Source organism: Sinorhizobium chiapasense (genome assembly GCF_036488675.1).
GTDB lineage: Bacteria > Pseudomonadota > Alphaproteobacteria > Rhizobiales > Rhizobiaceae > Sinorhizobium > Sinorhizobium chiapasense.
On record NZ_CP133148.1, the window covers coordinates 684,907 to 742,021 of the forward strand.

General features: G+C 61.8%; 54 protein-coding genes and 1 tRNA gene (2 of these 55 running past the window's edge). 35 read left to right on the forward strand and 20 right to left on the reverse strand.

The genetic code is table 11. The annotated features are described in order from the left end of the window. On the forward strand, positions 1–511 hold the 3' portion of the coding sequence (locus tag RB548_RS03150) for a GNAT family N-acetyltransferase (RefSeq protein WP_331373600.1). The gene continues 5 nt to the left of window position 1, outside the view; the window shows 511 of its 516 coding nt (coding positions 6–516); its start codon lies beyond the left edge, outside the window; it ends in the stop codon at positions 509–511. Between the two features lie 20 nt (positions 512–531). On the opposite strand, the gene RB548_RS03155 is transcribed toward RB548_RS03150, so the two are convergent. Then, positions 532–1,788, reverse strand: coding sequence for a D-alanyl-D-alanine carboxypeptidase family protein (locus RB548_RS03155; protein WP_331373601.1), 1,257 nt, complete (start codon positions 1,786–1,788; stop codon positions 532–534). Between the two features lie 203 nt (positions 1,789–1,991). On the opposite strand from RB548_RS03155, the gene RB548_RS03160 reads away from it, so the two are divergent. Further along, positions 1,992–3,047, forward strand: a complete 1,056-nt coding sequence (locus RB548_RS03160; protein WP_331373602.1) for a polysaccharide deacetylase family protein — start codon at positions 1,992–1,994, stop codon at positions 3,045–3,047. 12 nt (positions 3,048–3,059) lie between these two features. Here RB548_RS03160 and pdxH read toward each other — a convergent pair whose 3' ends face one another. Continuing rightward, positions 3,060–3,680 carry a pyridoxamine 5'-phosphate oxidase gene (pdxH, locus tag RB548_RS03165; RefSeq protein WP_331373603.1) on the reverse strand — a complete coding sequence of 207 codons (621 nt, stop codon included), beginning with the start codon at positions 3,678–3,680 and terminating at the stop codon, positions 3,060–3,062. A gap of 141 nt (positions 3,681–3,821) precedes the next feature. Here pdxH and RB548_RS03170 point away from each other — a divergent pair, with 141 nt between their 5' ends. The 4 genes from RB548_RS03170 to RB548_RS03185 all read left to right on the forward strand — a co-directional run bounded on the left by RB548_RS03170 (position 3,822) and on the right by RB548_RS03185 (position 7,197). Beyond that, entirely contained in the window at positions 3,822–4,274 is a 453-nt protein-coding gene (locus RB548_RS03170; protein ID WP_331373604.1) for an RT0821/Lpp0805 family surface protein, read from the forward strand. Positions 4,275–4,481: 207 nt separating this feature from the next. Continuing rightward, on the forward strand, positions 4,482–5,540 hold the full coding sequence (locus RB548_RS03175) for a DnaJ C-terminal domain-containing protein (protein WP_331373605.1): 1,059 nt from the start codon (positions 4,482–4,484) through the stop codon (positions 5,538–5,540). Between the two features lie 201 nt (positions 5,541–5,741). Then, entirely contained in the window at positions 5,742–6,560 is an 819-nt protein-coding gene (gene fabI, locus RB548_RS03180; RefSeq protein WP_331373606.1) for an enoyl-ACP reductase FabI, read from the forward strand. 52 nt (positions 6,561–6,612) lie between these two features. Next, the gene (locus RB548_RS03185; RefSeq protein ID WP_331373607.1) at positions 6,613–7,197 is read left to right on the forward strand and encodes a histidine phosphatase family protein; all 585 of its coding nucleotides are present in this window, start codon (positions 6,613–6,615) and stop codon (positions 7,195–7,197) included. Positions 7,198–7,379: 182 nt separating this feature from the next. Here RB548_RS03185 and RB548_RS03190 read toward each other — a convergent pair whose 3' ends face one another. Then, positions 7,380–7,640, reverse strand: a complete 261-nt coding sequence (locus RB548_RS03190; protein ID WP_136507224.1) for a DUF1344 domain-containing protein — start codon at positions 7,638–7,640, stop codon at positions 7,380–7,382. A 288-nt stretch (positions 7,641–7,928) separates the two neighbouring features. Between RB548_RS03190 and RB548_RS03195 the strand changes: the two genes are divergently transcribed. From RB548_RS03195 to ribB, 3 genes are all read left to right on the forward strand, one after another. Then, positions 7,929–10,646, forward strand: coding sequence for a bifunctional diguanylate cyclase/phosphodiesterase (locus RB548_RS03195; RefSeq protein ID WP_331373608.1), 2,718 nt, complete (start codon positions 7,929–7,931; stop codon positions 10,644–10,646). A gap of 119 nt (positions 10,647–10,765) precedes the next feature. Next, complete coding sequence (gene aroC / locus RB548_RS03200) at positions 10,766–11,863, forward strand: chorismate synthase (protein ID WP_331373609.1); 1,098 nt, start codon at positions 10,766–10,768, stop codon at positions 11,861–11,863. 17 nt (positions 11,864–11,880) lie between these two features. Further along, entirely contained in the window at positions 11,881–12,981 is a 1,101-nt protein-coding gene (gene ribB, locus RB548_RS03205) for a 3,4-dihydroxy-2-butanone-4-phosphate synthase (RefSeq protein WP_331373610.1), read from the forward strand. A 73-nt stretch (positions 12,982–13,054) separates the two neighbouring features. Here ribB and RB548_RS03210 read toward each other — a convergent pair whose 3' ends face one another. Then, positions 13,055–13,585, reverse strand: coding sequence for an invasion associated locus B family protein (locus RB548_RS03210; protein ID WP_331374870.1), 531 nt, complete (start codon positions 13,583–13,585; stop codon positions 13,055–13,057). Between the two features lie 352 nt (positions 13,586–13,937). On the opposite strand from RB548_RS03210, the gene coxB reads away from it, so the two are divergent. The 11 genes from coxB to rnhA all read left to right on the forward strand — a co-directional run bounded on the left by coxB (position 13,938) and on the right by rnhA (position 23,174). After that, positions 13,938–14,822 carry a cytochrome c oxidase subunit II gene (gene coxB, locus RB548_RS03215; RefSeq protein WP_331373611.1) on the forward strand — a complete coding sequence of 295 codons (885 nt, stop codon included), beginning with the start codon at positions 13,938–13,940 and terminating at the stop codon, positions 14,820–14,822. A gap of 21 nt (positions 14,823–14,843) precedes the next feature. Next, positions 14,844–16,532 (forward strand): cytochrome c oxidase subunit I, encoded by a 1,689-nt coding sequence (gene ctaD, locus RB548_RS03220; RefSeq protein ID WP_331373612.1) that lies wholly within the window; start codon positions 14,844–14,846, stop codon positions 16,530–16,532. A gap of 98 nt (positions 16,533–16,630) precedes the next feature. Then, a complete protein-coding gene (locus tag RB548_RS03225; RefSeq protein WP_331373613.1) occupies positions 16,631–17,587 on the forward strand; it encodes a heme o synthase in 957 nt (318 codons plus the stop codon). Next, positions 17,587–17,727 (forward strand): hypothetical protein, encoded by a 141-nt coding sequence (locus tag RB548_RS03230; protein WP_331373614.1) that lies wholly within the window; start codon positions 17,587–17,589, stop codon positions 17,725–17,727. The genes RB548_RS03225 and RB548_RS03230 overlap by 1 nt, the downstream gene beginning before the upstream one ends. A gap of 11 nt (positions 17,728–17,738) precedes the next feature. After that, entirely contained in the window at positions 17,739–18,341 is a 603-nt protein-coding gene (locus RB548_RS03235; protein ID WP_331373615.1) for a cytochrome c oxidase assembly protein, read from the forward strand. Positions 18,342–18,403: 62 nt separating this feature from the next. Further along, positions 18,404–19,282: a cytochrome c oxidase subunit 3 gene (locus RB548_RS03240; protein WP_331373616.1), complete on the forward strand. Its 879-nt coding sequence runs from the start codon at positions 18,404–18,406 to the stop codon at positions 19,280–19,282. Between the two features lie 75 nt (positions 19,283–19,357). Continuing rightward, a complete protein-coding gene (locus tag RB548_RS03245; RefSeq protein ID WP_331373617.1) occupies positions 19,358–19,741 on the forward strand; it encodes a DUF983 domain-containing protein in 384 nt (127 codons plus the stop codon). Continuing rightward, positions 19,734–20,504: an SURF1 family protein gene (locus RB548_RS03250; RefSeq protein ID WP_331373618.1), complete on the forward strand. Its 771-nt coding sequence runs from the start codon at positions 19,734–19,736 to the stop codon at positions 20,502–20,504. Before RB548_RS03245 ends, RB548_RS03250 begins: the two co-directional genes overlap by 8 nt. A 152-nt stretch (positions 20,505–20,656) precedes the next feature. Then, complete coding sequence (gene ispH, locus RB548_RS03255; RefSeq protein WP_331373619.1) at positions 20,657–21,667, forward strand: 4-hydroxy-3-methylbut-2-enyl diphosphate reductase; 1,011 nt, start codon at positions 20,657–20,659, stop codon at positions 21,665–21,667. 68 nt (positions 21,668–21,735) lie between these two features. Further along, positions 21,736–22,716, forward strand: coding sequence for a homoserine kinase (locus RB548_RS03260; RefSeq protein WP_331373620.1), 981 nt, complete (start codon positions 21,736–21,738; stop codon positions 22,714–22,716). Next, the gene (rnhA, locus tag RB548_RS03265; RefSeq protein ID WP_331373621.1) at positions 22,713–23,174 is read left to right on the forward strand and encodes a ribonuclease HI; all 462 of its coding nucleotides are present in this window, start codon (positions 22,713–22,715) and stop codon (positions 23,172–23,174) included. The genes RB548_RS03260 and rnhA overlap by 4 nt, the downstream gene beginning before the upstream one ends. Positions 23,175–23,222: 48 nt before the next feature. On the opposite strand, the gene RB548_RS03270 is transcribed toward rnhA, so the two are convergent. Both RB548_RS03270 and RB548_RS03275 read right to left on the reverse strand, forming a co-directional pair. Continuing rightward, a complete protein-coding gene (locus RB548_RS03270; protein WP_331373622.1) occupies positions 23,223–23,708 on the reverse strand; it encodes a peroxiredoxin in 486 nt (161 codons plus the stop codon). A gap of 175 nt (positions 23,709–23,883) precedes the next feature. After that, positions 23,884–24,732, reverse strand: coding sequence for a protein-disulfide reductase DsbD domain-containing protein (locus RB548_RS03275; RefSeq protein ID WP_331373623.1), 849 nt, complete (start codon positions 24,730–24,732; stop codon positions 23,884–23,886). Between the two features lie 164 nt (positions 24,733–24,896). Between RB548_RS03275 and RB548_RS03280 the strand changes: the two genes are divergently transcribed. Continuing rightward, a complete protein-coding gene (locus tag RB548_RS03280) occupies positions 24,897–25,502 on the forward strand; it encodes a YqgE/AlgH family protein (RefSeq protein ID WP_331373624.1) in 606 nt (201 codons plus the stop codon). A 34-nt stretch (positions 25,503–25,536) separates the two neighbouring features. On the opposite strand, the gene RB548_RS03285 is transcribed toward RB548_RS03280, so the two are convergent. The 4 genes from RB548_RS03285 to thrC form a co-directional block, all read right to left on the reverse strand. Then, complete coding sequence (locus RB548_RS03285) at positions 25,537–28,449, reverse strand: EAL domain-containing protein (RefSeq protein ID WP_331373625.1); 2,913 nt, start codon at positions 28,447–28,449, stop codon at positions 25,537–25,539. Next, the gene (locus tag RB548_RS03290; protein ID WP_331373626.1) at positions 28,449–29,060 is read right to left on the reverse strand and encodes a GNAT family N-acetyltransferase; all 612 of its coding nucleotides are present in this window, start codon (positions 29,058–29,060) and stop codon (positions 28,449–28,451) included. The genes RB548_RS03285 and RB548_RS03290 overlap by 1 nt, the downstream gene beginning before the upstream one ends. A 257-nt stretch (positions 29,061–29,317) precedes the next feature. Then, a complete protein-coding gene (locus RB548_RS03295) occupies positions 29,318–30,619 on the reverse strand; it encodes a M16 family metallopeptidase (RefSeq protein WP_331373627.1) in 1,302 nt (433 codons plus the stop codon). 15 nt (positions 30,620–30,634) lie between these two features. Continuing rightward, positions 30,635–32,035, reverse strand: coding sequence for a threonine synthase (thrC, locus tag RB548_RS03300; RefSeq protein ID WP_331373628.1), 1,401 nt, complete (start codon positions 32,033–32,035; stop codon positions 30,635–30,637). Positions 32,036–32,515: 480 nt separating this feature from the next. Between thrC and RB548_RS03305 the strand changes: the two genes are divergently transcribed. Then, the gene (locus RB548_RS03305) at positions 32,516–33,061 is read left to right on the forward strand and encodes a hypothetical protein (protein ID WP_331373629.1); all 546 of its coding nucleotides are present in this window, start codon (positions 32,516–32,518) and stop codon (positions 33,059–33,061) included. Positions 33,062–33,144: 83 nt separating this feature from the next. Here RB548_RS03305 and RB548_RS03310 read toward each other — a convergent pair whose 3' ends face one another. Together RB548_RS03310 and RB548_RS03315 are read right to left on the reverse strand one after the other, a co-directional pair. Further along, complete coding sequence (locus RB548_RS03310) at positions 33,145–34,251, reverse strand: ABC transporter substrate-binding protein (protein WP_331373630.1); 1,107 nt, start codon at positions 34,249–34,251, stop codon at positions 33,145–33,147. Between the two features lie 215 nt (positions 34,252–34,466). Then, on the reverse strand, positions 34,467–35,162 hold the full coding sequence (locus tag RB548_RS03315; protein WP_331373631.1) for an HAD family hydrolase: 696 nt from the start codon (positions 35,160–35,162) through the stop codon (positions 34,467–34,469). Positions 35,163–35,341: 179 nt separating this feature from the next. On the opposite strand from RB548_RS03315, the gene RB548_RS03320 reads away from it, so the two are divergent. From RB548_RS03320 to RB548_RS03330, 3 genes are all read left to right on the forward strand, one after another. Next, positions 35,342–36,010: a GntR family transcriptional regulator gene (locus RB548_RS03320; protein ID WP_331374871.1), complete on the forward strand. Its 669-nt coding sequence runs from the start codon at positions 35,342–35,344 to the stop codon at positions 36,008–36,010. 316 nt (positions 36,011–36,326) lie between these two features. After that, positions 36,327–36,914 (forward strand): biotin transporter BioY, encoded by a 588-nt coding sequence (locus RB548_RS03325; protein ID WP_331373632.1) that lies wholly within the window; start codon positions 36,327–36,329, stop codon positions 36,912–36,914. Next, entirely contained in the window at positions 36,911–37,354 is a 444-nt protein-coding gene (locus RB548_RS03330) for a DUF1284 domain-containing protein (RefSeq protein ID WP_331373633.1), read from the forward strand. The genes RB548_RS03325 and RB548_RS03330 overlap by 4 nt, the downstream gene beginning before the upstream one ends. Positions 37,355–37,442: 88 nt before the next feature. Here RB548_RS03330 and RB548_RS03335 read toward each other — a convergent pair whose 3' ends face one another. Continuing rightward, positions 37,443–38,123 (reverse strand): ArsR/SmtB family transcription factor, encoded by a 681-nt coding sequence (locus tag RB548_RS03335; protein WP_331373634.1) that lies wholly within the window; start codon positions 38,121–38,123, stop codon positions 37,443–37,445. 72 nt (positions 38,124–38,195) lie between these two features. Here RB548_RS03335 and RB548_RS03340 point away from each other — a divergent pair, with 72 nt between their 5' ends. Continuing rightward, positions 38,196–38,516 carry an NIPSNAP family protein gene (locus RB548_RS03340; RefSeq protein WP_331373635.1) on the forward strand — a complete coding sequence of 107 codons (321 nt, stop codon included), beginning with the start codon at positions 38,196–38,198 and terminating at the stop codon, positions 38,514–38,516. Between the two features lie 4 nt (positions 38,517–38,520). After that, positions 38,521–38,880 (forward strand): antibiotic biosynthesis monooxygenase family protein, encoded by a 360-nt coding sequence (locus RB548_RS03345; protein ID WP_331373636.1) that lies wholly within the window; start codon positions 38,521–38,523, stop codon positions 38,878–38,880. A gap of 15 nt (positions 38,881–38,895) precedes the next feature. On the opposite strand, the gene RB548_RS03350 is transcribed toward RB548_RS03345, so the two are convergent. Beyond that, positions 38,896–39,372: a hypothetical protein gene (locus RB548_RS03350; protein ID WP_331373637.1), complete on the reverse strand. Its 477-nt coding sequence runs from the start codon at positions 39,370–39,372 to the stop codon at positions 38,896–38,898. 231 nt (positions 39,373–39,603) lie between these two features. Here RB548_RS03350 and RB548_RS03355 point away from each other — a divergent pair, with 231 nt between their 5' ends. Further along, positions 39,604–40,734 (forward strand): site-specific DNA-methyltransferase, encoded by a 1,131-nt coding sequence (locus RB548_RS03355; protein ID WP_331373638.1) that lies wholly within the window; start codon positions 39,604–39,606, stop codon positions 40,732–40,734. Positions 40,735–40,962: 228 nt separating this feature from the next. Here RB548_RS03355 and RB548_RS03360 read toward each other — a convergent pair whose 3' ends face one another. From RB548_RS03360 to mutY, 3 genes are all read right to left on the reverse strand, one after another. Beyond that, a complete protein-coding gene (locus RB548_RS03360; protein WP_331373639.1) occupies positions 40,963–42,000 on the reverse strand; it encodes a calcium-binding protein in 1,038 nt (345 codons plus the stop codon). A gap of 146 nt (positions 42,001–42,146) precedes the next feature. After that, a complete protein-coding gene (locus RB548_RS03365) occupies positions 42,147–42,764 on the reverse strand; it encodes an HAD family hydrolase (RefSeq protein WP_331373640.1) in 618 nt (205 codons plus the stop codon). A gap of 72 nt (positions 42,765–42,836) precedes the next feature. Then, the gene (mutY, locus tag RB548_RS03370; protein WP_331373641.1) at positions 42,837–43,931 is read right to left on the reverse strand and encodes an A/G-specific adenine glycosylase; all 1,095 of its coding nucleotides are present in this window, start codon (positions 43,929–43,931) and stop codon (positions 42,837–42,839) included. A 191-nt stretch (positions 43,932–44,122) separates the two neighbouring features. On the opposite strand from mutY, the gene RB548_RS03375 reads away from it, so the two are divergent. The 4 genes from RB548_RS03375 to ppdK all read left to right on the forward strand — a co-directional run bounded on the left by RB548_RS03375 (position 44,123) and on the right by ppdK (position 52,017). Next, a complete protein-coding gene (locus RB548_RS03375) occupies positions 44,123–44,635 on the forward strand; it encodes a DUF721 domain-containing protein (protein ID WP_331373642.1) in 513 nt (170 codons plus the stop codon). A 116-nt stretch (positions 44,636–44,751) separates the two neighbouring features. Continuing rightward, positions 44,752–45,567: a DsbA family protein gene (locus tag RB548_RS03380; protein ID WP_331373643.1), complete on the forward strand. Its 816-nt coding sequence runs from the start codon at positions 44,752–44,754 to the stop codon at positions 45,565–45,567. Between the two features lie 114 nt (positions 45,568–45,681). Beyond that, positions 45,682–49,143, forward strand: a complete 3,462-nt coding sequence (locus RB548_RS03385; RefSeq protein WP_331373644.1) for a chromosome segregation SMC family protein — start codon at positions 45,682–45,684, stop codon at positions 49,141–49,143. A 183-nt stretch (positions 49,144–49,326) separates the two neighbouring features. Further along, positions 49,327–52,017: a pyruvate, phosphate dikinase gene (ppdK, locus tag RB548_RS03390; RefSeq protein ID WP_331373645.1), complete on the forward strand. Its 2,691-nt coding sequence runs from the start codon at positions 49,327–49,329 to the stop codon at positions 52,015–52,017. Positions 52,018–52,065: 48 nt separating this feature from the next. Here ppdK and RB548_RS03395 read toward each other — a convergent pair whose 3' ends face one another. Both RB548_RS03395 and RB548_RS03400 read right to left on the reverse strand, forming a co-directional pair. Continuing rightward, positions 52,066–52,308, reverse strand: coding sequence for a hypothetical protein (locus RB548_RS03395; RefSeq protein WP_331373646.1), 243 nt, complete (start codon positions 52,306–52,308; stop codon positions 52,066–52,068). Between the two features lie 311 nt (positions 52,309–52,619). Further along, positions 52,620–53,006, reverse strand: coding sequence for a hypothetical protein (locus RB548_RS03400; RefSeq protein WP_331373647.1), 387 nt, complete (start codon positions 53,004–53,006; stop codon positions 52,620–52,622). Between the two features lie 251 nt (positions 53,007–53,257). Between RB548_RS03400 and RB548_RS03405 the strand changes: the two genes are divergently transcribed. Next, positions 53,258–54,163 carry a DUF1499 domain-containing protein gene (locus RB548_RS03405; RefSeq protein WP_331373648.1) on the forward strand — a complete coding sequence of 302 codons (906 nt, stop codon included), beginning with the start codon at positions 53,258–53,260 and terminating at the stop codon, positions 54,161–54,163. A gap of 215 nt (positions 54,164–54,378) precedes the next feature. Here RB548_RS03405 and RB548_RS03410 read toward each other — a convergent pair whose 3' ends face one another. After that, a complete protein-coding gene (locus RB548_RS03410; protein ID WP_331373649.1) occupies positions 54,379–55,302 on the reverse strand; it encodes an MBL fold metallo-hydrolase in 924 nt (307 codons plus the stop codon). Positions 55,303–55,582: 280 nt separating this feature from the next. Here RB548_RS03410 and RB548_RS03415 point away from each other — a divergent pair. Continuing rightward, positions 55,583–55,657 (forward strand) — tRNA-Gln (locus RB548_RS03415). Between the two features lie 281 nt (positions 55,658–55,938). Next, positions 55,939–57,115, forward strand: the beginning of a protein-coding gene (locus tag RB548_RS03420; protein WP_331373650.1) for a coiled-coil domain-containing protein. Its footprint extends 1,529 nt past the window's final position; the window shows 1,177 of its 2,706 coding nt (coding positions 1–1,177); it begins with the start codon at positions 55,939–55,941; the stop codon falls past the right edge of the window.

A 57,115-nucleotide genomic window follows, 5' to 3' on the forward strand; every position in this document is an offset into this window, starting at 1 on the left:
CGATGAGGCACACGGAGAGCTGGAAATCCGCCGCTTCACCGCGGCGGACGAACAGGGCGTCATCGACGTCATTTTGCCGATTCAGCGCGAGGAATTCAGCATTGCGATTACCATCGACGATCAACCGGATCTGCGCTCGATCGCCGACTTCTATCAGAGCGGGACCGGAGATTTCTGGGTTGCCACCGTGGGCGACCGGGTCGTCGGCACGCTTGGGCTCAAGGATATCGGCGGTTCTCACGCGGCAATCCGCAAGATGTTCGTCGCTCCCGATTTCCGTGGCCGCAGCCACGGCGTGGCAGCACGTCTGCTCGAAAGCCTGCTTGTGCATGCAGAGCACCGAAAGATCGCAGGCCTCTTCCTCGGCACGACGGACAAGTTCCTCGCCGCGCATCGTTTTTATGAGAAGAACGGGTTTGCCGAGATCGCGAAAGATGATCTGCCGGCTGGCTTTCCGGTCATGAGCGTTGACACGAAATTCTACCTTCGACGACTCGCGCCCGTCGCATAGCTTTGCGGCTCGCGAGTAAACTAACCTCGGTCAGGCAGCAGCGTGCAATCGTAGGATCGCTTCTTCAGGATGGCGCAGGCGGAAGTGGCCGCCTCGCGGCTGGCGAAGCCGATGAAGCGTGCGCGATATTGCCTGGCGCTGCCGGTGCCGGACACTTCCGTATGAGGGGAGGCGCCGAGCAGGGCCGCGCCACCGGCGGACTCCGCTTCGACCAGAATCTTCCGGGCGCCTTCTGCCGTTGCGGCCGTGGAGATCTGAATCTGCCAGTGGCCGGCGGCGGTTGGTGGTACGCTGGCGCTGTCATCGACGGCCGTAGAGCGATCCGGCGGCATCACTGGTGCCGCGGACGCCGCAATGACCGGCGCGGAGGCACTTTCGCTCGTCCGGGCGGTGTCGGCATAGGATAGCCGGACCCCCGGCAGTCCAGCCACTTCAACGGCGCCCTGCGGACTCGTAGCCGCGACCAGCCGGCCGCCGGCGGGTGTTGCCGCCCTGCCCAGATGCTGATCGAGCAGTGAAGCCATCTTGTCGTCCCGGCCTTTTGCCGAGCGCCCGCCGAGCACGACCCCGATGATACGGCGATTGCCATCCCTGACGGCGCTCACAATGTTGTAGCCGGATGCATTGGTGTAGCCTGTCTTGATGCCGTCCATGCCCGCGTATCGATACATCAGCTTGTTATGACCGCGGATCGTACGGCCGCGAAAGGTGAAGCCCTGAACCGCGAACATGCGATATTCCCCCGGGAAATCCCTCATCAGCGCGACGGCAAGCCGCGCCATCTCGCGCGCTGTCGTTATCTGCTCACGTGCCGGCAGACCGGAGGCGTTCACGAAGTACGTGCGCGTCATGCCCAGGCGACGCGCTTTTGCATTCATCATCTGCGCGAAGGCGGCCTCCGAACCCCCGAGCGCTTCGGCGACCGCCGCCGCCGCATCGTTGGCGGAGCGAACGATCATACCGTAGACGGCCTCCTGAACCGTGATCGTATCGCCGGGCCTGACCCCGAGCTTGGTCGGCGGTTTGCGCGCGGCCGTCGACGACATCACCAACGGGGTGCTCCAGCCGATCTTGCCCCGGTGCAGCGCCTCGAAGGTCAAGTAGAGCGTCATCATCTTCGTTAGCGACGCCGGGTGGTTGAGCGTATCGGCGTTCTCGGCAGCGAGAATCCGGCCTGTCCGCGCATCAAGAACGAGGGACGCGCTACCCGCTACCGCATGCGCGGCACCAAACACGAAAGCAGCAATCGCCGCCAGGGCAAATCGGAAGCTCTTCATCGGATTTCCCCTCTCCAAAAGTGCGCTCGTTAGGAACGGTGTTTCGATTTGTGACAGGGTAGCCGCTTTGTTGCAATATCGAGGCCCATGACCGCTTCTCAAAAAAGCGGAATGTTGGTGGCGAATGCGCGTGAAACTCAGCCAGATTCAGTAAGGCTTAACCGGCCCGGCGTTAGTTTCCCCCTCGCAGGCAGGGTTGGCGGATGAAGCAGGGCATCGCGCGGGTGGTGAGTGACCGAGTGAGGCGCGTCGCTATTGGCGGCGGGCTCGAACTCGCGCAACTCCTGGCGCGCTCCGGATTGATGACGGGCGCGCGTGGATGCGGCGCGATCTTCACCTTGCATCATGTTCGTCCCAGGATTCCGCGCGCGTTTGACCCGAACGCTCACCTGGAAATTACACCGACGTTTCTCGACGAAGCGATCCTGGCGCTGAAGCGCGACGGTTATCGCTTCGTCGCGTTGGAAGATCTGCCGGAAAGCCTGGTCCTCGCCGATGCACGGCCGGTCGCTTGTTTCACGCTTGATGACGGCTACCGCAACAACCTCGAATACGCGTTGCCGGTTTTCGAGCAACAGGGCGTGCCGTTCACCGTTTTCGTCACGGGCGGCTACGTCGATCGCACCCACACGCTGTGGTGGGAAACGCTTGCCGACTTGCTCTCGACGGTAAGCGCTTTCCGCTTCGATTTCGGCCCCGGAACGGAGACCATGAGAGCCGCAAGCAATACGGAAAAGCAGTCCGTATTCGACCGCGTCTCAACCTATGTTCGCCGTCACGACGAGGCAGATGCCGTCGGCAAACTGAACGAGCTGGCGCGTGAGCAGGGTATTGATCCCCTTGCGATCACCACACGTTTGACGCTCGATAAGGCGGGGCTGCGCTCCCTGCTGCAAAGCCCGCTGGCAAGCCTCGGCGCGCATACGATCAGCCATCGCGCACTGGCGCGGCTGGGCGACGCAGAGGCGCAACGAGAGATGTCGGAATCTGCCGCGCGCGCCGAGGCCATCGCCGGACGCTGGCCGGCGACTTTCGCCTATCCCTATGGGGACAGGCATGCGGTTTCGGAACGCGACCATCGTCTGGCCGAGCGGCTCGGTTTCACGGTGGCGGTGACGACGCAACCCGCCACGCTTTCAGCCGGCACCGTTTCAAATTTCCACGCCCTGCCGCGAATTTCACTCAACGGCCACTTCCAGAACCACCGCCACGTCTCGGCACTCGCTTCCGGAATTCCCTTTCGGCTGATGACGGGATAATCCACCGGCCTCTCACGGATACATCCGCACCTTTGCCCAGCCGCCCTCCGGTGTTTGGCGACGGAACTCCACCCGGTCATGCAGTCGGAAGGGACGGTCGTGCCAGAATTCGATCGAGGTAGGGCGGATGCGGAAGCCGGACCAGTGTTCCGGGCGAGGGATTTCGCCGATGGCGTGGCGTGCCGTGTATTCGGCGACCGCCTTTTCCAGGGCGAAGCGGCTTTCGAGCGGACGCGATTGCTTCGAGGCCCAGGCGCCGATGCGGCTGCCGCGCGGCCGGCTCCTGAAATACTCGTCCGCTTCTTCGTCGGAGACGATTTCGACCGGACCGCGAACTCGCACCTGCCGGCGCAGCGATTTCCAGTGGAAACACATCGCGGCTTTGCGAGACGAAAGAATTTCACGGCCTTTCTGACTTTCGAAATTTGTGTAGAAGACGAAACCGCGTTCATCGAATCCCTTGAGCAGCACCATGCGCACATTGGGAAGCCCATCCGGATCGACGGTCGCAAGCGCCACGGCGTTCGGATCGTTGATCTCGTTCTCTTCGGCGTCCTTCAACCATGTGCCGAAAAGGGAAAAGGGCTCGTTCGCTTCGGTGAAGTCACCGGTTATTAACTCATTCGCGGTCATAGTGCCTTCCAATGCCGTGATATCTGGCGCGGGAACGCCTCGGGATGAGCCCGGTCGGTGTTTCCGCATCGAAAAGTGTCAGAGCCTGCCTGTGGACTTCCTCGGAAAACGTGCAGCTCTTGCGAGTCTGACAGGATTGCCGTGCAAGACATAGCAAAGTCGATCGATGGCAAGAAGGGTTTTTCCTTCGCCTTGCTGCGCAGCGGAGTGCTTTGTATGGCACTTCTCGCTCTGCCGGGGTGCATGGGCGCGGGCCTCGATCTCTTTGGCGGCCCAAGCGTCGATCGTGTGTCGACGGGTACGGTACCGGTCGCGAAAACCGCGGATGGTCTCTCGGACGCCGTTGCCGTGCGCAACGCCGTTTCCTCTGCCGACATCAGTCAGGGCGGCGCCAACCCGATCCCGTGGGCAAACGCGACGTCCGGTAGTGCAGGCGTGATCAGTGCCATTCAGGAAGACCGTGCAAGCGGCATGCTCTGCCGGCGCTTCACCACGACCCGCCACTCTTATGAAGGCATAGCGAAGTTCGACGGAAGTGCCTGCCAACTCGGCAACGGCGAATGGTATCTGACGAGCTTCGGCCCGCAGGGCTGAACATCCTTGATTAACCACGTTGGTTCAAAGCCGCGGAAAAGCATCGCGACCCGTTCGTTCGCGCCGGTCCCCAGAGCTGTCGACTAACCCATATTTAGCAACTTCTCCAGATCATCGCCGGGAAAGAAGTCGCAAGACGCGGCCTTCTTACCGTGGTGAGATATGGCGAGCGAAGGGGCCGCCGGTCGGAGAAGATGGTGACAAACCATGCGTGATCCCTATGCAATTCTCGGTGTGCGCCGCAATGCCGGGCAGGATGAGATCAAGGCCGCTTGGCGATCCGTAGCCAAAGCCGTGCATCCGGACCACAACCACGACGATCCCTTGGCGACACAGCGCTTTGCCGAGGCGGGAAAGGCTTACGAGCTCTTGCGCGATCCGGTGCTGAGAAGCCGCTACGATCGCGTTCGGCGTGAAGCCGAACTGCGCCGCATGGAAGCGATGAAGCAGAAAATGCGTGGACCGGAGCCTGCAGAGCAGCCGATCGACGCCGAAACGGCTGAAGAGGCCATCTCGCGCATCTTCGGTGTCGAACCGCAGGCTGCACCATCTCCCTCGAAACCAAAAACCGCGTATGCGCGGCCGGTCGAGAAGGGTGAGCCGCCGGCGGATACCGGGCCGGAGGCGACCGCGGATTCGAAACGGGAGGAAGCGTCCAAGTTCGAAGCGACGGCCTTCCGGCGCTCCGCTGCGCCCGCGGCGGATCTGGTAGCGGCGATCGTACGGCGAATTCGTGGTCGCGTCGCAAAGACCGCCGAGAAAGTGCCGGATCTGGCGGTCGACGTTCATGTGAGCATCGAGCAAGTCGTCAATCGCGCCCGGGTATCCGTGGAGCTACCGGACGGCGAGACCGTGAGGTTCTCGATCCCGCCCGGCGCAACCGACGGCCAGGCCATGCGGCTCAAGGAACAGGGCTACAGAGTGACGGGCATGGCGCGCGGCGATGTGCTGGCGACATTGCGGATCAACCAGGAAGGTCCGGTCCGAACGCAAGGTTTCGACCTGGTGACCACCCTGCCGCTCGACCTTGAAGATGCCGTGCTCGGCTGCGACACTGTCGTAGAAACGCCAAACGGGCCGGTTACGGTGACCGTTCCTGCCTGGTCCGGATCGGACAAGGTGATCCGTATTGCCGGTGCGGGATTGCGCGACGCGGATGGAGAAGCCGGGGATCTGCTCGTCGAACTGCGGCTGATGCTTCGCGAAAAGCCGGACGACAAGATAACGGACCTGATGAGGTCGCTGCGCCACGGTCTTTATCTGTGACGGTTTTCTGACAAGCTGAACCAATATTACGGGGACTAACAGTTCCTGATCTGCGGTGCGCTTGAACCGTTTTAACGGCTATGCCATAGGCAATTCTCGACAATTTGCCGCACCGCACAGATGCGTGTGCCGCGGCGTTGACATTCGTGAACTCTCGCACCGGCGGCGGCCGGTGCAGGCAGACAGTATTGGGGACATTCCATGGCTCAGGCATCGGGTCTGATGAACGGCAAGCGCGGCGTCATCATGGGCGTTGCAAACAACCGCTCGATCGCATGGGGCATCGCAAAGGCTTGCTCGGAAGCGGGTGCCGAAATCGCACTGACCTGGCAGGGAGACGCACTGAAGAAGCGTGTCGAACCGCTGGCGCAGGAACTTGGTGCCTTCATGGCGGGCCATTGCGATGTGACCGACCTTGCAACGATTGACGCCGTTTTCTCGACACTCGAAGAGAAGTGGGGCAAGATCGACTTCGTCGTGCATGCCATCGCCTTCTCCGACAAGGATGAACTGACAGGGCGCTACCTCGATACCAGCCGCGACAACTTCGCGCGCACGATGGATATTTCCGTCTACTCCTTCACGGCTGTCGCCGCACGTGCCGAGCGCGTCATGAACGACGGCGGCTCGATGCTGACGCTTACCTACTACGGCGCCGAGAAGGTGATGCCGCATTACAATGTCATGGGCGTTGCCAAGGCGGCGCTGGAGGCGAGCGTGCGATACCTTGCGGTCGATGTCGGCAACCGCGGTATCCGCGTCAACGCGATCTCGGCTGGCCCGATCAAGACGCTTGCCGCGTCCGGCATCGGCGATTTCCGCTATATCCTCAAGTGGAACGAGTACAATGCGCCGTTGAAGCGTACCGTCTCGATTGAGGAAGTCGGCAATTCGGCGCTCTATCTGCTCTCCGATCTGTCGAGCGGCGTCACTGGCGAAGTGCACCACGTCGATTCCGGCTATCATACGGTCGGCATGAAGGCTGTCGATGCACCGGACATTTCCGTTCTGAAGGACTGATTTCCCTTGTTGTTGCGACGGCGGTGGTGACAGCTCGCCCGGAGTGAACGCTGTGCTCGTCTACATGGTTCGGCATGGACAAACGGATTGGAATGCCGAGAGCCGTCTTCAGGGACAAAAGGACATTCCCCTCAACGAAACCGGTCGCCGGCAGGCGACCGGGAACGGCCTTGCACTGGCGGCGATCCTCGGGCGCAAAGGCAACAACTTCGATTTTGTCGCCAGCCCGCTCGGTCGCACACGCGAGACCATGGAGCGTCTCCGGTACGCCATGGGCCTCGATCCGCTTTCCTACCGCACTGATGACAGGCTGAAAGAGGTCTCCTTCGGCGACTGGGAAGGCTACACCCTGCCCGAATTGAAGCGCCAGGTACCCCAGCGCATCGCCGAAAGACGCGTTGCCAAATGGGATTTCATCCCGCCCGGCCAGGATGCGGAAAGCTACGAAATTCTGTCGTGGCGCGTGGGTGCCTGGTTAAAGGACGTGACGCAGCCGACGGTCTGCATCACGCATGGCGGCGTCATTCGCGTGCTGTTCAAGCTTCTCGGAGAAATGGGCGCGGACGAAGCGGCGGCTTCGGCCATTCCGCAGGACCGGCTGCTGAGGATCGCCGACGGGGCGATCGGCTGGGTCTAGAGCGCCGTGCGTTCAAGTGAACGCACAAAGGACGCTCTAGCACTTTGATTCTAGAGCATCTTATCCGCTTTCAGTGATTCCACTTGAAAGCGGGATGCTCTAGGCGGCCCGCCCCGATATCAAAGCAAGCGCGAAGCGCGTCTGTTAAGGCGCGCGACGCTGTCGTGCAGGCCCGATCACGGTTACTGCACGATTTCCAGGTCGTTGATGACCCGTTTGCCATCGACTTCGGTGTAGAAAACGAGAACCTTGACGCCTGCCTCGAGACCTTCGAAGTTGAACTCCTCGGGAGCCTGATAGCTCTTGCCGTCATCCAAAGACAGGCTCAGGCGCTCGGTGTCCACACTGGTGATCACCGCTTCCACGTCGGCGCTTTCAGCATGCGCGGAAAGCGGCGAAAGCAAACCTGCAGTGGCCATGAGTGCGGCAATGACAAATCGCATCCTTCTTGCCCTCCTCAATGATTCTGCGAATATTCTTGTCATCACGATTTGATCCCCGATTGTGGCAAAAGTTGCCTAATACCGTTGCTTTAGCGCAACTGTCGGCTGGTTTAAGACAGTGCGGCCGGTGATCGGAGAGTGGACGCCGTTGTGGGCAATTTCAAGCCGACGAGGCTGATCGGCTGCCCGGCGGACGGCCCTTGTCACCACGTTTTCCAATGAAATTTTCGCGAAAGTCTATCTTAAGACTCCAAGACTACCGTGCACTCGGGGATTGGGGAAAGACAATTGAAGATCATCGTCGCTCTGCGCCGCCGCATCCGTGCGATTGCCAACTTTGCGAAGCCGTCGCTCTTTCCGGCGGTGATTGCCGGCGCCGTCGTCTTCATCGGCGGCCATATCTATGAGCGCCAGAACCGCGAGAACTTTCGCAAAGACCTCAAGATCAATGTCGAAAACGAACTGAATCTGATCGCGGATCGCTTCCGCGCGGAATTCAACACCAATATCGCCGCGCTCAACGGGCTCGCCAATGGGATCGCCGTCCAGCAGCAGACGACGGAGAGCGAATTCAGCAAGCTCGCGTCGAAGCTGCTCCTCCAAAATCCTCAACTCGTTCGTGTCTCCGCGGCGCCGGCGGGCGTCGTCACGATGACTTTCTCGCAGGCGCGCCAACAATCCCACGTCGGCACGGATTTCGGCAGGTTCCGGGCAATGCGGGAGGCGCTCGACCGTGCAGCCTTGACGACAAGGCCCGTGGTCGTCGGACCAGTGCGCCTGCCAAGCAGCCGCAATGGCTTCGAAATCTTTGTGCCGGTCTCCTCCAATGTCGGGGGACGCACTGCGTTCTGGGGCTTCGTTGAGGCCGTCCTTGATGAAGAGGCGCTCTATCGGTCGGCGCGCCTCAACGAGGCAAGCATGGAGATGCGGGAGGCAGCCGGCCGCGACCGTCGGCACGTGCCTATTCATCTTGCCATTCGCGACGTTTCTGTCAGCGACAATGTTCTGGAACCGTTTCTCGACGAAACCGGGGTCTTCCAGAACTCGCCCGTCGTCCGCGAACTGTCTTTACCCGGTGGTGTATGGGAGTTGGCCGCTGCTCCCGTCGCCGGCTGGGCGCAGGAACCGGCAAACAGCGGTGAGATCAGGCTTGCGACCATCGCCGCGGTCGTGGTCGTGGTCGTGCCTATTTTTCTCGCCGGTGGTCTCGTCAATGAGCGGCAGCGCAACATCGCCAAGCTGAAGGCGCGGGAAGGCGAGGTGATGGCCTTGTCCCATCGTCTCAACCTGGCCCTGGATGCTTCGAAGATCGGAATCTGGGAGATCGACATTGCCACGCAGGAACGGTCCTGGGACGACCGGATGTTCCATCTGCATGGGCTTTTTCGCACCGGCCGAGATCCAACTCATGAGGAATGGCGTGCGACTGTGCACCCGGACGACATCGCCGCCGCCTCCATCGCCTTGTTCCGCAGCCTGGACGAAGGGCTTGAACATCGCTCGCAATACCGCATCGTGATGGCGGATGGCTCAATCCGCCACGTCCGCCATGTGGGCTCGGCGCATGAGGGAGCCGATGGCCGGGCGAAAATCACTGGTATCAGCTGGGATGTCACCGACGATGTGCTGATGACCGAGCAGCTTAGGGCCGCCAAGGCGACAGCCGATATGAAGAATGCCGAGCTCGCCGATGCGAAGGATCGCATCGAGCACAATGCCCTGCATGATCCGCTGACGGGACTCGGAAACCGGCGGATGCTCGACAAGGCGCTGGATCGGCTCTTCGCGGCGAATGCCGTAAAGTCCGACGGCATCGCCATCCTCCATATCGATCTCGACCGCTTCAAGCAGATCAACGACACGCTTGGACACGCGGCCGGTGACGCCATGCTCGTCCATGCTTCCGAGATTCTGCGCTCGAGCATCTCGCCAGATGACATCGTCGCCCGCATCGGCGGAGACGAATTCGTTGTGGTGATTCCCGGAGCGCCGGACGATAAAGCGTTGTCCGCGCTATGCGACCACATCATCGTCCAGATGCGTCAACCGGTCGACTATGACGGCTTTCCTTGTCGCTTCGGCGTCAGCATCGGCGTTGCAGTGGCGCATCGTCCCACCGCCGATGCGCGCAAGCTGCTCGTCAATGCCGACATCGCGCTCTATCGAGCCAAGGAAAGTGGACGTAACCGCTATCAGTTCTTCACGCAGGCGTTGGAGGCCGAGGTGGTGACCAACAAGCGCATCGCCGATGAGATCCTGGAAGGGATCGAACGCGACGAGTTCGTGCCGTGGTATCAGCCGCAGTTCGACGCCTCGACGCTCGCATTGTCCGGTGTCGAGGCGCTGATCCGTTGGCAGCATCCGCGTGTGGGAATCCTGACGCCGGACCGGTTCCTGAAGATTGCCGAGGAGTTGAACGTCACCGCGACGCTCGATCGGCTGGTTCTGCAAAAGGCTCTTGCCGACCGGATGCGCTGGGCCGCGGCCGGTCTCCAGGTGCCGAAGATTTCCGTGAACGTCTCTGCCAAGCGCCTGCAGGAAAAGGATCTGCTCGCCTCGCTCAAGGGGCTGAGTATCATGCCCGGCCAGATTTCGTTCGAACTGGTCGAGTCGATCTTCCTCGATGAAAGCGACGACATCGTCACAGCCAATATCGACGGTATCAAGAAGCTCGGCATCGACATCGAGATCGACGATTTCGGCACCGGGCATACCTCGATTGTCAGCCTTCTGAAGATCAAGCCGAAACGCTTGAAGATCGATCGCCAGCTGGTGGCGCCGGTGCTCGGCGCCCGAACAGAGCAGGCGCTCGTGCGCTCGATCATTGACATCGGCCGTTCGCTTGGCATCGAAACCGCCGCCGAAGGCGTGGAAACCATGGCGCATGCGGAAATGCTCGGCATTCTCGGCTGCGACCTTCTGCAGGGCTACGCCTTTTCCAAGCCGTTGAGCAGCGAACGCTTCATTGCCTTTGCCACAGACCGCGGATTCCGCCTCGCTTCCTGATCGAATTATCGACAAAGCCCGACGGTGCTGCAGAAAGTCTTTTCCCTTTGACGGCTTTCCACTAAGAGAAGGCGCGCGCGTCTGTTTTTGCGCGCGGTTGTCAACATTCGGTTGTCGTCATGTCGCACAATAGCTTCGGTCACCTCTTCCGCGTCACCACCTGGGGCGAAAGCCACGGGCCGGCGCTTGGCTGTGTTGTCGACGGATGCCCGCCCGGCATTCGCTTCACGCTCGCCGAAATCCAGGCCTGGCTCGACAAGCGCAAGCCCGGACAATCCCGCTTCGTGACCCAGCGCCGCGAGGACGACCTGGTCAAGATCCTCTCCGGCGTGATGTTCGACGAGGACGGCGAGACGATGATCTCGACCGGTACGCCGATCTCGATGATGATCGAGAACACCGACCAGCGCTCGAAGGACTATTCCGAGATCGCTAAGCGTTACCGCCCCGGTCACGCGGATTACACCTACGACGTCAAATACGGCATTCGCGATTATCGCGGCGGCGGACGCTCTTCGGCGCGCGAAACGGCTGCCCGCGTTGCAGCCGGCGGCATCGCCCGCAAAGTGGTGCCCGGCCTGGTCGTGCGTGGGGCGCTCGTCCAGATCGGCAAGCACAGGATTAATCGGGCCAACTGGGACTGGGCCGAGGTGAATAACAACCCGTTCTTCGCCCCTGATCCGGCGATCGTCCCCGTCTGGGAAGAATATCTCGATGGCATCCGCAAGGCCGGTTCGTCGATCGGTGCGGTCGTCGAGGTGGTTGCCGAGGGGGTGCCTGCGGGTATCGGCGCGCCGATCTACGGCAAGCTCGATCAGGACATTGCCGCAAACCTGATGTCGATCAACGCGGTCAAGGGCGTGGAGATCGGCAACGGTTTTGCCGCTGCCGAGATCAGTGGCGAGGAAAACGCCGACGAGATGCGCATCGGGCCCGGTGGCAAGCCGGTTTTCCTTTCCAACAATGCGGGCGGCATCCTGGGTGGTATCGCCACGGGTCATCCGGTCGTTGCACGCTTCGCGATCAAGCCGACGTCATCCATCCTGACCGAACGGCGCTCGATCGACAGCGATGGCAACGAGGTGGATGTGCGCACCAAGGGCCGCCACGATCCTTGCGTCGGGATCCGGGCCGTGCCGATCGGCGAGGCAATGCTCGCCTGCACGATCGCCGACCATTACCTGCGCGACCGGGGTCAGACCGGCCGGCTGAAGTAGTTTGCAGGAGAATCTTGATGTCCTATGACCAGAAGCGCGTCGTCGACGCCATTCGCGCCTTCGAGGCCGGCGAGATCGTCGTCGTCACCGATGACGGCGGCCGCGAGAACGAGGGCGACCTGATCGTCGCAGCCGTGCATTGCACGCCCGAAAAGATGGCCTTCATCGTCCGCCACACCTCAGGCATCGTCTGTGCGCCGATGCCGCGCGAGGAGGCAAAGCGCCTCAATCTGAATGCGATGGTGGCGGAGAACGATTCCGCCCATACGACCGCATTCACCGTTTCGGTCGATTTCAGGCACGGAACCACGACCGGTATTTCTGCCGACGACCGGACGCTGACCGTTCGCAACCTTGCCAATCCGAACATCGGACCGGCCGATTTCGTCCGCCCGGGCCATATCTTTCCGTTGGTGGCGCGCGAGGGCGGTGTGCTGATGCGTTCGGGCCATACCGAGGCGGCCGTGGACCTCTGCAAGCTCGCGAGCCTCCCGCCGGTCGGCGTCATCTGCGAGCTCGTCAACGACGACGGCACCGTGATGCGCGGCCCGCAGGTTGAGAGCTTCGCCGAGACTCACGGCCTCAAACAGGTCTCTGTCGCCGATCTGATCGCCTATCGCCAGCGCAAGGAAACGCTGATCGAGCAGGGCAATTGCTTCGAGATCGATACGCCTTACGGCAAGGCAAAGGGCCACACCTATTCGCTGCCTTGGGATCCGATGCAGCATCTTGCCGTCGTCTTCGGCGACATTCGCGACGGCGTCGACATCCCCGTTCGTCTGCACCTTGAGAATGTCGGCGCAGATGTCTTCGGCGGGGACCGTCAGATCGACGCGATCATGAAACGCATCGCCGGAGAGGGAAGGGGCGTCATCGTCTATCTGCGCGAGGGTTCTGTGGGCGTCGGTGTTTCGCAAACAGCGCGGAAGGGCAAGCATGATCGCGAAGCCCATTCGGAAGCCCAGGCGCGCGAAAGCGAATGGCTGGAAATCGGCCTCGGCGCGCAGATCCTCAGAGACCTCGGCATTACGTCGATCCGCCTCATTTCCTCGCGCGAGCGCCACTATGTCGGCCTCGAGGGTTTCGGCATCAAGATTGCCGCCACCGAGATACTGTAAGTAGCCGGCTTTGCGTCCCGCAAGAAAAAGCCGCGCTCGGAGCGCGGCTTTTGAATTTTCGGTGGCTGCCCAATCAGGGGAGGGCGTCGTAGCCCTCGCCGAAACCCTTGAGGTCGACCGGGATGCCGATACCTTCTTCTGGCGACTGGAAAACGATGAAGGTCGCGGTCGCGCCGGCGCGGAAGGTCTTCAGGAGTTCGTCCTCAAGCACCACTTCGGCATAGCATCCGTCGGAGAAGCAGCGCACGAAATAGGCGCGACCGATATCCTTGCCATCGACATTGAGACCAAGGCCGTTCGGCAGAAGCACGCCGAGCGGTGCGAGAACGCGCAGGATCTTCGCCTTGCGGTCGGCAGTTTTCAGGACGACGACCGAAAGCCCGACTTCCGGCCTGTCTTCCGCGATGACGTTCTGCATCAGCGCGCATTGCTCAGCCGAGGCGCCCGCCGGCTGATCGCAGACGATCGACCAGGCACCGTGGTTTGACTTCACCGTTCCTGGCGTTGCGCCGGATTGCTGGGCCATGCTTGCGGTGGGGAAGACGAAGGTGGCAATTCCGAGCGCGGCCAGAACCGGCAGCCGGGAGAAGAGGGACAGGCCCATGTAAACCTCAAAACGTCGAATCATCAGGGCTATTCTTGATGCGCGCGAAGATAAATGAAAAGCCCTGAGCGCTAGATTCCAGCGCCATATGGCGGAAATTGGGCCTCATTGGGAAAGCCCCGGATTGCAAAACGTAGACTGGCAGTCGCGCGGGTCACGACAGACCTAACCCAATTCGCAGACGGGCGCGAGGGGTCGCCTGTGAGAAAAGCCCCCTTTGTGCAAAAATGCCGCACGGGCTTGATTGGACAGATGTTGCGGCGCTGGTCAAACTGTGGTTTGAAGCGCTGCAGTATCGCAGGGATTCTGCGTTTCGGTTTGATCCTGATCAAGCGCATTGGGGAGACACATTGTGAAAAACAAGGCTTATGCAGTTCTGGCAGCGCTTGCCTGTCTGCTTTTTGCTTCGAGCGCCTTTGCTGACAAGCCTGTCGAATGGCAGACGCGTCTTCAGACGGCCGCGACGGGCATCATGGAAGAAATCACGTGGTTTGAACAATATACCCTGTGGTTCATCATTCCGATCACGTTGCTGGTCCTCCTCCTGCTGATTGTCGTCGTGGTCAAATTCCGAGAGGGTGCCAACCCGGTTCCTTCCAGGACCAGCCACAACACTCTGATCGAAGTCATCTGGACCGTCGGTCCGGTTATCGTTCTGCTTTTCCTTGCCATTCCGTCCTTCCAGCTTCTGACGGCGCAGCTGACGCCGCCGCAGAATCCGGACCTGACGGTCAAGGCGACCGGCAACCAGTGGTATTGGTCGTATGAATACGAGGTTGGTGAAAATCCGCTTTCGTTCGACAGTCTGCTGATGAAGGAAGAGGATCGCGCAAGCCTTGGCAAGGAAGACAAGAGCCAGTATCCGCGCCTTCTCGCCGTCGACAACGAAGTGGTCGTGCCCGTCGGCAAGACCGTACGCATGCTCGTGACGGCCGCGGACGTTATCCATGCCTTCGCCATGCCGGCTTTCGGCGTGAAGATCGACGCCGTCCCGGGCCGCCTCAACGAAACCTGGTTCAAGGCGGACCGTGAAGGCCTCTATTATGGCCAGTGTTCCGAGCTCTGCGGCAAGGATCACGCCTATATGCCGATCGCCATTCGCGTAGTCGCGCAGGATAAATACGACGCCTGGCTCGCTGCCGCCGCAACCAACCTCGGCGAAGCGAACAAGGCGCTCATGGCGTCCATCGACGGCGCGGCCAAGACCGTTGACGTCGCCGCAAGCGCCGCACAGTAATTCGGAAGGGGAGCTCGACCCATGGCTGGAACAGCCGTTCATCACGATCACCGGCATGATCACTCCGACCATGCCCATGCAGACCATGCGCACAAGCCGTTGAGCTTCTTCCAGCGCTGGTTCCTGTCGACCAACCACAAGGACATCGGTACGCTCTACCTGCTGTTCGCGATCGTCGCCGGTCTCATCGGCGGCACGTTGTCGGTATTCATGCGCGCCGAGTTGCAGGAGCCGGGCATCCAGATCTTCCATGGTCTGGCCCAGATGGTCTACGGCTTCGAAGGCGACGCTGCCATCGACGGCGGCAAGCACATGTTCAACGTGTTCACGACTGCGCACGCCCTGATCATGATCTTCTTCATGGTCATGCCGGCGCTGATCGGCGGCTTCGCCAACTGGATGGTGCCGATCATGATCGGCGCGCCGGACATGGCCTTCCCGCGCATGAACAACATCTCGTTCTGGCTGCTTGTGCCGGCGTTCCTGCTCGTCTTCCTTTCGATGTTCGTCGAAGGCCCGGCGGGTGCCTACGGCGCCGGCGGCGGCTGGACGATCTATCCGCCGTTCTCGACCTCCGGTATGCCCGGGCCGGCTATGGATCTCGCGATCCTCGGCCTTCACATCGCCGGCGCGTCGTCGATCCTCGGCGCGATCAACTTCATCACGACGATTCTCAACATGCGTGCTCCGGGCATGACGCTGCACAAGATGCCGCTCTTTGCCTGGTCGGTCCTGATCACAGCCTTCCTGCTCCTGCTCTCGCTGCCGGTGCTCGCAGGCGGCATCACCATGCTGCTCACCGACCGTAACTTCGGCACGGCCTTCTTTGCGCCGGAAGGCGGCGGTGACCCGATCCTGTTCCAGCACCTGTTCTGGTTCTTCGGTCATCCTGAGGTGTACATCCTGATTCTGCCGGGCTTCGGCATCGTCAGCCACATCGTCTCGACCTTCTCGCGCAAGCCGATCTTCGGTTACCTCGGCATGGCCTACGCCATGGTCGCGATTGGCGCGGTCGGCTTCATCGTGTGGGCGCACCACATGTACACGGTCGGCATGTCGCTCGACACGCAGCGTTACTTCGTCTTCGCAACGATGGTCATCGCGGTTCCGACCGGCGTGAAGATCTTCTCCTGGATCGCGACGATGTGGGGCGGCTCGATCCGCTTCACGACGCCGATGGTCTGGGCGATCGGCTTCATCTTCCTCTTTACCGTCGGCGGCGTCACGGGCGTTCAGCTCGCCAATGCCGGTCTCGATCGTGCGCTGCACGACACCTACTACGTGGTCGCTCACTTCCACTACGTTCTGTCGCTCGGCGCCGTCTTCGCGATCTTCGCTGCCTGGTACTACTGGTTCCCGAAGATGACCGGCTACATGTATTCGGAATTCGTCGGCAAGCTGCATTTCTGGGTCATGTTCATTGGCGTGAACCTGATCTTCTTCCCGCAGCACTTCCTTGGCCTTGCAGGCATGCCGCGCCGCTACATCGACTATCCGGATGCCTACGCCGGCTGGAACATGGTGTCGTCCTACGGCTCCTACATCGCTGCCGTCGGCGTGCTCATCTTCCTCTTCGGTGTCGCTGAAGCCTTTGCGCGCAAGCGCGTTGCGGGCGACAACCCGTGGGGTGAGGGTGCGAACACGCTCGAATGGCAGCTCTCGTCGCCGCCGCCGTTCCACCAGTGGGAACAGCTCCCGCGGATCAAGTGACGGGGAACGAACAGAAGCCGCCGGTTCCGGCGGCTTCACACCGCCGGCCTGCCGGCAGAATGCGGCTGCCATTGCCGCAGCAATTTCAAGGACGAGACATGACGCTCATCGACAATCACGAAGCAGTCGGCATGGAAGGCGCACCGCGCCTGTCCGAGGCCTCTGCGCGCGATTATTTTGAGCTCCTGAAGCCGCGCGTCATGTCTCTTGTCGTCTTTACCGCCTTCGCCGGGCTCGTCCTTGCGCCAGGACAAATTAATCCGTTTATCGGTTTCATCGCCATCCTGTGCATTGCCGTCGGCGCCGGTGCCTCCGGTGCGCTGAACATGTGGTACGACGCCGATATCGACGCCGTGATGAGCCGCACGGCCAAGCGTCCGATCCCCGCCGGCAAGATCCTGCCTGAGGAGGCACTCGCCTTCGGGCTGACGTTATCGGCGTTTTCCGTGATCATCCTCGGGCTCGCCGTCAATTGGCTCGCAGCCGGGTTGCTCGCCTTCACGATTTTCTTCTACGCCGTGATCTACACCATGTGGCTAAAGCGCTCGACGCCGCAGAACATCGTTATCGGGGGTGCCGCAGGAGCTTTCCCGCCGATGATCGGTTGGGCTTGTGTTACCGGCGGTGTGTCGATCGAAAGCATCGTGCTTTTTCTCATCACCTTCCTCTGGACACCGGCCCATTTCTGGGCGCTGGCCCTGTTCAAGATGCGTGAGTACGGCGCCGTCGGCGTGCCGATGATGCCCAATGTCTGCGGCGAGGCGACGACGAAAAAGCAGATCGTCATCTACGCCGTCTTGACCGCTCTCATTGGCATCTGTCCCACCTTCCTCGGCTTTGCCAGCCTTGGCTATGGGGCGTTCGCCACTGTCATGGGCGTGGGCTTCGTTTGGTATTCCATCGGAGTCCTGCGTATGCCGGAGGGAGACGAGAAAATGGTTCCGGCCAAGAAGCTCTTCGCCTTTTCGATTGCCTATCTTTTCGCGATCTTCTCGGCCCTGGTGGTCGACTACGTGATCGCGCAGATCTGGCTCAACGCCGGAGGTATCGCCTGATGGAAACCGTCAAACTCAGTGAGGCACAGCGCAAGTCGCGGCGCAGCCGCAACATCGCTCTTGGTCTCGCGCTCGCCGGCCTCGTTGCCCTTTTCTACGTCGTCACGCTGATAAAGTTCGGCAACGGCATGGTCCATTGAGAACGCCGCGCATGACCAACACCCCGCAACCGACCCGGAAAGAGCGCGCAAACGGCGTGATCGTCGGCACCTGCATTGCCTTCGTGGCAGGCATGGTGGGCATGGCCTATGCCGCAGTGCCGCTCTACGACATGTTCTGCCGGGTGACGGGCTATAACGGCACGACGCAGCGGGTCGAGCAGGCCTCGGACGTCATCCTCGACGAGAAGGTCAAGGTCACCTTCGACGCCAACACGTCGCGCCTGCCGTGGGAATTCAAGCCCGTCCAGCGCGACATCGACGTCAGGATCGGCGAGACCGTTCAGGTCAGCTATCGGGCGAAAAATCTGTCGTCGAAGCCGACGACCGGGCAGGCGACCTTCAACGTGACGCCGATGGCGGCAGGCGCCTATTTCAACAAGGTGCAATGCTTCTGCTTCACGGAAACAACGCTTCAGCCGGGCGAAGAGATGGAGATGCCGGTCGTCTTCTTCGTCGACCCGGAGATCGTCAAGACGGTCGAGACCAAGGGCATCAAGACACTTACGCTGTCCTACACCTTCTACCCCCGCGAGCCGTCCAAGCCGCTCGCGGAAGTGAAGGCTAAGACAGGGGAAGCTCAGAACAAACTTTGACAGAGGCCCCGTTTCGGATATGCCGGACGGGCGACAAGAGAGACATATCGGGGATTACTGACATGGCCGATGCGCATCAGAAGAATCACGACTACCACATCATAGACCCAAGCCCGTGGCCGCTGCTCGCCTCCATCGGCGCCTTCGTCATGGCTTTGGGCGGCGTTGGCTTCATGCGCTTCGTGGCCGGTGGTTCGTTCAAGCTGTTCGGAGCTGAGCTTGCCAATCCCTGGGTCTTCTTCATCGGCCTGGCGCTCGTGCTCTACACCATGTTCGGCTGGTGGTCGGACACGATCAAGGAAGCGCACGAGGGGCATCACACCCGCGTCGTATCGTTGCACCTGCGCTATGGCATGATCATGTTCATCGCCTCGGAGGTGATGTTCTTCGTAGCCTGGTTCTGGGCCTTCTTCGATGCGAGCCTCTTTGCGGGCGAAGCGATCCAGGCCGCGCGCACGACCTACACCGGCGGCGTCTGGCCGCCTAAGGGCATCGAGGTCCTCGACCCCTGGCACCTGCCGCTCTACAACACCGTCATTCTGCTGCTGTCCGGCACCACCGTTACCTGGGCACACCACGCGCTGCTGCACAATGACCGCAGGGGTCTGGTCCACGGCCTGACGCTGACGGTTCTGCTCGGCGTCCTGTTCTCCAGCGTACAGGCCTACGAATATGCGCACGCGCCGTTCGCCTTCCGGGACTCGATCTATGGCGCAACCTTCTTCATGGCGACCGGCTTCCACGGTTTCCACGTTCTGATCGGCACGATCTTCCTGCTGGTCTGCCTGTTGCGGGCGATACGTGGTGATTTTACCCCGAAGCAGCATTTCGGTCTCGAGGCGGCTGCCTGGTACTGGCACTTCGTCGACGTGGTCTGGCTGTTCCTCTTCTTCTCCATCTATATCTGGGGCAGCTGGGGTGCGCCGGTCGCCCACGGCTAATTGGCCGGCGAAGGTGCACTGAATTCGGGGCGGCCTGCGGAAATGCGGCCGCTCCTTGCATTTGGAGGTTGAGCAATGACTGACGACAAGGCGCTCTATCCGCCGGTCGATCCGATCTTGGCCGGCATCAAGGGGCACTGCCCGCGCTGCGGCCAAGGTCAGCTTTTCGACGGGTTCCTGAAACTGCGCCCGGCATGTAGCACTTGCGAACTCGACTATCGCTTCGCCGATTCCGGCGACGGACCTGTTGTCTTCGTCATCCTGATCGTCGGCTTCGTCGTCGTCGGCGCGGCGCTGTGGATGGAGGTCAACATCAACCCGCCTCTGTGGCTGCATTTCCTGCTCTGGATACCGCTCGCAACGGTCCTCAGCCTTGCTCTGACGCGGATGCTGAAGGGCGTCCTGATCAATCTGCAATACCGCAACAGCGCGCGTCCGGGTGAGATCGATCGTGGTTGAGGAGCGCAAGCCGGCAGGGCGCGGCCGCCTCGGCAAGTTCGCCGGCTTTTTCCTTGTGATTGCGGCCCTTGGCGTGCTTGTGTCGCTCGGCACATGGCAGATGCAGCGGCTTCAGTGGAAGGAGGCACTGCTGACCGCGATCGCCGACCGGCGTACCGCGCCGCCGGTCTCGCTCGAGGAAATCGAGGCGATGGCTGCCGCGGGTGACGACATCGACTACCGCACTGTCCAGGTGTCGGGCACTTACGATCACGGCAAGGAGCGCCATTTCTTCGCCACCCATGAAGGCCGTACCGGCTACTATGTCTTCACGCCGCTGATACTCGGGGATGGCCGCGCCCTTTTCGTCAACCGCGGCTTCGTGCCCTTCGAGAAGAAGGACGCATCGACTCGTCCCGAAGGGCAGGTCGCCGGAACGGTGACCGTGAACGGGCTTGCCCGCCCGAGACTTTTGGAAAAGCCTTCCTCTCTCGTACCCGACAACGACATCGCCAAGAACATTTTCTACTGGAAGGACCTCGACGCGATGGCGGGCGCGGCCCGCATTCCGACCGATCGGGTGGTTTCTTTCTTCGTGGACGCGGATGCCTCAGCAAATCCCGGCGGCCTGCCGATTGGCGGCGTCACGCAATTCGACCTGCCGAACAACCACTTGCAATATGCTCTCACATGGTACGGCCTTGCGGTCGCACTGGTGGCTGTGAGTGGCGTTTACTTGTATCGCCGCAGGCGGCAACTTACTGAGGCGGCTTCGGACGTCTGATCCGGGGTCAGTCATGTGATCCAAACCCGGCACGGCATTTGCCCGGGTGATGGTGTTCTTCCTTGTGTGCTTTGCCGTTGCCGCTATATATGGCGCATGGCCGGGTTAGCCCGGCTATGTTCGCCCTTGTTTGTTTTACCGTTCAGTGACTCATGGCCTCAACCGCGGCAGCAAAATCTCCGGTTACCATTCGCCTCTGCGGCCCGCGCGGCTTCTGCGCCGGCGTTGATCGGGCGATCCAGATCGTCGTTTTGGCGTTGAAGGAGTTCGGCGCGCCGGTCTACGTCCGCCACGAGATCGTTCACAACCGATATGTCGTCGAGGGGCTTGAGGCCAAGGGTGCGATCTTCGTCGAGGAGCTGGACGAGATACCGCCCGAGCATCGCAAGCAGCCGGTCGTCTTTTCGGCGCATGGCGTTCCAAAGTCCGTGCCGGCGGATGCGGATGCGCGCAATCTCTTCTATCTCGACGCCACCTGTCCGCTGGTGTCGAAGGTGCACAAGCAGGCGATGCGCCACCATCGGCTGGGACGCCATGTCGTGCTGATCGGCCATGCCGGACACCCCGAGGTCATCGGCACGATGGGGCAATTGCCGGAGGGCGCCGTGTCGCTTGTCGAGACTGTCGAAGACGCGGACGTCTACATGCCGCCGGACCCCGATAATCTCGGATTCGTCACCCAGACGACGTTGTCGGTCGACGACACCGCCGGTGTCATCAAGCGTCTGCACGAACGCTTCCCGAATCTGACTGCGCCGGCGGCCGATTCGATCTGCTACGCGACCACGAACCGCCAGGAAGCGGTAAAGCAGGCGGCGCCCGGATGCGACCTGTTCCTGATCGTCGGCGCGCCGAATTCATCCAATTCCAAGCGCCTCGTCGAAGTGGCGCTGAGGGCTGGGGCAAAGAAATCAATTCTGGTCCAGCGCGCGTCGGAGATCGACTGGGAAGCGATCGGGGACATCTCTACGGTCGGCCTGTCGGCCGGCGCGTCTGCGCCGGAAGTCATCGTCAACGAAATCATCGAGGCGTTCCGCGAACGTTACGATGCGGCGGTAGAGCTTGCCGATACGGTTGAGGAAAACGAGAACTTCCTCGTCAACCGGGAGATCCGCCATGTCGAATTGACCGCTGCCGACATGGCCTTCGTCAACGGCGAATAAAATCGGCGCGGTCTCCCGCCCGCGGCCTGCTCCAAATACTCGACTTGCGTTTCTGAAAGTGGCGAACCTTGGCAGTTTATACCGACATCACGGAAGACGATCTGATCCGTTTTCTGGCAGCCTATGACGTGGGTGCCCTGACTTCCTACAAGGGCATTGCGGAAGGAGTCGAAAACTCGAACTTCCTTCTCCACACGACCAAGGGCTCCTATATCCTCACGCTTTACGAGAAGCGTGTGAATGCGGACGATCTGCCGTTCTTCCTGGGCCTGATGCACCATCTGGCCGAAAGGGGACTGTCCTGCCCGCTGCCGCTGCCGCGCGCGGACGGCGAGCTTCTGGGAGAGCTATCCGGCCGTCCGGCCGCCGTGATCTCCTTTCTTGAAGGCATGTGGTTGAGAAAGCCCGAGGCGCAGCATTGCCGCGAGGTCGGCCGCGCGCTCGCGGCCATGCATGTCGCCGGCCAGGATTTTCCCTTGAAGCGTCCCAACGCCCTCTCGGTTGGTGGCTGGCGTCCGCTCTGGGAGAACTCGGAGACCCGTGCCGATGAGGTGCAGGCCGGCTTGAAGGATGAGATCGCTGCGGAGCTGAGCTATCTGGAGGCGCGCTGGCCGAAGAACCTGCCGGAGGGTGTCATTCATGCGGATCTCTTCCCGGACAATGTCTTCTTCCTTGGCGATCGCCTATCCGGCCTCATCGATTTCTATTTCGCCTGCAACGATTTCCTCGCCTATGACGTCGCGGTCTGCCTGAATTCCTGGTGCTTCGAGAAGAACGGCTCCTACAACATCACCAAGGGCATGGCGCTGCTGTCGGGCTACCAGAGCGTGAGGAGGCTGACGGCGGAAGAAGTGGCGGCCCTGCCGTTGCTCGCGCGGGGATCGGCCCTGCGTTTCTTCCTGACGCGCCTCTACGACTGGCTGATGACGCCACCCGGTGCGCTCGTGGTGAAGAAGGACCCGCTCGAATATCTCACCAAGATCCGCTTCCATCGCGCCATCCTGTCGAGCGCCGAATACGGCCTCACGCGCCAAGAGGCATCGGCATGAAGCACGTCGACATATTTACCGACGGCGCATGCTCTGGAAATCCCGGCCCGGGTGGCTGGGGTGCAGTGCTTCGTTATGGCGACGTCGAGAAGGAAATGTCCGGTGGAGAGGCCGAGACCACCAACAATCGGATGGAGTTGCTTGCAGCGATCTCGGCGCTGAACGCGCTGAAGCAGGCCTGCGACGTCGATCTTCACACCGACAGCAAATACGTCATGGACGGCATCTCAAAATGGATCCACGGCTGGAAGCGTAACGGCTGGAAGACCGGAGATAAGAAGCCGGTGAAGAACGGTGAACTTTGGCGGGCGCTGGATGAAGCAAGAGGCCGCCACAAGGTGACCTGGCACTGGGTCAAGGGTCATGCCGGACACCCCGAGAACGAGCGTGCGGATGAACTCGCGCGCAAGGGGATGGAGCCATTCAAGAAAAACCGCCGCCCTGATATCGCCGTATAAGAAACGGGCACATCCGGCCCGTTTCAAATGACCCGAAATGTCAGCTTTTCAAAGCTGTTCCAGCATGGCGGCGGCGCCCGAAACGGTCGCCTGGCCAGGGCTCTCCTCGACATTCAGCGCCTTGACCACTCCGTCCTCGACCAGCATGGAATAGCGCTTGGAGCGGATGCCGAGCGTGCCGGCCGAAAGATCGATGTCCATGCCAAGCGCCTTCGTGAAAGCGGCGTTCCAGTCCGACAGGAAATGGATCTTGCCCATGCCGCCGGACGAAGTCGCCCAGGCGCCCATGACGTGCAGGTCGTTGACAGCGACAACGGCAATGTCGTCAATGCCGCGGGCCAGGATCGCGTCGCGATTTTCGAGATAGCCGGGGAGGTGATTGAGCGAACAGGTCGGCGTGAAGGCACCCGGCACGGCAAACAGAACGACGCGCTTGCCTTTGAAAAGCTCGTCTGTCGTCACCTCAACCGGGCCGTCGGCAGTCTTTTCCTTGAAGGTTGCGGTGGGCAGCTTGTCTCCGACGGAAATAGTCACGGTAGTCTCCCTGATTTGTGCGAGTTCGGTGCGCTACTGCATGTTTCCTTAAATCGTAGCCGATTCAAGGATAAAAACATGCAGCAACTCAAAGTGCTACAGCGTCCTTTGCGCGTCTGATAAGACGCGCGGCGCTGTAGGCGCTACCGAACGCGTGAGGGACTATAGGTCGCCATCAATCAAAGGCAAGGGTCGTTTCCATGCTGCGGCTGCCGGCGCGGACCGTGAGCGCAATCGGCCTTCCTCTGATGTTCTTGTCCTTGCCGGAGAACCTTACCGGAATATCTGCCGTGCGCTGAATACCCGTTTCTGCTCCGAAAGAGGGCTTGCCGAAGCTCATGCCGGAGGGACTGACGAAAAAGAGATCCGGCTCACCTGCCTTTGCTTCCGGAGGCAATTGAAGACGGAGCCGGATCGCTCCTGCCGCTTCATCGAACCTTGCTGCCGTAACCCTGAAATCGGTCGACGGGGCTTGCGGCAGCGCCGCCACGGCGTCGGCGATGCGTGCTTCGTCGAGCGGATTGTCGAACCCGCCTTTCTTCAGGACGAGGTTCAGTTCGCCTTGGACCGGGATGCAGATGTCCTCGCAGATGCCCAGGAAGACGGAAGCGCGGATGGCGAGGTCGCCATCGTCACGCGTCCTCTTCAGCGCCAGCGGGAAAGTGACGGGAGTGTCGTACCCGACATAGCGCGCCGGTCCTTGACCGAACGTCTTCGGTGCAGGGAAGTCGATGCCCTCGAGAGCAACGCCGGAGGAGGGATCGATGGTAACCTGTGGCGGTATTCCGCTCGCCCCCGGATCGCGCCAGTAGGTCTTCCAGCCGGGTTTGAGCTTGACCTCGAGAATAGCCGGTATGGTGCCATCCGCTTCGGGCTGTGCGGCAACGAGACGGATGGCGCCGCCGTCCGAAGTCACCCATTCGCTGGCGGCGGCATGCGCTTTGGCAGGAAGAAAAAATAAGAGCAGAAGACTTGCCGCAGCGACGCGTTGGGCCATCTTCTCTACCGTGGGGCGCTTGGTCATGGGCTAGCATTACCGTTCTTCGACCCGTGCCGCCAGTCGCTCCGGCCTATGCCGGCGATCATATTCGCTTGATCGACACGCGTGAGCGTCGTGCGTGCAAATTTTAGCAACCGCCACGTAGAGGCGCTTTTCATTTCGTGGCGAATTGGTAGGCTATGTCCATTATGGCGACAACGGTGCTGCACAAGACACGCGAACGTGGTTTCCTTGACGGTCAATTCCTGATCGCCATGCCGAGCATGTTCGATTCCAATTTTGCCCGCACCGTCATTTTCGTCTGCGCCCATTCCGAGGACGGCGCGATGGGCTTCGTCCTCAACCGGCCCCAGCGGCTGACCTTCCCGGATGTCCTCCTGCATCTGCAGATCCTTGACGAGGAGGAGGCGATCCGCCTGCCCGCAACGACAAGGGATTTCCAAATACAGGCAGGCGGTCCTGTTGAGACCGGCCGCGGCTTCGTGCTGCATTCCGACGACTATTTGAGCGACTCCAGCATTCCCGTCAGCGACGACATCTGCCTGACGGCGACACTCGATATCGTCAGGGCCATTTCGCGCGGCGAGGGACCACTGAAGGCGACGATGCTGCTTGGTTATGCAGGATGGGGGCCCGGTCAACTCGAAAACGAGATCGCCCAGAACGGCTGGCTGACGTGCCCTGCGCGCGAGGAGCTCATATTCGACCGCGCCTTGGACGAGAAATATGACCGGGCGCTTGAGCTGATGGGCGTCAGTTCCGCCATGCTGTCAACGGACGCCGGCCACGCCTGACCCTCTTCGGGCAAACTCAGGCTGCGTCGCTCGGCTACGCCCTCTTCATCAGTGGAAACCGTTCCTTCAGCAGGCGCAGGATCGATTCCGATCCGACCGGCGGACCGAAGAGGAAACTCTGGCCGTAGTCGCAGCCCATCTGCGCGAGTTGGATCGCGTCTTCTTCGGATTCGATGCCTTCGGCGACCACCTGCATATCGAGTTCGCGGGCCATCGTAATCACGGAGCGCAAAAGGATACCGCGCTTGTCGCTCGGGTCGCGGACCAGCGCCTTGTCGATCTTGATCGTGTCGAAGGGGAAACGCGTCAGGTAGGAGAGCGACGAGTGGCCCGTGCCGAAATCGTCGAGCGCCAGCCGCAGACCCGCCTCCTTGAGCTTTTCGAGGACGAGCCGCGCCTGTTCCGGGTTTTCCATCACCAGCGATTCCGTCAGCTCCATCTTGACCTTGGCCGGATCGCAGCGGTTCTTGTTGAGAACCGCCCGGATGTCGTCATAGAGCTCGTTGTTCAGAAGCTGTGCGCTCGAAAGATTGATCGCTACGAAGATCGGCAGGTCGCCCGTCTGTATCTGCCAATCGGTGAGATCGCTGGTCGCCTTGTCGAAGGCGAACATGCCGAGCTGATTTATCAGATCGGAATTTTCGGCGATCGGGATGAACTCCGTCGGCGATATATTGCCGCGCTTCGGATGATCCCAGCGCATCAGCGCCTCGAAGCCGGCGATTTCGGCGTCGTTGAGCCGGACGATCGGCTGGTAGACCAGCGAAAGTTCCTTGCGCTCGATCGCTCGCTTCAGGTCCGCCTCGAGTTGCAGGCGGTCCGAGCCGGATGTTCTGAAGGCTGGGCGGAACGGTTCGACGCGGTTGCCGCCTGCCTTCTTCGCGCGGAACATCGCCAGTCCCGCGTCGTCGAGAAGGCCGGCTGCGCTCTGCTCCTGGTCGAGCCAGGAAACGAGGCCGATCGAGGCAGTGAGATTGATCTCGCGATTGCCGTAGTTGAGCGGAACCATGATCGCCTTGCTGACCGCATCGGCGAAGTCAGCGATCTTCGCCGGATCGCGCTCGGAGAGAAGGATCAGGCCGAACTGGTCGCCGCCGAGGCGTGCCAGAGTGTCCTGCGGGCGCAGCAGACGGCGCAGACGGCGCGTCAACGCGATGAGAATATTGTCGCCGGCCGCGATGCCGAGCAAATCGTTGACCTGCTTGTAGCGATCGATGTCGATCGCAAGAACGGTCGGCCGCACCGAGCCGGAGCCGTCGGCCATCAGCAGGATTGCTTGCAAGCGGTCGAGAAACACCTGCCTGTTCGGAAGGCCGGTCAGATTGTCGTGGAGCGCGTTGTGCAACAGCCGCTCGACCGAATTGCGCTGTTCGGTGATGTCCACGATGGTCCCGACACAACGGATGATCTCGCCGTTTGCGCCGAGCACCGGGCGCGCGCGGATCGACAGCCAATGATAGTGGCCGTCTTCGGCGCGTACACGAAATTCGTGGTTCAGCCGGCCGCGCCTGTGCTCCAGGAGCACGTCGAGCGTTGCGCGGAAGCGATCGCGGTCGTCCGGGTGCAGGCGCGGCACCCAGTTCCGGACGGGGCCGTTCATCGTTCCGAGCGAAAGACCGAGCTGGTGCGAAATGTCGGGGATGGTCACGACGCGGTCGCGCGCCACGTCCCAGTCCCAAACGGTGTCGCCCGATCCGGTAAGCGCGAGCGACTGCCGCTCCAGATCGGAGAAAAGACCCTGCTGATAGGCGCCGCCCGCGAAGGCATGCTGCATCACCGTGAAGCCGATCAGCAGCACGATCAGCACGAGGCCGCCGCCGAGCGCCGGCTGAACGATATCGTTGGCAAGCTGGCCGGTAACCGCGAGCCAAGCGCCGAAAAGCCAGACGAGGATCAATAGCCAGGCCGGAACGAGAAGGATGGCGCGGTCGTAGCGGTTGAAGCCGAGATAGGCGATCAGCACGATGCCAGCGGTTGCCGTCAGCGCGAAGGAGAGGCGGGCGATACCCGAGGCGATCGCCGGGTCATAGACGGCGACACCGAAGAGCAGCGCCAGGCCGAGAATCCAGGCGAGCGTCGCATAGCCGAGATGCTGGTGCCAGCGATTGAGGTTGAGATAGGTGAACAGGAAAACGACCAGGCCGGCCGCCAGGAAGACCTCTGTGCCCGCTCGCCATATTCGCTCGTCGCCGGCGGTGACGCTGATCAGCTTCGACAGGAAACCGAAATCGACGCAGACATAGGCGAGCACCGCCCAGGCCAGCGCAGCCGTCGCCGGCAGCATCGAGGTTCCCTTGACGACGAAGAGGATGGTCAGGAATACGGCCAGAAGACCGGCGATCCCGAGCACGATGCCACGGTAGAGCGTGAACGCATTGACCGTGTCCTTGTAGGCATCCGGCTGCCAAAGATAGATCTGCGGCAGATCCGGCGTGGCAAGTTCGGCGACGAAGGTGATGACGGCCCCCGGATTGAGCGTTATGCGGAAGACGTCGGCCTCGTCACTCGGCTGCCGATCGAGGGCAAAACCTTCGCTCGGCGTGATCGACAGGATGCGCTGCGAACCGAGGTCCGGCCAGAAGAGCTTGGAGTTGACGAGCCGGAAATGTGGCGCGACGATCACGCGTTCCAGCTGTTCTTCCGAGACATTGGCGAGCGCGAAGACCGCCCAGTCGCCCTGGTGATTCTCGGTGCTCGATCGCACCTCGATGCGACGCACGATACCGTCGGTGCCGGGCGCCGTCGAAACCTGGAACGCCTCGCCCCTTCCACTATAGATCTCGGTCGTGGCCGTCAGATCGAGTGCCGTATCCTCGCGCGAGATCTTCACCGGTTCGAGCGCATGCGCGACGCCGCCGGTAAAACCAATGGCGTAGACGACGAATGCGACCAGAAACGCCACCAGCTTTGCGGCTGGCCGCGCGAACGGCTTAGCGGTTAGGGGCATCAAAGGGGCATATTCCTGTTCGGTACGGCGTCTGCGGCCAGGAGGGAAAACATCAGATGATCCCGCCACTGCCCGTTTATCTTCAAGTACTGTCTCAAATAGCCTTCACGCTCAAAGCCGGCCTTTTCAAGGAGCCGTATGCTCCGCGCATTCTCTGGAATACAGGCTGCTTCGATACGGTGCAACTCAAGGACCGAAAAGATGTAGGGGATCGTCAGCTTCAGCGCCTCGTACATGTGGCCCTGACCCGCATATTTCTGCCCCATCCAATAGCCGATCATGCAGTTCTGGGCAGCACCCCGCCGGATATGTCCGATCGTGAGGCCGCCGAGCAGTCTTTCGTCCGGCTTGTGGAAAAGGAACAGGGGGACAGCCTGGCCGGAGGCATATTCCTGCTCGTTGCGGATGACGCGGCTGCGAAAGGCGCCCTCGGTCATTTCGTCGGCACGCCAGCTGGGCTCCCATGGCTCCAGAAAGGCGCGGCTCTCGCTGCGCAACTGATACCACTGGCGATAGTCGGCGTAGCGAGGAAGGCGGAGCAGATAGTTCCGGTTGGCGATCTCGATCGACTCGGGCTGCCGCGACAGAAACCGAAAAACCGATCGTGCCATATATACCTCCGGGCCAGGATCGCGGCGGGGCCGAACTGAAAACCGTCTGTATTTTCCTCGTCCGTCCCAGCCAATTATGCGCAACGGGCGCGTGTGCCTCCCGTCCACGGCGCTGCCGATCAAACCTTCCGGTAGCGCCGCCGCGCTCTGAAGCGTTGCACAACTTCGCGCTCGAATCGAATCCGATTTTCAGGAGTTGTACAAGAAAAACACTACGGTTTCGCCGGGTTAAGCCGTTGCGCGGCGGCCAGATCCGGTCAGATCGCCACGGCAGGCGTCTCGGCGGTCTTGGCGCTGAGCGACGACAGGATGTCGCCTATGGGAGCTAGATGTTCAAGCGGGCCGATCGCCGACAGCGTCGGGACCGTATCGAAGAACAAGCGGCCAGCGAGATCGGTCAAGCGCTCTATCGTGATGCCGGATAGCCGTTCCATCAATTCCTCATTGGGAATGGGGCGGCCGTAGAGCATCATCTGGCGGGCGATCTGTCCGGCGCGCGCCGCAGGGCTTTCCTGTCCCATGAGCAACTGTGCGCGGATCTGCGCACGGGCGCGCTCGATCTCCTGTTGGTCGATGTTCATCGATGATTTGCGCAGTTCGTCGACGATCACCGGCATCAGTTCCGGCAGGTTCTCCCCGCCGGTGGCTGCGTGGACGCCGAAAATGCCGGTGTCGGAGAAGCCCCAGTGAAAGGCATAGACAGAATAACAGAGGCCCCGGTGCTCGCGCACTTCCTGGAACAGGCGCGAAGACATGCCGCCGCCGAGAATGTTGGCAAGGATCTGTGAACAGTAGAAGTCGCGGGCATGATAGGCTTTCCCCTCGAAGCCGAGCAGGACTTGCGCATCCATAAGGTCGCGGCTTTCACGGCTGTCGCCGCCGGTGTAGCGCGCGGTGTCGAGAACGGGAGAGGAATGCGGCAGACGCGGCAGGGCGGAAAAGCGCGTTTCGACCTCGCGTACGAAGGCGTCGTGTTCGACCGCGCCGGCTGCCACGACGAAGATCCGGTCGGTCGTGTAGTTGCGGCCGAGGTAATGGCGAATTTGGTCGGCCGAAAACGACATGACGGTGTCCGGCGTCCCGAGGATCGGGCGGCCGACCGTCTGGTTGCGGTAGGCCGTCTCGGCGAAGCGGTCGAAGACGACGTCGTCCGGTGTGTCGTCCGCGGCACCGATTTCCTGCAGGATGACGTGTTTCTCGCGCCTGAGTTCCTCGTCGTCGAAGGTCGATTCCGTCAGGATGTCGGCGAGTATGTCGACCGCCAGCGGCACATGATCCTTAAGAACGCGGGCGTAGTAGGAGGTCGTTTCGGTGGACGTGGCGGCGTTGAGCTCGCCGCCGACATTCTCGATCTCCTCGGCGATCTGGCGAGCGCTGCGCCGCCGGGTCCCCTTGAAAGCCATGTGCTCCAGCAGGTGCGCTATGCCGTGTTCATCCACGGTTTCGTTGCGCGAACCGGACTTGATCCAGACGCCGAGCGCCACGCTTTCGAGATGCGGCATCCGCTCGGTCACCACCGTCAGCCCGGAAGGGAGCTGGGTGCACTTAACTTTCATCATACGTTTCTTCTCGTCCTACTCCCGAACGCGGGTACGCTCGCCGATGAAGGTTTCGACGTTTTTAAGCTCCGGATCCAGGATATCGAAACGCTCCACCCTATTCATGAGATCAGCAAGCCACGTTGGAAGCGCGGGGTCAATACCACTTGCCGATTTTACTGCGCCGGGGAATTTCGCCGGATGGGCCGTCGCGAGCGTCACCATCGGCGCGGAGGATTTCTCGTGTTTGGCCGCCACGAACACGCCGATTGCTGTATGCGGATCAAGGAGATAGCCGCGTTCCTTAAAGATCTTGCCGATCGTCTTCGCCACCTCTTTTTCCGAGGCGCGGGCCGCGCGGAACTCCTTGCGGATTTTTTTCAAGGCAGCGTCGTCGATCGCGAAGGAGCCCGATTGCTTGAGGCCTGCCATTGTCGCACGCACCTTGGCCGGGTCACGATCGTAAGCCTCGAACAACAGTCTTTCGAAGTTGGAGGAGATCTGGATGTCCATCGAGGGCGATGTCGTTGCCTTGACCTCGCGCATTTCGTATCGGCCGGTCTTCAGCGTGCGTGCGAGGATGTCGTTCTCGTTGGTCGCGATGATCAGCTTGTCGATCGGCAAGCCCATGCGCTTGGCCACGTAGCCTGCGAAGATGTCGCCGAAATTGCCGGTCGGGACGGTGAAGGAAATCTTCCGATCGGGGCCACCGAGCGAGATCGCGGCCGTGAAATAATAGACGATCTGGGCCATGATGCGGGCCCAGTTGATCGAGTTGACGCCCGAGAGCTTGACGCCGTCGCGGAAGCTCTCGTCGTTGAACATCGCTTTGACCAGGTTTTGGCAATCGTCGAAATTGCCCTTGATGGCAATCGCATGAACGTTCGCGGCCGCCGAGGTCGTCATCTGCCTTTGCTGTACGGGCGAGACCTTGCCGTGCGGGAAGAGAATGAAGATGTCCGTGCGTTCCCTGCCGGCAAAAGCGTCGATTGCCGCGCCACCGGTATCCCCGGACGTCGCGCCGACGATGGTCGCCCGTTCGCCACGCTCCGCAAGCACATAATCCATCAGGCGGGCGAGCAATTGCATGGCCACGTCCTTGAAGGCCAGCGTCGAGCCGTGGAAGAGCTCCAGCACGAAGGAATTCGCTCCGGCCTGGACGAGCGGCACGACCGCCGGATGCCGGAAGGTAGCATAGGCCTCGTCGATCATCTCGCGAAATTTTGCGGCCGGGATTTCGCCGTTGGTGAAGGGCTCGAGCACGGAAAAGGCGATTTCCTGATAGGACTTGCCGCGCAGCGCCCGTATTTCCTTCTTCGAGAGCGTCGGCCATTCCTTCGGCAAATAGAGCCCGCCGTCGCGGGCGAGCCCTGCGAGGAGGGCGTCGCAAAAACCGAGGGGCGCCGCTTCTCCCCGTGTCGAGATATACTTCATCATTCTTACCCTTCGTCCTGTCCGCGCTTGCGGCCCTATATGAGGCCGCAGAGCCCGGCCGCCTTTTTGCGTCAATCCCCGGAAAAACACCCCGTCAATCTTGTCACCATGGCAATTCCGGCTGGCCACGCTCCCCCGGATTTTTCTGCATGGGACGGCTGACTGGATCGATTTTTCAAAACGCCGCTGCTATAGACGATGCCAGTGGGCCATGAAAGGCCCGACCGAACGTTTTCGGTCGACAGCGCCGCGCGTCTTAATCACACGCGGAATTGGACGCTGTAGCACTTTGAATTGCTGCATGTTTCCTTGAATCGGCTACGATTTAAGGAAACATGCAGCAGGGCGCGATGGGCAGGGGCAGGCAGTTCTCCGCTCCGTCTCGCTCTAACCTATTGGAATCGATCACGATGATTTTGGATTGATCCAGTCCAAACTCATCGTGATCTGGTGTTTAACCGGGTTCAGCAGAGGTTGTGTAACGTGTTTGGCAAAGTATCCCGCCGTGTTCTCGCCGTATCGCTTCTTGCGGCGCTCGCCGGCTGCAACAAGACGCAAACGGGCGGCGCCATCGAATCTGGCGGCAGTGCGAGCGCCGCGACGCCAGCGGTAATACAGGCGGCCTGCCCTCAGGTTACGCTTCGGGACGGGACTTCCAGCTTCCGCACCTATGCGAAGGGCGCGAAGGACGATCCGACCAAGGTCGTCTATCAGGCGTCACTTGCCGACACGACGCGCCAATGCGTGCAGAGTGAAGATGCGCTCAAGGTCACGGTGGTGGTGCAGGGACGTGTCGCCGCAGGCCCCGCTGGAGGACCCGGCAAAGTGACCCTGCCGATCCGCGTTGCCGCGACGGACGGCGAAAAGACGCTCTACTCCGAACTCACCCAATTCCCCGTCGAGATTCCGCAGGGCAGCGCCTCGACGCAGTTCGTTTTCACCAAGGCTGATGTCACGATCCCCGCTGGTGCCGGCGCCGAAGCCAAGGTTTTCGTCGGCTTCGACGAGGGACCGTACCGGACGCAGTGAGACGAGCGGACAGGCTATCCCACAGTACGTAACAAAAAACGCCGGGGCATGCCCCGGCGTTCTTCTTTATCCGTTCGCAGTGCTTATTCGGCCGGGACGCTCTTGCCGGCTTCCCATTTGTAGAGCGAGAAGCTCGGCGAGGTGAGGTCACCGGCTTCGCCGTAGGTCAGCTTGCCGATTACCGTATCGATTTCCTCGCCGGACTTGATCGCCGTCGCAACGGCAGTGGGGTCCTCGGCGGAGCCCGCTTTTTCGATGCCCGCCTTGAGCACCTGCACGGCGGCATAGGCATTGAGCGTGAAGGCTTCGGCCGGAATGTTCTTGGCCTTGAGAGCCTCGATCACCGGAGCCGCTGCGGGATTACGGGTCGCGTCGCTGGCATTGGTATAGGTCGTGCCCGCTGCAGCGTCGCCGCCGATTGCCCAGAACTCGGTGTTGGAGAGGCCGTCGCCGCCGATGAGCTGCGCCTTGACGCCCTGGTCGTGCATCTGGCGCACGAGCAGGCCGCCTTCGGCATGGTAGCCGCCGAAATAGACGACATCCACATTCTCGGCCTTGAGGCGCGTGACGATGGCGCCGAAGTCCTTTTCGCCGGGAGTCAGGCCCTCGTAGACGACTTCAGTGATACCGCCCGCGTTGATCGCAGCCTTGAACCCGTCGGCAAGGCCCTTGCCGTAGGCGGCCTTGTCGTGCAGCACGGCGACGCGCTTGTCCTTGAAGTTCTTGACGACATAGTCGGCGGCGACGACCGCCTGCTGGTCATCGCGCCCGCAGGTGCGCAGCACGTTCCACAGCCCGCGGGTCGTGAGGTCCGGCGTGGTCGCCGTCGGCGTGACCATCAGGATCCCGTTTTCCGCGAGCACGTCGGACGCCGGCATCGAGGTGCCGGAGGTTACCGGGCCGACGACATAGCGCAGACCTTCGCCGGCAAGCTGGTTGGCAACGGACACGGCTTGCTTGGGCTCACCGGCGTCATCGACGATCTTGATGACGATCTTTTCGCCATTGATGCCGCCGGCATTGTTGATGGCCTCGACCGCCGCTTCGGCGCCGTTCTTGACCTGCTCGCCGAAGGCGGCGACCGGGCCGGTGAGCGGAGTGATCACGCCAATCGTGATATCGGCATGGGCAAGCGGTGCGAATGCGACACCGGCCGCCAACGTCAAACCGGTTAATATCGAAAGACGCATAATGTCTCCTCCTTGGAAATAACGCTTATGGACTGCTTGATATAGCCCTTGGGCGCAGCGCGATAGCCATGATTTATGAAGGAGGTCATGCGCAATCAATGCGGCATGGCGTCCTCGCGCGCAAAATCAACGCGCGCCCATTGCAACCCACGGGATTTTCCGTCCCGGCAGCAGCCGGGCGAAACAGATTTGGCATGATCACACTGACCCGACCGTCAGGCCGTCATGGACTCCGACCACTCGGCAAGCGCGGCGATTACGCCGGGCAGGACCGCCATGCGGGAAATCACGGTCTCCGCGCCAGCTTCCGTCAATTTGTCCGCGTGCGAGGCATAGGTATGGGCGCCGCCGGTGAAGCCGACGACGCGCATCCCTGCGGCCCGCGCGCCATGAATACCATGCACCGAGTCCTCGATGACGAGGACGCGCGACGGATCGACGCCGAACTGGGCGGCGCCGTGCAGGAAGATGTCCGGCTTCGGCTTGACGCGATCGGGGCCGAGATCACGTGCGGAATAGATGTGCTTGCCGAAATGGTCCTTGATTCCGACCTTTCCGAGCATGATGGCAAGGCGCTCGGAGGTGGAGTTGGAGCAGACGCAATGCGGCAGCGTCAGCTGCATCAGCGCCGGCTTGACGCCTTCGATGATCTTGACATCGCGCGCGAGCCGCTTGTCGAGAATGGCGTCGACCTTGTCGATCAGCGATGCCGACAGCGGAATGCTCGCCTCCTTCTCGATTGCCAGCAGCGTGTTGTGCCACGTCATGCCGGCAAAACGCTCGGCCATTTCTTCGACGCTGATCGGATAACCCGCTTCCGTCAGCAATCCGGCCTCGACTTCCGAGGCGATGATTTCCGAGTCGACTAGCACGCCGTCGCAGTCGAAGATGATGAGATCGATACCGGTCATGTGGGGGTCAGTTCCTTGGGAGAAAAAGCGCCAGCGGCAGGGGAGGAGTCTGGATCGCGGCGAAAGCGACAGTCGGGCGAGCTTTATACGATGGCGGTCCAAAGCTCAACCTTTGGAAATCGCCGGACACACATCCGAGCTTTCTCGACAGCGTCGGGATGCACCTCTATCTGTATCGCATGAACAAGGAACGCGACGACACGCTTGCGAGCCGCATCAGCCGCGTGCTTGCCGAAAGGATCATTTCCGGAGTGCTGCCGCCGGGCGAGCGGCTGCGGCAGGATCACGTCGCCGAGGAGTTCGGCGCCAGTCACGTTCCCGTTCGCGAGGCCTTTCGCCGGCTGGAGGCGCAGGGGCTCGCCGTGAGCGCGCCGCGCCGCGGCGTACGTGTCGCCGCTTTCGACCTCAAGGAGGTGCGCGAAGTTGCCGAAATGCGGGCCGCCCTCGAGGTCCTGGCTCTGCGCCACGCCGTGCCCCACTTGACGCCGGCGATCCTCGACAGGGCCGAGGCGGCGACGGCTGCGGCCGACAGTTCCCGGGATGTGCGCTCCTGGGAGGCCGCGAACCGTGCTTTTCACCGGATCATTCTCGAGCCCTGCGGTATGCCGCGCCTGCTCGCGGCGATCGACGATCTTCATGCGGCAAGCGCCAGGTTTCTCTTCTCAGCCTGGCGTTCAAGCTGGGAGGCGCGTACCGATCACGATCACCGGGCGATCCTGGCGGCGCTCCGTCAGGGGAAGGGTGAGGAGGCGGCGGTCATTCTCGAGCGCCATGTCGGATGGATCGGTAAGACTCCGGTAAAGACAGCCGCAGGCGAAGTTCGCGACGCATTTTCGATCGTCGGCTAGAGCGCCGTGCGTTCAAGTGAACGCACAAAGGACGCTCTAGCACTTTGATTCTAGAGCATCTTATCCGCTTTCAGTGGTTCCACTTGAAAGCGGGATGCTTTAGTGCACGCCTGACCGGGCTGTGATGTTTCGAATTATCTATAATTTCAACGCGAGGGCTGAAGGCGCTGCGCGCTGCACCGGGGTCGCCGCGCGCCTGTGCGGCCGTGCTTGTCGCCGCCTTTCTTATTGATTTCAGTTTTGCTTATCGGTATTGGAAAATTATAGATAGTTTAGAAAATTATCTATAATAGCAAATCCTAGTCTAGGAGAACCCATGTCCGAACTCGTTTCTGCGCCCGTCTTCGATCCGCTGCGTCTTGGTAGCAGGACATGGCCGCTCAAGGCCCTGTTCGTGCTGGCAGGCACCGGCTTCCTTGCACTTTCCTCGCAGATCAGCGTACCGATGGTGCCGGTGCCGATCACCATGCAGACCTTCGCAGTCACCATGATCGGCGTCATTTACGGCTGGCGGTTGGGTGCCGTCACGATCCTCGCTTGGTTGACGGAGGCCATCGTCGGACTGCCGGTGCTCGCAAACGGTGCGGGCGGCATCGCGCATTTCGCTGGTCCGACCGCCGGCTACCTCGTCTCGTTTCCGCTGATCGGCGGCCTTGCCGGTTGGCTGGCTGCACGAGGCTGGACGGGCGATCGGGTGGTGTGGAGCTTTCTCGCGCACCTTTCCGCCAATATCCTCTGCCTTGTTATCGGTGCGGCGTGGCTTGCGACGCTGGTCGGGTTCGAGAAGGCGGTGATGTTGGGTGCGGTCCCGTTCCTGCTCGGTGCCGTCCTGAAATCGGCGCTCGCAGCCGCGGTTCTTAAGGCAATGCAGCACTCTGTTCGCAAGCCGGCGGACCTGCTTTGACGGTCCGTCTGCGCGGGCATCATCTTCTGTGCCTGCTGACTTTCGTGGGCGAGGGCTATACGCCCTCGTTCACCCGCAACTACCATGTCGTTGCCGGTCGCCTTTCCGCCGGCGAGCCGATCGAGATTGTAGAAGGGCCGGACGATATCTGTGCGCCGATGCTGGGTCTGGCCGAGGTCCATTGCCACAACGAGAACATCGGCTGTCGCGACAGCCGGGCTTTGGCTGCGGCAGCCGATCTGCTTGGCCTTCCGCTTGGCCCGGGCTCCGTTCTCATTCTCGACGACCGGCGCCTTCAGGATCTGCGCGGCGCCTTTGCGCTTGGCTCTGTCCGCGCCGCCTGCGATGACTGCGAATGGTCGGCCCTCTGCACGCGCGTCGCGCGCGAAGGCTTTGCCGGCGCGGTCGTTCGAGGAGCGCCTACTATCCTTAAATCCTAGTCGATTTAAGGATAAAAACATGCAGCAATTCAAAATGCTACAGCGTCCTTTGCGCGTCTGATTAGACGCGCGGCGCTGTAGAGCGTCCCTATTGCGGGAAGAGCTCTGAGAAGGCTTTTTCGCCGGCATCGGTAAAGCGAATGGCGCGGCTGTTCTGCTCGCGCCTCGCCCACCCCTTATCGATGAAGAGGGTCAAGAGTGCCTCACCGAGAGAGCCGGCAAGATGCGAGCGACGCTCGCTCCAGTCGAGGCAGGTCCTGCAGATCGGTCGACGGGACTTCTTGAGCGCGGCATAATCGATGCCCAAGGCCTCGACCCGGACTCGACCGGCATCGGTCAGCGCCAGATCATCGCCGGTCATTTCGATTTGGCGCGCGGCGACCAGACTGTCGAGCATGCGCACACCATAGTCGCCGGCGAGGTGATTGTAGCAGACACGCGCCTTTCTGAGTGCCGGATCCTTCGGTCCCGGTCGATGACGCGTCAATCCGCGACTCGCTGCAAAGCCCATGATGCTTTCGAGCATCAGCCCGACCTCATCCTCGCTCAATGCATAATAGCGGTGGCGGCCCTGCTTGCGCTGCGTGAGCAACCCGCCGGCCTCCAGCTTGGCAAGATGCGAGCTTGCCGTCTGCAGCGTGATCCCGGCGTGCGTAGCAAGCTCGGTTGCCGTCAATGCCCGACCGCCCATCAACGCGGTCAGCATGTTGGCGCGCGCGGGATCGCCGATGAGCGAGCCGATCAGGGCAATGTCCGGACCTTCCTTCATACTTCGATCATAATCGAAGCATCCACGCAGGACAAGTCGGCATAGTTGTCGTTAACCAGGAAGGAGACGACCATGATCACCTGCTTCATCCGCTACGAGATCGACGCTTTCCGCAAGGACGAATTCGCGACCTATGCCCGCAATTGGGGCGAAGCCATTCCCCGCTGCGGTGCCGACCTCATCGGTTATTATGGCCCACACGAAGGGTCGGCCACGACTGCCTACGGCGTCTATAACATCGAAAGCCTTGCCGCCTACGAGGCTTACCGCGCCAGGCTTGCCGCCGATCCGCTTGGCCGCGAGAATTACGAGTTCGCCAGGCGTGAACGCTTCATTCTTAAGGAGGACCGCATCTTCCTGAAGAACGTCTCACTGGCGCACAGAAAGGAGTGACGCAATGATCGCCGTGATTTTCGAAGTCATGCCGGCCGAAGGCAGGCGCGACACCTATCTCGGCCTTGCCGCCGATTTGCGTCCGTTTCTGGAAGAGATCGACGGCTTCGTTTCGATCGAGCGCTTCCAGAGCCTTGCCGATCCGAACAAGCTGTTGTCGCTTTCCTTTTGGCGAGACGAGGCGGCGGTGAAGGTGTGGCGCAACGGTGCCGAACATCGCGCCGCACAGGAGGCAGGACGGGGTGGAGTCTTTGCCGACTATCGGCTGAGGATCGCGGCAGTCGTCCGGGACTACGGCCTCAACGACCGCGATCAGGCGCCGCCGGACAGCCGCCAGTGGCATGAGGGCGCGGGCGCTGCCTAGCTATGATGACCTGACTTAGTCATCGTCCGCATAAAAATGTATCTCCATGAGTCGTGGCTCATCATCGCCTCGAAAAAACAGCAGTTCGGATTTCGTTCCGAGAACAATTCTGCTGGCAACCTCGCCGGCATCCTCTTGAGGGGGTTCTTCGTAGACTACCAGCAGAGAATCCAAAAGCGCTTTAGCGGTCGACAGCGGGATGCCCGGCTGAAAAGCGCCGAGATCGACGTCAATTCCGTCCACCAGGCGTATGGGCGATTTCTTTGGTTGCGGCTCGCCATTGCGGGCATGCCAAAGCTCGAGCCACACCCTCTCTACTTCGACCCGATTGTCGCGTGTTCGCAAGGAAATCTCAAAGTCGGCGTATCCCAATTGGCAGATGAATTCGTCTTCGATGCCAAAATCCCACCTATCGGGAACTCCGAGGAACTCCCCCAATTTCTCCAGCCTTGATCCCGGGGCGAGGGGGGTCTCGCGCGCACCGAGCAGCATGGATGTGACCGACGCCTCATCACTTTCTTCTTTCCGAATTGCAGCCCATTGTTCCCGCTCTTTAACCGCCGGTGGTTTCTGGTTCCACTGTTATCAACCCTTGGGAATTGCTCCTGCTTGATAACTCTCGCTACCACGCGAATTTTTCCGGAACGGTTTCAGGCTTTGGTAACCATCTTCGGTAACCATAAGCGTATAGTCAGTCCGAGTAAGCGTATTTGCGAGTTGTCCATGTCTTCAGTTGTTTCGCTTGCCGAAATCTCCCGTGCCGCCCGTCCGTTGAACTGGCTCGACAGCATCATCAAGGGAGATTGCGTGGCAGCGCTGAACGCGCTTCCCGATAATTCCGTCGATGTCGTCTTCGCGGATCCGCCCTACAATCTCCAACTCGGCGGCATGCTGCACCGGCCTGACCAATCGCTGGTCGATGCCGTTGACGACGACTGGGACCAGTTCGCCTCCTTCGAGGCTTACGACGCCTTTACCCGGGCGTGGCTGCTGGCCTGCCGCCGTGTCCTGAAGCCGACCGGCACGCTCTGGGTGATCGGTTCCTACCACAATATCTTCCGGGTCGGCGCGATCCTCCAGGACCTGCATTTCTGGATCTTGAACGACATCATCTGGCGCAAGACCAACCCGATGCCGAACTTCAAGGGTCGCCGTTTCCAGAACGCGCATGAAACGCTGATCTGGGCGACGCCGAACGCGAAGGCCAAGGGCTACACCTTCAACTACGAGGCCATGAAGGCGGCGAACGACGACGTTCAGATGCGCTCCGACTGGTTGTTCCCGATCTGCTCCGGCGCCGAGCGTCTGAAGGGTGACGATGGCAAGAAGGTGCATCCGACGCAGAAGCCGGAAGCGCTTCTCGCCCGCATCCTGATGGCCTCGACCAAGCCCGGCGATGTCGTGCTCGATCCGTTCTTCGGTTCCGGCACCACCGGCGCCGTCGCCAAGCGTCTGGGCCGCCATTTCGTCGGCATCGAGCGCGAGCAGGACTATATCGATGCCGCGGCCGAACGCATCGCCGCTGTCGAACCGCTCGGTAAGGCGACGCTTTCCGTCATGACCGGCAAGAAGGCGGAGCCGCGGGTTGCCTTCAACACGCTGATCGAAAGCGGTCTGATCAAGCCCGGCACGGTTCTGACCGATGCAAGGCGTCGCTACAGCGCGATCGTGCGCGCGGACGGCACGCTTGCCTCGGGCGGCGAGGCCGGATCCATCCATCGGCTTGGGGCGAAAGTTCAGGGCCTTGATGCCTGCAACGGATGGACATTCTGGCACTTCGAAGAGGGCAACAGCCTGAAGCCCATCGACGAGCTCCGATCCGTCATTCGAAATGACCTGGCAAAACTGAACTGATCAACCAGTTCCGCTCGGGTCTTCGAAAAGCGCTCCGTCCGGTTTTTGTACCTTCAGTCCCGGAGGGAGAGCTTTAAACGCCCGGAATCCGCTGAGGATTCCGGGCGTTTGTACATGATGCGGAGGCGGGCCCCCTCATCCGGACTCGCCGCACGCTCTCAGTCCTCTCTCCCCGCAGGCGGGGAGAGGGCTAGGGTGAGGGGCGATCGAACATGCGTAGGGCCACAATCAAAGAAAGAAGTCGTCGACCCTCAGGCTGGTGACGCCGTTTACCTTGATCTGGAAATCGGCATAACCGTCGCCGTTGACGTCGCCCGAGATGACGCCGGAGCGGAAATTCAACTGGCCCGCCTCGCCGGAAAAACCACGGCTGCCGATGAAGGTGAAACTCTGGTTTCCGCTCCAGGTCGTGTCGGCGTCGATCGTCGAAAGGTCGATGACGTCCCATTCCGACCGGTGGAAATCGGCGATCACGTCGCGCCGGCTGCCGACGGCCGATTCACTGATCGAGTTGAAATCGAAGCTGTCGGTGCCGGTGCCGCCGTTGAGGTAGTCGAAGCCGGTACCGCCGCGCAGGATATCGGCGCCCGAGCCACCATAGAGATCGTCGTCGCCGCTGCCTCCATCGAGGAAATCGTCGCCGCCGAGGCCTTCGAGAATGTCGTGGCCGCCGAGCCCGCGCAGCACATTGGCGACCGAGCTGCCCGTAATGTCGTCATGGCCGTAGTTGGTGCCCGTCGCATTTTCGATGCTGATCAGGTCTTCCCGGCGGCCGGTGCCGGTGGTCGCGTATTTGTAGCCGAGGTCGATCGTCACGCCCCGGCCGCGCTCCGAACCGAAGCTGTCCTGCAGTTGGTAGCTGACCGTGTCGATGCCGGTGCCGCCGTTGAAGTAGTTCTTGAAACCGACCGAAAGGAAGCTGTCGTTGCCGCTATCGCCATAGTAGTCGCTGGCGTAGGTTTCGATCTCGAAGCGATCGTTGCCGCTGCCGCCGGAAACCACGTCATAGGAGCTTGCGTCACGGACACGTGCGTCGGCGATATAGAGATCATCGCCGGCGCCCATGAAGATATCGTTGCCGCCTTCGAAGTAGTTAACGACAACATCATTGCCGTAGCCCGCATCGACGAAGTTATATCCGCCGTAACTGTCGGTCCTGTTCAGATAAATCTGGTCGTTTCCGTCAAGTGCATAGATCTCTACCGAGATATAGCCGTTCTGAACGATCTTGTCGCTGTAGTTCGTGCCGTAGATACGCGTGGCCATGGAGCAGAACCTTTCGGGGTGGGCGTCGAATTCTGGTCCTGATCATGAGCGGCGAGAGCTGAATGACGGCTGAACCGATTGTGGCGCTTTGATGATTTTAAAGCCGCTGCGGGTATCGCAAAGCGTTGGTGATCTCGTCGAGGTTCTCAGTGCTGAACGCCGTAGCAGGCGAGATCTACCTTGAGCTTCTCGGGGTCGGTGAAGTGTACCGCATGCCAACCCGCAGTGCGCGCGCCCTCCACATTGGCCATGCTGTCGTCGATGAAGAGCGTGGCGGCGGGCTCCAGGTCAAAGGCCTTGGCATGGGCCCGATAGATTGCGACTTCGGGCTTGATCAGGCCGACGTCGCCGGAGACCGTCACGCCGCGCGGCAGCGTCAGGAAGGGATAAAGCTTCTGCACCTCACGGAATGTATCGGACGCAAAATTGGTGAGCATGGTGACATCGCGCCCTTCGGCGATCAGTCCCTCCATCAGGGAGACGGTCTCGACATAGGCATGTGGCACCATCTCGTGCCAGCATTTGCGAAAAGCCCGAATCTGTTCCTCGCGATCCGGGTGTTCTCGAATCAAAATGTCCTCCGCCTCTTCCCACGAGCGTCCCCGATCCTGTTCGACGTTCCAGTCGTGGGTGCAGACATTGGCAAAGAACCAGTTGCGCTCGGCTTCGTCCGGGATGATGCGGCAGTAGGGAAGACGCGGGTCGTAATGGATCAACACCTTGCCGATGTCGAAGACGATGTGGCGGATGTTGGCGCTGCTCATCGGCAATCCTTAGTTGTTCCAATGGGTTCTGTGTGGGGGACAGGCAAGAACCGTTTCACGTCCTTGTTTGTTCTAGATACGCTCAGCCTTGAAGGCGTGTGGTATAGCCTGGGCGATCGCCTTTTTCATGACAGTCGGCAGCGCCTGCGCCTTGAGCGACGCGATCGGCTCCCACCACCCATTCGCGCCCGTCTCGGCGCGCTGAACATTGGCGCGGTAGACCGAGAGGCGCAACTCGAAATGCGTGAAAACATGCGTGATCGTTCCGCAGGGCTCCCAGGACGCGGCGAAGGGCTGGGCATCGATCGAGGTTTCGCCGTCGCGGCGGGCAGTCCATCCCGTGCCGGGAACCTCGGTCATGCCGCCGAGAAGGCCGGTGTCGGCGCGCTTCTGCAGATAGACAGCGTTCGAGCGGTCGATCGCCACGAACGCGGCGCCGAGGCGCAGCGGCTTTTGCTTCTTCTCCGCCTTGCGTGGAAAGGTTTCGGGGTCGGCCATTGCAAGCGCCAGACAGCTTGCCCGGAAGGGACAGAGCGAACAGGCCGGTCGCTTCGGCGTGCAGATCGTCGCGCCGAGATCCATCATCGCCTGTGCGAAGTCGCCCGGGCGATCCTCCGGCGTGAGGTCAAGGACGCGCGCCCGCATTTCCGACTTGGCGGCGGGCAGCGGCGTTTCGATGGCGTAGAGCCGGGAGATCACGCGCTCGACATTGCCGTCGAGGACGGCGCTTCGGCGATTGAAGGCGATCGCCGCGACCGCCGCCGCCGTGTAGTCGCCGATGCCGGGAAGCGCTTTCAGCCCTTCCTCGTTGTCCGGAAAGCGCCCGCCGTGTTCGCCCGCCACCGCTTCGGCGCATTTTTTCAGGTTGCGCGCGCGGGCGTAATAGCCGAGCCCGGCCCAGGCTTTCATCACGTCTTCGATGTTCGCCTCAGCCAGATCAATGACCGTCGGCCACAGCATCAGGAACTTGTTGAAATAGGCCTTGACCGCTTGAACGGTGGTCTGCTGGAGCATGACCTCGGAGAGCCAGACATGGTAAGGATCGGCGACAACGCCCTTTCGCGCCATTGGCGGCGCGACCCGCCAAGGAAGATCGCGGTGGTGGCGATCGTACCAGTCGAGAAGTAGAAAGGTGGCGTCCGCCGCCTTTGCGGTGTCGTGCATCATTTGCCGGGGAATCCTTTTCCGGCCTATAGTTGGATGACGTCAGCCTACAGCGCCGCGCGTCTTGTCAGACGCGCAAAGGACGCTGTAGCACTTTGAATTGCTGCATGTTTTATCCTTAATCGGCTACGATTTAAGGAAACATGCAGTAGGCTTCAAGGCGCAATCGGAATTGCAAACAGAAAGTCGTGCCGGTGAATCAAGAAAAGGCCCGCAGGGGCGTCGTCCAGATCAGCGAGGTCGCAAACGGCCTGATCGATCCGGTGCTCGCCAAGCGCGCGGGCATCAACACCATGCTGCTGGGCTCCTGGGACGAGATCGCCGGTCCGGAGTTTGCCGACTGCACACGACCGGAAAAAATCGCCTGGCCGCGGCGCGCCTCCGAAATGGGCGGCGAGGGCGGCCATCAACCGGGCGTTCTGACCATCGCCTGCGAGGGCGCGAGGGCGCTTTTTCTGACCCACGCACAGGGCGAACTGATCCAGCGCATCAACGGTTTCTTCGGCTTCTATGCGATCGGCCAGGTGCGCATCGTGCAGAAGCCGGTTGCAGCCCCGCCCAAGCCGTTCCGTCGTCCGCGTCCGCTCGTCGGCGAGCCCGCGCGAAAGCTCGAAGCCATGGTGGAAGGCGTAGAAAGCGAGGCGCTGAAGGCAGCGCTGCGGCGTCTTGGCACTGCCGTGTTTTCGTCGCGCCGGAGGGGAGTTTGATCTTCAAGCGGTCACATTTCTTTGAATTCAGTTGAGACGCTGCCCCTTGTCGCCTCCAACAAGGCAAGTTATCGAATTCGCAATTCAATTTCCCTCACAGAACACAGGTCAAATTCATGTCCGCTTCCGAAAAGAGCCTTTCGAAACGCCTTCTGGGCGGTGCCGCCGTCGCCGCGCTTGCCGTGATGCTCGCCGCCTGCAGCGAGGAGAAGAAGGAGACGGCTTCGACTGCGCCGACTGAAACCAGCGCGACCGCGGAGGCGACGACCACTGCGTCCACGCCGGCAGCACCTGCCGCCACCAGCGAGGCAAAGCCTGCGGCAACCGAAGTTGCCCAGGCATCCCCATCCGCTGCCGCCAAGGTTGAGTTGCCGCAGCCGGAAGGCACTGTCGACGTGAAGAAGCTGCTTGAACCGGGCGCGCTGCCGGAAATGGCGCTGGGCGAAGCCAATGCGCCGGTGACGATCGTCGAATACATGTCGATGACCTGCCCGCACTGCGCGAACTTCCACAACAAGACCTTCGATGCCATCAAGGCGAAATATGTCGACAGCGGCAAGGTGCGGTTCATCATCCGCGAGTTCCCGTTCGATCCGCGTGCGGCAGCGGCCTTCATGCTGGCGCGCTGCGCGCCGGAAGGGCAGTACTTCCCGATGATCTCGATGCTGTTCAAGCAGCAGGAGCAGTGGGCCGCAGCGCAGAACGGCCGCGATGCGCTCCTGCAGATGTCGAAACTCGCCGGTTTTACACAGGAGAGCTTCGAGGCCTGCTTGACGAACCAAAAACTTCTGGATGATGTGAATGCAGTGATGCAGAGGGGCGCCAAGGATTTCGGCGTCAAGTCGACGCCGACCTTCTTCGTCAATGGTGAGCACTATTCGGGGGACATGTCGGTTGACGTTATGTCGGCCCTCATCGACAGCAAGCTCTGATCCTTCGCTTTTCCTGAAAACGGGCGACGGCAGCAGCCGTGCGCCCGTTTTTTCTTTCTGTGCTCCCTGTCTTCTTGGTGAACGGCTCAATGGTCGCCAGCGGAGGCGCGGCCCATGAAGTTCAACAAGCTCCGCCTGCTCGGCTTCAAATCCTTCGTCGAACCGAGCGAATTCGTCATCGAGCGGGGCCTGACCGGTGTCGTCGGCCCGAACGGCTGCGGCAAGTCGAACCTTGTCGAGGCGCTCCGCTGGGTGATGGGCGAAAACTCCTACAAGAACATGCGCGCCTCCGGCATGGACGACGTGATCTTTTCCGGCTCAGGCAACCGGCCGGCGCGCAACACGGCTGAAGTCGGCCTCTATCTCGACAACGCCGATCGCACGGCGCCTGCAGCCTTCAACGACAGCGATGAGATCCAGGTGACCCGCCGCATCGAGCGCGAGCAGGGCTCGGTTTATCGCATCAACGGCAAGGAGGCGCGTGCCAAGGACGTGCAGCTGCTATTTGCCGACGCGTCGACCGGGGCGCGCTCGCCATCGATGGTCGGCCAGGGCCGGATCGGTGAGCTGATCGCCGCCAAGCCCCAGGCCCGTCGCCAATTGCTCGAAGAGGCGGCCGGCATTTCCGGCCTGCATTCGCGCCGCCATGAGGCGGAATTGCGCTTGCGGGCGGCCGAGACCAATCTCGAGCGGCTCGACGATGTGACGTCCCAGCTCGAAAGCCAGATCGAGAGCCTGAAGCGCCAGTCCCGCCAGGCGAACCGCTTCAAGATGCTGTCTGCGGATATTCGCCGGCACGAGGCGATCCTCTTCCATATTCGCTGGGTGCAGGCCAAGGAGGCGGAAGCCGAGGCGACAAGCCAGCTGAACCAGATCACTGCACTGGTCGCCGAGAAGGCGCAAATACAGATGGAGGCAGCGAAAGCCCAGGCGATCGCCAGTCTCAAACTGCCGGAACTGCGCGAAAACGAGGCGAAGCTGGCGGCGGCGCTGCAGCGCCTGCAGATCGCCCGTTCGCAGCTGGAAGAGGATGCCGGCCGGATCCTCAGGCGCCGCGACGAATTGCAGCGTCGGCTGGCGCAACTCGCCGAGGATATCGCCCGCGAGGAGCGGCTGGTTGCAGACAATGCCGGTATTCTCGCCCGCCTCGATGAGGAAGAAGCGGAGCTCCGGGAAGTGCTGGCGGAGGCTGATGACCGCGCCGGCGAGGCGCGCGAACGGCTGGATGCAGCCAATGAAGCACTGTCGATCAGCGAAGCCGAACTTGCACGGCTGACGGCCGAGCGTGCCGAAGCCCAAGCGGGTCGCAATCAGATCGAAAGGACGCTTCGCGACCTCTCCGAACGGCAGGCGCGCCTTGTCCGTCAGCTTTCCGACCAGGCGCGCGATCTCGATGATATCGACCGGCAGATGGCGGCACTTCCCGATCCGCATGAGAAGCAGGGACAGGTGGAGGTCGCGCAAGCCGCGCTCGAGGAAGCCGAAGCGGTTGTCGTCGCCATTGAAGAGGCGCTCGCCGACGCCCGTGCAGATGAAGCTGCTGCCCGCCCGCCGGTCGATCAGGCGCGTGCAATGTTGAATGGCATCGAAGCCGAGGCACGCACGATCCGCAGGATGCTGGAGGCGGTCGGTGGTGGCGCCTATCCGGCGATCGTAGAGGAGATGAAGGTCGAGCGAGGGTTCGAGACGGCGCTTGGTGCGGCACTTGGCGACGACCTCGATTCGCCTTTGGATCAGGCTGCACCCGCGCATTGGCGAATGCCCGGCGACCATTCTGCCGATCCATCTCTGCCTGCGGGTGCTGTGCCGCTGGCCGGCTATGTGCGCGGGCCGGATGCGCTCAAGCGGGCGCTTGGCCAGATCGGAATCGTCGAAAGCGAAGCGGAGGCAGAGCGCCTGCTGCCGCTCTTGAAGACCGGTCAGCGCCTGGTGACGAAGGAAGGCGCGGTCTGGCGCTGGGATGGTCACGTGACGGGGTCGGAGGCGCCGAGTGCCGCGGCCCTGCGGCTCGCGCAGAAGAACCGGCTTCTTGAGCTTGAGAGCGAGACGGAGAATGCGACGGAAGCGTTGCGGCGAGCGGAGGCGGATCTTACCGCGGCCGGTGCGCGCATCCGTGCTGAGGATGAACGGCTGCGGCTTGCGCGCGATGCCCAGCGCATGATCGCCCGTCAACTCGGCGAGGCGCGCGAAGCGCTAGCTGCAGCCGAGCGCGCCTCGGGCGATCTCGCCCGCCGCCGCGCCGTCCTTGCCGAAACGAAGCTTCAACTGGAGGGGCAGCTCGAAGAGGCGGCAGAACGGATCGAGGCGGCCAACGACGCGCTTGCCGCAGCACCCGACCTCTCCGAACTCGAGTTCAGGCTGCGCAACCAGACGGCGGCGGTCGCCGCCGATCGCGCCGCGGTCGCAGAGGCGCGTGCTGCCCATGATGGCCTTGCCCGTGAAAACGAGGTGCGCCTACGCCGGCTTTCAGCAATCGCGGCCGAGCGCGAGACGTGGCGGGCGAGGGCAGCGAGCGCCGAGGAACATATCGGCACGCTGCGCGACCGCGAGGCGGAAGCGCGGGACGAAGTCGAGGAACTGATCGATGCGCCCGACGAGTTCGAGGACAAGCGCCGCGCGCTGATGAACGAACTGCAGAAGGCGGAGGCTTCGCGCCGCGAAGCGGCCGACGTCCTCGCCGAAGCGGAAGGCCGCCAGCGCGAGGCCGATCGGGTGGCCGCCGCTGCACTGTCGGACCTTGCCGAGGTCCGTGAAAAGCGCGGTCGCGCGGAGGAGCGCTTGGTTTCGGCCCGCGAGCGTCGTGTCGAGATCGAGGCGCGCATCCACGAGGGCCTTGCCTGCGCGCCGCACGAGGTGATGCGCTTGACGGGGCTTGCGGCCGATGAGGCGCTGCCCGGTATGCACGGCGTTGAGCGCGAGCTTGAACGGCTGAAGATCGAGCGGGAACGGCTCGGCGCCGTCAACCTTCGCGCCGAGGAAGAGCAGAAGGAACTCTCCGAACGCCTGGCGGCGATCCTCAAGGAGCGCGACGACGTCATCGAGGCAATCCGCAAGCTCCGCAGCGCCATCCAGAACCTCAACCGCGAGGGGCGCGAGCGGTTGATCGCCGCGTTCGACGTGGTCAATGTGCAGTTCCAGCGGTTGTTCACCCACCTCTTCGGCGGCGGAACGGCCGAGTTGCAGCTGATCGAGAGCGACGATCCGCTTGAGGCCGGCCTCGAGATTCTCGCCCGTCCGCCCGGCAAGAAGCCCCAGACGATGACGCTGCTCTCGGGCGGCGAGCAGGCGCTGACGGCGATGGCGCTGATCTTCGCTGTCTTCCTCACCAATCCGGCACCGATCTGCGTGCTCGACGAAGTCGACGCCCCACTCGACGATCACAATGTCGAGCGCTATTGCAACCTGATGGACGAAATGGCGGCCTCGACCGAGACCCGCTTCATCATCATCACCCATAACCCGATCACCATGGCCCGCATGAATCGTCTCTTCGGCGTTACCATGGCCGAACAGGGCGTCTCGCAGCTCGTTTCCGTCGACCTGCAGACGGCCGAACGCATGCGGGAAGTGGTCTGAGCTGCTCGCCCTGATCCCGTTAGGCGACTTCGAATAGACCGAATTGACGCCGCCTTGTTGGCTGTCGCCAGCTTGCGTTTCAATTTTGGTGCACCGCAACAAAAATCTTCGTCGGGTGCATTTTCACTCCGAAGCATATACTGTAGATCGTCATCAAAGGCTGTTTCTGGGTGGAGAGCAGGCATGACGAAATGGGTATATACCTTCGGCGGAGGCAAGGCCGAGGGGCGTGCGGGGGATCGCGACAGGCTTGGCGGCAAGGGAGCAAACCTCGCGGAGATGTGCAATCTCGGCCTGCCGGTGCCGCCGGGACTGACGATCGTCACGGATGCCTGCAACAGCTATTTCGAGAACGATAGAACCATGCCCGACGGTCTGCGCGAGCAGGTGCGGGAAGGTATTACCCGGATGGAGGAGACGACCGGCCGCATCTTCGGAGACACGACCCATCCGCTTCTGTTGTCCGTCCGCTCCGGCGCACGCGCGTCGATGCCCGGCATGATGGATACGGTTCTCAACCTTGGCCTCAACGACCAGTCCGTGCATGCGCTGGGGCACGACGCCGGCGATGCGCGCTTCGCCTGGGATAGTTACCGGCGCTTCATTCAGATGTATGGCGACGTCGTCATGGGGGTCGATCACGAGGTCTTCGAGGAAATCCTGGAGGACGAGAAGGGGCGGCTCGGACACGAGCAGGATACGGAGCTTTCGGCCGTCGAGTGGCAGCACGTGATATCGCGCTACAAGGAGGCGATCGAAGAGGTGCTTGGCGAGCCCTTTCCGCAGGATCCCGAGATTCAGCTCTGGGGGGCGATCGGTGCCGTCTTTTCGAGCTGGATGAACCCGCGCGCGATAACCTACCGCCATCTTCACGGAATTCCGGCCGGCTGGGGTACTGCGGTCAATGTTCAGGCCATGGTTTTCGGCAACCTCGGAAATTCGTCGGCTACCGGCGTCGCCTTCACCCGCAATCCATCGACGGGCGAAAAAGAGCTCTATGGCGAGTTTCTGGTGAACGCCCAGGGCGAAGACGTCGTCGCCGGCATTCGCACGCCGCAGAACATCACCGAGGCCGCGCGCATCGCGTCGGGTTCCGACAAACCCTCTCTTGAAAAGCTGATGCCCGAAGCATTCGCCGAATTCGAGGCGATCTGCAGCAAGCTGGAGCGGCACTACCGCGAGATGCAGGATCTGGAGTTCACGATCGAGCGCGGCACGCTGTGGATGCTGCAGACCCGGTCCGGCAAGCGCACCGCCAAGGCGGCGCTGAAGATAGCTGTCGACATGGCCGAGCAGGGGCTCATTTCAAAGAAAGAGGCGGTGGCGCGCATCGATCCGGCTTCCCTCGACCAGCTTCTGCATCCGACGATCGACCCCCATGCACGGCGAGACATTATCGGTTCCGGCCTGCCGGCCTCGCCCGGGGCGGCGACCGGCGAGATCGTCTTCACCTCCGAGGAAGCGGTGCAGGCCGTCAAGGAAGGTCGCAAGGTCATTCTCGTCCGCGTCGAGACGAGCCCCGAGGATATCCACGGCATGCATGCGGCGCAGGGCATCCTGACGACCCGCGGAGGCATGACCAGCCATGCGGCCGTCGTTGCCCGCGGCATGGGGACGCCCTGCGTTTCCGGGGCGGGCAATATCCGCGTCGATCCGCGCAACGAGCTGCTGATTGCCGCGAGCGTGACCCTGAAGAAGGGCGACGTCATCACCATCGACGGGTCTTCCGGTCAGGTGCTGAAGGGCGAAATCCCGATGCTTCAGCCCGAGCTTTCGGGCGATTTCGGCCTGATTATGGAATGGGCCGATGCGAGCCGCCGAATGACGGTGCGCACCAACGCAGAGACGCCTGCGGATGCGCGTGCCGCCCGTTCCTTCGGCGCCGAAGGTATCGGCCTCTGCCGTACCGAGCACATGTTCTTCGAGGACGACCGTATCAATGTGATGCGCGAAATGATACTCGCTGAAGACGAGGCGGGCCGGCGCACGGCACTCGCCAAACTTCTGCCGATGCAGCGCTCGGATTTCATCGAGCTGTTCTCGATCATGCACGGCCTGCCGGTCACGATCCGGCTTCTCGACCCGCCGCTCCACGAGTTCCTGCCGAAGACGGACGAGGAGATCGCCGACGTCGCCGGAGTCCTGTCGATCGATCCTTCCGAACTGCGCCAACGGGTCGATGCTCTGCACGAGTTCAACCCGATGCTTGGGCATCGCGGATGCCGTTTGGCGATCTCCTACCCGGAAATTGCCGAAATGCAGGCTCGCGCCATCTTCGAGGCCGCGGTCGAGGCCGCGCGCAAGACCGGCGCTGCCGTGGTTCCGGAGATCATGGTGCCGCTTGTCGGGCTTCGCTCCGAGCTTGATTATGTCAAGGAACGGATTGAGGCGGTCGCGAAGGACGTCATCGGCGAGGCCGGCGTGAACATCGACTACCTGATCGGCACGATGATCGAGCTGCCGCGCGCGGCGCTCCGGGCGGACACGATCGCCGAATCGGCTGACTTCTTCTCCTTCGGCACCAACGACTTGACGCAGACCACCTTCGGCATCTCGCGCGATGACGCCGCCCTGTTTCTCGCCACCTACCAGCAGAAGGGCATCATCGAGCAGGATCCGTTCGTCTCCCTCGATTTCGACGGTGTCGGCGAGCTGATCCAGATTGCGGCCGAGCGCGGACGGCGAACCAAGAACGGCTTGAAGCTCGGGATATGCGGCGAACATGGCGGCGATCCCGCGTCCATCCGCTTCTGTGAGGAGGCGGGTCTCGACTATGTCTCCTGCTCGCCCTTCCGTGTGCCGATCGCTCGGCTGGCGGCGGCACAAGCGGCGATCAACGGCAGCGGCAAGACGGAGGCGCTGGCGGCGAGTTGACTGCTATCCACGCCGCCCGCCTCTGCCCGCGACGGCGCCCGGTTCGCGTCAATACCAATAATACGGCCTGCGTATCAGGAAGTCGTTGTCGTAGCGGAAGGCGCGTGCCTCGGCGCGACGGTCGAGTTCTATGCGCTGCAGGCACGTGGCAAACGCATCCGTGCCACGGCGAAAGCCATAGGAGGCGCAGGTCGTTTCGTCCCTTGCGCGCCGCTCCTGCGGCGTCATCGTTTGGCACGCGGCCAGCAACAGCCCGGCCGCGGCGAGGATCAGCAGTCTCGAAGATTTCATCATTGCCTCCTGATCGGCACCGGTGGCACGCGACGGTTGCGCAGAAGATCAAACGAGCACAACGGATGTTGCTTAGCGCCGATCTCGGTGAGGGCCGCCGGTGCCGGCGTGTTGGGAACAGAGGTCGGCCGAAAGGCGGGGCGCCATGTTCACGGCGAAGCGAGGCAAAAGGTTCAACGCGCTTCGTTTTTTGGATGAAGAGGCTGCAAGCATGCACGGGTGACGCATAACGCAAGGTCCGCAGGCGCGATTCAATTAAACCGCGATATCATGCGCCTGCCGCAGGCGACCGGTCAACCGCCGGCCGCTGTTCAGATCCGCTCGAGCACGCCGACAAAGGCCTCGGCAAAGTTTTTCAGATCCGCAGTTCGCTCGCCTGGCTGCTCGACGCGGATCGCGTTCCCGTCTCCGCCAAGGCAGACGAACAGGATCGTTGGCGCCTTTCCGGCATCGCTGTAACGAATGGCGGCGATCGTGAGGCAATCCTCGACGAGACCGGAGGCCGGCAGGGTGAAAAGCAATTCGCCGCCGATATCCGCAGCGACAGTGCGCACAAAGGCGGCAAATTCATCCTTGCTTCCGGAAAATCCATCGAGAGAAAGTTCCAGTTCGAGCAGTGCCATCGGTATGGCAGCGTCGCCGGGTTGAGGCAGGAGGGTGGGAGCAGCCTTCGTCACGGTTGTTTGCGATGCGACCATGTTGTCCTCTCCGTTGATTGCCGCGCGCCCGCTCCATTCACGACGCCGGCTGATGCCTCCAGTTGAACTCGCTCCGCCACGGAACGTTTGGCGGGAATTTGAAATAGGTGTTTAACGAGAATGGCGAATTTGCGGCACTGCCGCAAGCGCAGTTTCGTCGGGGACATGGACGAGCATTGTCTGTTCCCACGCCTGACGCCATGGTCTAAGAAGGCCATGGTCTGTTCCGCTTCGGGGATTGATTCCGTTAGATGATTATCCGCTACGAGCGTCCCTATTCCCACGCCGCGCACTGGGCGCGCGGCCTCGCCCGCATCGCATTTGCGATCTTCGTGCTGTCGCTGCTGGCGCACCGCTTCGGTCCGTTGACCACGCCGCATTTTCTGGCGCTTGCCTCACTGTCGGGCATTTTTGCTCTGGCCGGCGTGCTACTCGCCGCGATCGGGCTCACCCGGCTGTGGCAGGTAGCGGCGGTCGGCGGCATCGCGTCGCTCTCCGCTCTTGCCTATGCCGCTCCTCCGCTCGGCTTCTTCGGCTTCGGCGCCGTGCAATATCTGATGCGGCCGAAGATCTACGACGTCACGACCGACACGGTGACGCCGCCGCCGTGGATCAAGGCTCCGGCGGCAGAAAAGAACTGGCTTGCGCGCAACCCGACGGTGACGCCGCAGGACCGGGAGGCACAAATCGCCGCTTATCCGGGATTGACGGGCAGGCGCTACGACGGCGCGCTCGACCGCGTGTTCCAGGGCGTGCGTAAGGTCGTCGGGGAAACGCGTATCGCCACCACCGCCGAACTCGGCGTAGAGAACGCCCGCGCGGACCTCGGGGATCTGGCGGTTCAGCGCGGCGCCGGGGCGGACACGAACGGCGAGCCGGACGTCATTCCGGTTCCGGCTGCGCGCCCCTCGCCGGATCTTGACGCGCTTCCGGGACGACGCTCTACCGATGTCGTGCTGCAGGGCGAATGGCGTACCCTGATTGTCGGCTTCCGCTTCGATGTGCTGATCAGGCTCCGGGAGGAAGCGGAGACGACGTTCGTCGACCTGCGCGTGGCCTCTCGCTACGGTGCCCATGATCTTGGCACAGGTGCCGCCTTTGCCGAAGAGTTCCTGCGGGCGCTTGACGCCGAACTTCTGGGCATTGCCGGCGATTGACCGCGCTGGCGGCTACAGCGCCGCGCATCTTATCAGACGCGCAAGAACGCATTTTGAATTGCTGCCTGTTTTTATCCTTTAAGTCGGCTGCGATTTAGAGCAATTCCAGGAAAAGTGTGTAACGGTTTTCCGTCCGGAATTGCGTAATTTCAAATAGTTAGATCATTTCACTGTTTCAAAGAAACAATGAAATGATCTAGGGAAACATGCAGCGGTCATCCGGCGCCTCCCGGCACCAGCCGATAGTCGCCGAAGAGCGACGGCGGACCGTCGGTCTCGACGCGGCCGTGTTCCACGAGGTCTTCGAGATGCGCCAGGACTGAAAGTGCCGCGGCCCCGTGGAGGCGCGAGTCGGTAGAAGCGTAGATCACCTTCACCATGTCCGGGATCTTCCGGTCGCCGGCGCGGATGCGTTCAAGCACGGAGCGCTCGCGCATCTTGCGGTGTGCCCGAAGAGCGCGGACGAACGCCCCGGGGTCGGAGACCGGACCGCCATGGCCGGGCAGATAGAGCCGATCGTCCCGCTGCAAAAGCTTTTCGAGCGAGGCCATATAGTCGGCCATGGCGCCGTCGGGTGGGGCGACGATGCTCGTCGCCCAGGCCATCACGTGATCGGCGGAAAAGAGGATGCCGGTGCCGTCCAGCGCGAAGGCGGCGTGATTTGCGGTGTGGCCAGGTGTCATCACGGCCGTCAGGCTCCAACCGTCGCCCTCGACCCTCCCGCCTTCGGGAAGCGCCATGTCGGGCACGAAATCCATATCCGAGCTTTCGGCGAAGGGGTTGGCTTCGCCGGCATGCAAGGGCCGGGCCGCACGGTGGGGGCCTTCGGCAACGATCACGGCGCCGGTCGCGGCCTTTAGCCGCCGGGCGAGGGGGGAATGGTCGCGGTGCGTATGGCTGACAGCGATGTGCGTCACCTCGCGGCCATCGAGCGCAGCCATCAGGGCGCGGAAATGCGCGTCGTCGTCCGGCCCCGGATCGATCACCGCGACCGAGCGTTTGCCGACGACATAGGTGTTCGTTCCATGGAAGGTGAAGGGGCCGGGATTGTTGACGGTGATGCGCTGTACGCCGTCGGCAACAGGCACCGCCTCGCCGTGCGCCGGCTTGAAGTCGAGGTCGAAATCCGGTCCCTGCATACGTCTCTTCCTGGCTTTCACGTGTACTCGATCTCGACAATGGCCATCGGCTTGGCGCCCGCCTTCACCGCATTACGCGGGCACGCGGCGACAATAGGCCAAAGGGCCATGGGAGGAAACGTCCGGCGCGGGAAATCTCATACGCTGGTTATTTGCGTCGAACCGGCCCTTGGCGGGTGAAAGAAATCTGCGTCGAAGGCGAAGTTAAGCATTGTGACGGGCGACGAGCTTTGCTAATCAGGCGCTCGATTTGGCAAGGCGATTTCTCGCCAGCTTAAGTTGGGGCGTAGCCAAGCGGTAAGGCAGCGGTTTTTGGTACCGCCATTCCCTGGTTCGAATCCAGGCGCCCCAGCCAGCACTCCCTCTTGAGGCAAGAATTCAAGCTTCCCTAGACCGTTTCGCCGCCCTTGTTCTGGCCGATTCGCCGCGGCTCACGCCCTTGCGGCACTGACGTACGACGTCGGCTCAAGAGGCTTAGATAACGAAAACGAGTTAAGCCATTTGGCGGATACCTAATCCTATTTGAAGCGCATCGCCACGGACCAGCCATGCTACACTGAACCGTACCCTTGAGGGATCACCAGCGCTGTGCGCCATGACTTTTTGTGCCAGTCGCGCCTAGCCGGAGGATCAGTCATGGATATCAAGCAATTCGTGCCGACCTGCGGCAGGCCTGCATCTTCCTCCAGGGACGGTCGAGCCACGGCAGTACCGTGGCATCGCATGCGGCAGAGGTCGGTCGTTGTCGCCCACTTCTTCACCCCCTTCTACCTTGTTCTGCTGCTCGGATCGCCGGCAGTAAGTCAGACGGCGCCGGATGCCGGAAGCGCCAGCCGGGAAGGTGCGGTCGTGATCGCTCAAAGACCAACGCCGGCGCCAGAAGGGCAGCCATCGCCCACCCATGCCGAAAGACGCCCGCCGGTGGCGCAATTGCGCGTCGCAGCGCCGTCGGCACCGGAGCTGCTGTCTGCTCTGAAGCGAGAACGGTCCAGGGTCGAAGCCTTGCGTCAGGACTTGGCAACCACGCGCCGGGAGCTCGAAGCGGCTCGCCGAGAAACGCAGACGGAGCGTCAGCTGGGCGCCACCCTGACGCAGGAGCTCAGTGCTGCATGGGCCAACCTGAAGGCCATGAGCGTTCAACTCGATCAGGCAGCGAATACCACGGTACAAGCGAAGGAAGCTGCGGACGCGGTCGTCAGTGAGGCTAATGAGAAAGCCGCACGCGAACGCGCCAGGAGCGCCGCGCTGGAACAAAAGCTCCTCGCGGCGCGCAAAGACGTCGACGCAATCAGGAACGGTGCGCAAACGGCCGGTGATGCGCGAGAGGAAGTTCTCCGCCGGGATCTCGCCGCGGCCAGACGGGACCTTGACGCGATGCGGCGGGCAGGCGACGACGCTGCGGAACAGGCGCACAGAGCTGCTGATACGGGGAATGAACAGGAGCGCGCCCTGGAACAGCAGCGCCAAAGGGCCGAAGAACTTGCTCGCGATCTGACGACGGCGCGGCGCGAGATGGAAGATTTGAAGGCCAAAGCCGCTGGAGCGATCCAGTCAGAGGCCGCTGCGCTGAGAGCGCGGCAAGCCGGGGAGGTGACCCTGGCCGATGCGAAACGAGCCCTTGATGAGGAGCGGCATAGGCTGGGAGCCTACGAACGCGATCTAGCAGCGGCTCGTCAATCGCTTGCCGCCCTCGAGGCCCGCGCCAATCTCGCCGCCACTGAGCAGGCCACTGCGGTGGAGGCTCGAAAGCTTGCGGAGGCGACGGCAAGCCGGGCAGGCGCGGCGCTCGCATCGGAGTCCGAGAAGAGAAAAT

Coding starts and splice junctions, on each gene's coding strand:
- ispH (WP_331373619.1), top strand. CDS start 20,657: ATGGCCTCAACCGCGGCAGCAAAATCTCCGGTTACCATTCGCCTCTGC.
- RB548_RS03400 (WP_331373647.1), bottom strand. CDS start 53,006: ATGGTCGCATCGCAAACAACCGTGACGAAGGCTGCTCCCACCCTCCTG.
- RB548_RS03380 (WP_331373643.1), top strand. CDS start 44,752: ATGTCCGCTTCCGAAAAGAGCCTTTCGAAACGCCTTCTGGGCGGTGCC.
- RB548_RS03335 (WP_331373634.1), bottom strand. CDS start 38,123: ATGAAGGAAGGTCCGGACATTGCCCTGATCGGCTCGCTCATCGGCGAT.
- RB548_RS03155 (WP_331373601.1), bottom strand. CDS start 1,788: ATGAAGAGCTTCCGATTTGCCCTGGCGGCGATTGCTGCTTTCGTGTTT.
- RB548_RS03325 (WP_331373632.1), top strand. CDS start 36,327: ATGTCCGAACTCGTTTCTGCGCCCGTCTTCGATCCGCTGCGTCTTGGT.
- RB548_RS03175 (WP_331373605.1), top strand. CDS start 4,482: ATGCGTGATCCCTATGCAATTCTCGGTGTGCGCCGCAATGCCGGGCAG.
- RB548_RS03350 (WP_331373637.1), bottom strand. CDS start 39,372: ATGCTGCTCGGTGCGCGCGAGACCCCCCTCGCCCCGGGATCAAGGCTG.
- RB548_RS03160 (WP_331373602.1), top strand. CDS start 1,992: ATGAAGCAGGGCATCGCGCGGGTGGTGAGTGACCGAGTGAGGCGCGTC.
- RB548_RS03405 (WP_331373648.1), top strand. CDS start 53,258: ATGATTATCCGCTACGAGCGTCCCTATTCCCACGCCGCGCACTGGGCG.
- RB548_RS03235 (WP_331373615.1), top strand. CDS start 17,739: ATGACCAACACCCCGCAACCGACCCGGAAAGAGCGCGCAAACGGCGTG.
- RB548_RS03295 (WP_331373627.1), bottom strand. CDS start 30,619: ATGATGAAAGTTAAGTGCACCCAGCTCCCTTCCGGGCTGACGGTGGTG.
- RB548_RS03240 (WP_331373616.1), top strand. CDS start 18,404: ATGGCCGATGCGCATCAGAAGAATCACGACTACCACATCATAGACCCA.
- mutY (WP_331373641.1), bottom strand. CDS start 43,931: ATGATGCACGACACCGCAAAGGCGGCGGACGCCACCTTTCTACTTCTC.
- RB548_RS03385 (WP_331373644.1), top strand. CDS start 45,682: ATGAAGTTCAACAAGCTCCGCCTGCTCGGCTTCAAATCCTTCGTCGAA.
- RB548_RS03345 (WP_331373636.1), top strand. CDS start 38,521: ATGATCGCCGTGATTTTCGAAGTCATGCCGGCCGAAGGCAGGCGCGAC.
- RB548_RS03225 (WP_331373613.1), top strand. CDS start 16,631: ATGACGCTCATCGACAATCACGAAGCAGTCGGCATGGAAGGCGCACCG.
- RB548_RS03315 (WP_331373631.1), bottom strand. CDS start 35,162: ATGACCGGTATCGATCTCATCATCTTCGACTGCGACGGCGTGCTAGTC.
- RB548_RS03230 (WP_331373614.1), top strand. CDS start 17,587: ATGGAAACCGTCAAACTCAGTGAGGCACAGCGCAAGTCGCGGCGCAGC.
- pdxH (WP_331373603.1), bottom strand. CDS start 3,680: ATGACCGCGAATGAGTTAATAACCGGTGACTTCACCGAAGCGAACGAG.
- RB548_RS03365 (WP_331373640.1), bottom strand. CDS start 42,764: ATGAGCAGCGCCAACATCCGCCACATCGTCTTCGACATCGGCAAGGTG.
- RB548_RS03340 (WP_331373635.1), top strand. CDS start 38,196: ATGATCACCTGCTTCATCCGCTACGAGATCGACGCTTTCCGCAAGGAC.
- ctaD (WP_331373612.1), top strand. CDS start 14,844: ATGGCTGGAACAGCCGTTCATCACGATCACCGGCATGATCACTCCGAC.
- RB548_RS03245 (WP_331373617.1), top strand. CDS start 19,358: ATGACTGACGACAAGGCGCTCTATCCGCCGGTCGATCCGATCTTGGCC.
- RB548_RS03395 (WP_331373646.1), bottom strand. CDS start 52,308: ATGAAATCTTCGAGACTGCTGATCCTCGCCGCGGCCGGGCTGTTGCTG.
- aroC (WP_331373609.1), top strand. CDS start 10,766: ATGTCGCACAATAGCTTCGGTCACCTCTTCCGCGTCACCACCTGGGGC.
- ppdK (WP_331373645.1), top strand. CDS start 49,327: ATGACGAAATGGGTATATACCTTCGGCGGAGGCAAGGCCGAGGGGCGT.
- RB548_RS03410 (WP_331373649.1), bottom strand. CDS start 55,302: ATGCAGGGACCGGATTTCGACCTCGACTTCAAGCCGGCGCACGGCGAG.
- RB548_RS03355 (WP_331373638.1), top strand. CDS start 39,604: ATGTCTTCAGTTGTTTCGCTTGCCGAAATCTCCCGTGCCGCCCGTCCG.
- fabI (WP_331373606.1), top strand. CDS start 5,742: ATGGCTCAGGCATCGGGTCTGATGAACGGCAAGCGCGGCGTCATCATG.
- RB548_RS03280 (WP_331373624.1), top strand. CDS start 24,897: ATGGCGACAACGGTGCTGCACAAGACACGCGAACGTGGTTTCCTTGAC.
- ribB (WP_331373610.1), top strand. CDS start 11,881: ATGTCCTATGACCAGAAGCGCGTCGTCGACGCCATTCGCGCCTTCGAG.
- RB548_RS03320 (WP_331374871.1), top strand. CDS start 35,342: ATGAACAAGGAACGCGACGACACGCTTGCGAGCCGCATCAGCCGCGTG.
- RB548_RS03275 (WP_331373623.1), bottom strand. CDS start 24,732: ATGACCAAGCGCCCCACGGTAGAGAAGATGGCCCAACGCGTCGCTGCG.
- RB548_RS03310 (WP_331373630.1), bottom strand. CDS start 34,251: ATGCGTCTTTCGATATTAACCGGTTTGACGTTGGCGGCCGGTGTCGCA.
- rnhA (WP_331373621.1), top strand. CDS start 22,713: ATGAAGCACGTCGACATATTTACCGACGGCGCATGCTCTGGAAATCCC.
- RB548_RS03285 (WP_331373625.1), bottom strand. CDS start 28,449: ATGCCCCTAACCGCTAAGCCGTTCGCGCGGCCAGCCGCAAAGCTGGTG.
- RB548_RS03210 (WP_331374870.1), bottom strand. CDS start 13,585: ATGGGCCTGTCCCTCTTCTCCCGGCTGCCGGTTCTGGCCGCGCTCGGA.
- RB548_RS03190 (WP_136507224.1), bottom strand. CDS start 7,640: ATGCGATTTGTCATTGCCGCACTCATGGCCACTGCAGGTTTGCTTTCG.
- RB548_RS03360 (WP_331373639.1), bottom strand. CDS start 42,000: ATGGCCACGCGTATCTACGGCACGAACTACAGCGACAAGATCGTTCAG.
- RB548_RS03290 (WP_331373626.1), bottom strand. CDS start 29,060: ATGGCACGATCGGTTTTTCGGTTTCTGTCGCGGCAGCCCGAGTCGATC.
- thrC (WP_331373628.1), bottom strand. CDS start 32,035: ATGATGAAGTATATCTCGACACGGGGAGAAGCGGCGCCCCTCGGTTTT.